Source organism: Nonomuraea sp. NPDC049709, from assembly GCF_040674815.1.
In the GTDB taxonomy this organism is placed as follows: domain Bacteria; phylum Actinomycetota; class Actinomycetes; order Streptosporangiales; family Streptosporangiaceae; genus Nonomuraea.
Genome location: NZ_JBFANM010000001.1, coordinates 268,523 through 323,981 on the forward strand (window position 1 = coordinate 268,523; position 55,459 = coordinate 323,981).

General features: G+C 69.0%; 58 protein-coding genes and 1 tRNA gene. 28 read left to right on the forward strand and 31 right to left on the reverse strand.

The genetic code is table 11. The annotated features are described in order from the left end of the window. Window positions 1-413 precede the first annotated feature (413 nt). Complete coding sequence (locus tag AB0J69_RS01400; RefSeq protein ID WP_364111588.1) at window positions 414-1,376, forward strand: ParB/RepB/Spo0J family partition protein; 963 nt, start codon at window positions 414-416, stop codon at window positions 1,374-1,376. A gap of 1,031 nt (window positions 1,377-2,407) precedes the next feature. Here AB0J69_RS01400 and AB0J69_RS01405 read toward each other — a convergent pair. The 3 genes from AB0J69_RS01405 to AB0J69_RS01415 all read right to left on the reverse strand — a co-directional run bounded on the left by AB0J69_RS01405 (window position 2,408) and on the right by AB0J69_RS01415 (window position 7,058). Then, window positions 2,408-3,454 (reverse strand): beta-eliminating lyase-related protein, encoded by a 1,047-nt coding sequence (locus tag AB0J69_RS01405; protein WP_364111590.1) that lies wholly within the window; start codon window positions 3,452-3,454, stop codon window positions 2,408-2,410. Window positions 3,455-4,658: 1,204 nt separating this feature from the next. Next, entirely contained in the window at window positions 4,659-5,621 is a 963-nt protein-coding gene (locus tag AB0J69_RS01410; protein WP_364111592.1) for a D-alanine--D-alanine ligase, read from the reverse strand. Between the two features lie 204 nt (window positions 5,622-5,825). Continuing rightward, window positions 5,826-7,058: a PLP-dependent aminotransferase family protein gene (locus AB0J69_RS01415; protein WP_364111878.1), complete on the reverse strand. Its 1,233-nt coding sequence runs from the start codon at window positions 7,056-7,058 to the stop codon at window positions 5,826-5,828. A gap of 269 nt (window positions 7,059-7,327) precedes the next feature. Here AB0J69_RS01415 and AB0J69_RS01420 point away from each other — a divergent pair, with 269 nt between their 5' ends. Beyond that, window positions 7,328-7,945, forward strand: coding sequence for a GNAT family N-acetyltransferase (locus AB0J69_RS01420; RefSeq protein ID WP_364111594.1), 618 nt, complete (start codon window positions 7,328-7,330; stop codon window positions 7,943-7,945). Between the two features lie 67 nt (window positions 7,946-8,012). Here AB0J69_RS01420 and AB0J69_RS01425 read toward each other — a convergent pair whose 3' ends face one another. Then, window positions 8,013-8,378 (reverse strand): DoxX family protein, encoded by a 366-nt coding sequence (locus AB0J69_RS01425; RefSeq protein ID WP_364111596.1) that lies wholly within the window; start codon window positions 8,376-8,378, stop codon window positions 8,013-8,015. Window positions 8,379-8,485: 107 nt separating this feature from the next. Between AB0J69_RS01425 and AB0J69_RS01430 the strand changes: the two genes are divergently transcribed. After that, a complete protein-coding gene (locus AB0J69_RS01430; RefSeq protein WP_364111598.1) occupies window positions 8,486-8,863 on the forward strand; it encodes a helix-turn-helix domain-containing protein in 378 nt (125 codons plus the stop codon). A gap of 96 nt (window positions 8,864-8,959) precedes the next feature. Here AB0J69_RS01430 and trxA read toward each other — a convergent pair whose 3' ends face one another. The 8 genes from trxA to AB0J69_RS01470 form a co-directional block, all read right to left on the reverse strand. Then, the gene (trxA, locus tag AB0J69_RS01435) at window positions 8,960-9,274 is read right to left on the reverse strand and encodes a thioredoxin (RefSeq protein ID WP_364111600.1); all 315 of its coding nucleotides are present in this window, start codon (window positions 9,272-9,274) and stop codon (window positions 8,960-8,962) included. An 11-nt stretch (window positions 9,275-9,285) separates the two neighbouring features. After that, entirely contained in the window at window positions 9,286-10,218 is a 933-nt protein-coding gene (trxB, locus tag AB0J69_RS01440) for a thioredoxin-disulfide reductase (RefSeq protein WP_364111602.1), read from the reverse strand. A 144-nt stretch (window positions 10,219-10,362) separates the two neighbouring features. Continuing rightward, on the reverse strand, window positions 10,363-11,277 hold the full coding sequence (locus AB0J69_RS01445; RefSeq protein WP_364111604.1) for a hypothetical protein: 915 nt from the start codon (window positions 11,275-11,277) through the stop codon (window positions 10,363-10,365). Then, window positions 11,267-11,902: an RNA polymerase sigma factor SigM gene (sigM, locus tag AB0J69_RS01450; protein ID WP_364111606.1), complete on the reverse strand. Its 636-nt coding sequence runs from the start codon at window positions 11,900-11,902 to the stop codon at window positions 11,267-11,269. The genes AB0J69_RS01445 and sigM overlap by 11 nt, the downstream gene beginning before the upstream one ends. 15 nt (window positions 11,903-11,917) lie before the next feature. Beyond that, the gene (locus AB0J69_RS01455) at window positions 11,918-13,438 is read right to left on the reverse strand and encodes a protein kinase family protein (protein WP_364111608.1); all 1,521 of its coding nucleotides are present in this window, start codon (window positions 13,436-13,438) and stop codon (window positions 11,918-11,920) included. A gap of 163 nt (window positions 13,439-13,601) precedes the next feature. Then, complete coding sequence (murJ, locus tag AB0J69_RS01460) at window positions 13,602-15,206, reverse strand: murein biosynthesis integral membrane protein MurJ (RefSeq protein ID WP_364111610.1); 1,605 nt, start codon at window positions 15,204-15,206, stop codon at window positions 13,602-13,604. Further along, a complete protein-coding gene (locus AB0J69_RS01465; protein ID WP_364111612.1) occupies window positions 15,203-17,299 on the reverse strand; it encodes a DUF6049 family protein in 2,097 nt (698 codons plus the stop codon). Before AB0J69_RS01465 ends, murJ begins: the two co-directional genes overlap by 4 nt. 50 nt (window positions 17,300-17,349) lie before the next feature. Further along, entirely contained in the window at window positions 17,350-17,874 is a 525-nt protein-coding gene (locus tag AB0J69_RS01470; protein WP_364111614.1) for a YbaK/EbsC family protein, read from the reverse strand. 80 nt (window positions 17,875-17,954) lie between these two features. Here AB0J69_RS01470 and AB0J69_RS01475 point away from each other — a divergent pair, with 80 nt between their 5' ends. Next, complete coding sequence (locus AB0J69_RS01475) at window positions 17,955-19,424, forward strand: CCA tRNA nucleotidyltransferase (RefSeq protein ID WP_364111616.1); 1,470 nt, start codon at window positions 17,955-17,957, stop codon at window positions 19,422-19,424. On the opposite strand, the gene AB0J69_RS01480 is transcribed toward AB0J69_RS01475, so the two are convergent. Next, entirely contained in the window at window positions 19,404-20,690 is a 1,287-nt protein-coding gene (locus tag AB0J69_RS01480; protein WP_364111618.1) for an MFS transporter, read from the reverse strand. The two genes, AB0J69_RS01475 and AB0J69_RS01480, sit on opposite strands and share 21 nt — an antisense overlap. A gap of 105 nt (window positions 20,691-20,795) precedes the next feature. Here AB0J69_RS01480 and idi point away from each other — a divergent pair, with 105 nt between their 5' ends. Beyond that, window positions 20,796-21,380: an isopentenyl-diphosphate Delta-isomerase gene (idi, locus tag AB0J69_RS01485; protein WP_364111620.1), complete on the forward strand. Its 585-nt coding sequence runs from the start codon at window positions 20,796-20,798 to the stop codon at window positions 21,378-21,380. A 21-nt stretch (window positions 21,381-21,401) separates the two neighbouring features. Here the strand turns inward: idi and AB0J69_RS01490 are convergent, their stop codons facing one another. Beyond that, window positions 21,402-22,481 carry an inositol-3-phosphate synthase gene (locus AB0J69_RS01490; RefSeq protein WP_364111622.1) on the reverse strand — a complete coding sequence of 360 codons (1,080 nt, stop codon included), beginning with the start codon at window positions 22,479-22,481 and terminating at the stop codon, window positions 21,402-21,404. Between the two features lie 13 nt (window positions 22,482-22,494). Then, window positions 22,495-23,085 (reverse strand): PadR family transcriptional regulator, encoded by a 591-nt coding sequence (locus AB0J69_RS01495; RefSeq protein ID WP_364111624.1) that lies wholly within the window; start codon window positions 23,083-23,085, stop codon window positions 22,495-22,497. Between the two features lie 133 nt (window positions 23,086-23,218). Here AB0J69_RS01495 and AB0J69_RS01500 point away from each other — a divergent pair, with 133 nt between their 5' ends. The 4 genes from AB0J69_RS01500 (at window position 23,219) to AB0J69_RS01515 (ending at window position 28,725) form a co-directional block, all read left to right on the forward strand. Then, complete coding sequence (locus AB0J69_RS01500; RefSeq protein ID WP_364111626.1) at window positions 23,219-23,605, forward strand: DUF5318 family protein; 387 nt, start codon at window positions 23,219-23,221, stop codon at window positions 23,603-23,605. A gap of 232 nt (window positions 23,606-23,837) precedes the next feature. Continuing rightward, window positions 23,838-26,345, forward strand: a complete 2,508-nt coding sequence (locus AB0J69_RS01505; RefSeq protein ID WP_364111628.1) for a transglycosylase domain-containing protein — start codon at window positions 23,838-23,840, stop codon at window positions 26,343-26,345. Continuing rightward, complete coding sequence (locus AB0J69_RS01510; RefSeq protein WP_364111630.1) at window positions 26,342-27,664, forward strand: glycosyltransferase 87 family protein; 1,323 nt, start codon at window positions 26,342-26,344, stop codon at window positions 27,662-27,664. Before AB0J69_RS01505 ends, AB0J69_RS01510 begins: the two co-directional genes overlap by 4 nt. After that, window positions 27,661-28,725 (forward strand): mannosyltransferase family protein, encoded by a 1,065-nt coding sequence (locus AB0J69_RS01515; RefSeq protein WP_364111632.1) that lies wholly within the window; start codon window positions 27,661-27,663, stop codon window positions 28,723-28,725. Before AB0J69_RS01510 ends, AB0J69_RS01515 begins: the two co-directional genes overlap by 4 nt. A 63-nt stretch (window positions 28,726-28,788) precedes the next feature. Here AB0J69_RS01515 and AB0J69_RS01520 read toward each other — a convergent pair whose 3' ends face one another. Next, window positions 28,789-29,532 (reverse strand): deoxyribonuclease IV, encoded by a 744-nt coding sequence (locus AB0J69_RS01520; protein ID WP_364111634.1) that lies wholly within the window; start codon window positions 29,530-29,532, stop codon window positions 28,789-28,791. Between the two features lie 73 nt (window positions 29,533-29,605). Between AB0J69_RS01520 and AB0J69_RS01525 the strand changes: the two genes are divergently transcribed. Continuing rightward, on the forward strand, window positions 29,606-29,785 hold the full coding sequence (locus AB0J69_RS01525) for a hypothetical protein (protein WP_364111636.1): 180 nt from the start codon (window positions 29,606-29,608) through the stop codon (window positions 29,783-29,785). A 108-nt stretch (window positions 29,786-29,893) separates the two neighbouring features. On the opposite strand, the gene AB0J69_RS01530 is transcribed toward AB0J69_RS01525, so the two are convergent. Continuing rightward, a complete protein-coding gene (locus tag AB0J69_RS01530; protein ID WP_364111638.1) occupies window positions 29,894-30,211 on the reverse strand; it encodes a hypothetical protein in 318 nt (105 codons plus the stop codon). A 191-nt stretch (window positions 30,212-30,402) separates the two neighbouring features. On the opposite strand from AB0J69_RS01530, the gene rpsF reads away from it, so the two are divergent. The 7 genes from rpsF to AB0J69_RS01565 all read left to right on the forward strand — a co-directional run bounded on the left by rpsF (window position 30,403) and on the right by AB0J69_RS01565 (window position 34,779). Further along, window positions 30,403-30,693 (forward strand): 30S ribosomal protein S6, encoded by a 291-nt coding sequence (gene rpsF, locus AB0J69_RS01535; RefSeq protein WP_106242878.1) that lies wholly within the window; start codon window positions 30,403-30,405, stop codon window positions 30,691-30,693. A gap of 78 nt (window positions 30,694-30,771) precedes the next feature. Then, window positions 30,772-31,341, forward strand: coding sequence for a single-stranded DNA-binding protein (locus AB0J69_RS01540; protein WP_364111641.1), 570 nt, complete (start codon window positions 30,772-30,774; stop codon window positions 31,339-31,341). A gap of 63 nt (window positions 31,342-31,404) precedes the next feature. Then, the gene (rpsR, locus tag AB0J69_RS01545; RefSeq protein ID WP_020543048.1) at window positions 31,405-31,641 is read left to right on the forward strand and encodes a 30S ribosomal protein S18; all 237 of its coding nucleotides are present in this window, start codon (window positions 31,405-31,407) and stop codon (window positions 31,639-31,641) included. A 14-nt stretch (window positions 31,642-31,655) separates the two neighbouring features. After that, the gene (rplI, locus tag AB0J69_RS01550; protein WP_364111643.1) at window positions 31,656-32,102 is read left to right on the forward strand and encodes a 50S ribosomal protein L9; all 447 of its coding nucleotides are present in this window, start codon (window positions 31,656-31,658) and stop codon (window positions 32,100-32,102) included. 225 nt (window positions 32,103-32,327) lie between these two features. Further along, window positions 32,328-33,182, forward strand: coding sequence for an ABC transporter substrate-binding protein (locus AB0J69_RS01555; RefSeq protein ID WP_364111645.1), 855 nt, complete (start codon window positions 32,328-32,330; stop codon window positions 33,180-33,182). After that, window positions 33,179-34,018, forward strand: coding sequence for an amino acid ABC transporter permease (locus AB0J69_RS01560; RefSeq protein ID WP_364111647.1), 840 nt, complete (start codon window positions 33,179-33,181; stop codon window positions 34,016-34,018). Before AB0J69_RS01555 ends, AB0J69_RS01560 begins: the two co-directional genes overlap by 4 nt. Further along, window positions 34,015-34,779 (forward strand): amino acid ABC transporter ATP-binding protein, encoded by a 765-nt coding sequence (locus tag AB0J69_RS01565; protein ID WP_364111649.1) that lies wholly within the window; start codon window positions 34,015-34,017, stop codon window positions 34,777-34,779. The genes AB0J69_RS01560 and AB0J69_RS01565 overlap by 4 nt, the downstream gene beginning before the upstream one ends. 101 nt (window positions 34,780-34,880) lie before the next feature. On the opposite strand, the gene AB0J69_RS01570 is transcribed toward AB0J69_RS01565, so the two are convergent. Beyond that, on the reverse strand, window positions 34,881-36,353 hold the full coding sequence (locus AB0J69_RS01570) for an amino acid permease (protein WP_364111651.1): 1,473 nt from the start codon (window positions 36,351-36,353) through the stop codon (window positions 34,881-34,883). 69 nt (window positions 36,354-36,422) lie between these two features. Then, on the reverse strand, window positions 36,423-37,724 hold the full coding sequence (locus AB0J69_RS01575; RefSeq protein WP_364111653.1) for an MATE family efflux transporter: 1,302 nt from the start codon (window positions 37,722-37,724) through the stop codon (window positions 36,423-36,425). A gap of 283 nt (window positions 37,725-38,007) precedes the next feature. On the opposite strand from AB0J69_RS01575, the gene dnaB reads away from it, so the two are divergent. Then, a complete protein-coding gene (dnaB, locus tag AB0J69_RS01580) occupies window positions 38,008-40,173 on the forward strand; it encodes a replicative DNA helicase (RefSeq protein ID WP_364111655.1) in 2,166 nt (721 codons plus the stop codon). Window positions 40,174-40,293: 120 nt separating this feature from the next. Here dnaB and AB0J69_RS01585 read toward each other — a convergent pair whose 3' ends face one another. Continuing rightward, complete coding sequence (locus tag AB0J69_RS01585; RefSeq protein ID WP_364111657.1) at window positions 40,294-41,115, reverse strand: GtrA family protein; 822 nt, start codon at window positions 41,113-41,115, stop codon at window positions 40,294-40,296. 120 nt (window positions 41,116-41,235) lie between these two features. Between AB0J69_RS01585 and AB0J69_RS01590 the strand changes: the two genes are divergently transcribed. Further along, window positions 41,236-41,697 carry a universal stress protein gene (locus tag AB0J69_RS01590; RefSeq protein ID WP_364111659.1) on the forward strand — a complete coding sequence of 154 codons (462 nt, stop codon included), beginning with the start codon at window positions 41,236-41,238 and terminating at the stop codon, window positions 41,695-41,697. 67 nt (window positions 41,698-41,764) lie between these two features. Here the strand turns inward: AB0J69_RS01590 and soxR are convergent, their stop codons facing one another. Both soxR and AB0J69_RS01600 read right to left on the reverse strand, forming a co-directional pair. Then, complete coding sequence (gene soxR, locus AB0J69_RS01595) at window positions 41,765-42,256, reverse strand: redox-sensitive transcriptional activator SoxR (protein ID WP_364111661.1); 492 nt, start codon at window positions 42,254-42,256, stop codon at window positions 41,765-41,767. A gap of 9 nt (window positions 42,257-42,265) precedes the next feature. Beyond that, a complete protein-coding gene (locus AB0J69_RS01600; RefSeq protein ID WP_364111663.1) occupies window positions 42,266-42,697 on the reverse strand; it encodes an Lrp/AsnC family transcriptional regulator in 432 nt (143 codons plus the stop codon). A gap of 56 nt (window positions 42,698-42,753) precedes the next feature. On the opposite strand from AB0J69_RS01600, the gene AB0J69_RS01605 reads away from it, so the two are divergent. Continuing rightward, window positions 42,754-43,668 (forward strand): SMP-30/gluconolactonase/LRE family protein, encoded by a 915-nt coding sequence (locus tag AB0J69_RS01605; protein ID WP_364111665.1) that lies wholly within the window; start codon window positions 42,754-42,756, stop codon window positions 43,666-43,668. Between the two features lie 44 nt (window positions 43,669-43,712). Here the strand turns inward: AB0J69_RS01605 and AB0J69_RS01610 are convergent, their stop codons facing one another. Together AB0J69_RS01610 and AB0J69_RS01615 are read right to left on the reverse strand one after the other, a co-directional pair. Continuing rightward, window positions 43,713-44,441, reverse strand: a complete 729-nt coding sequence (locus AB0J69_RS01610) for an ABC transporter permease (RefSeq protein ID WP_364111667.1) — start codon at window positions 44,439-44,441, stop codon at window positions 43,713-43,715. Continuing rightward, complete coding sequence (locus tag AB0J69_RS01615) at window positions 44,438-45,343, reverse strand: ABC transporter ATP-binding protein (RefSeq protein WP_364111669.1); 906 nt, start codon at window positions 45,341-45,343, stop codon at window positions 44,438-44,440. The genes AB0J69_RS01610 and AB0J69_RS01615 overlap by 4 nt, the downstream gene beginning before the upstream one ends. A 109-nt stretch (window positions 45,344-45,452) precedes the next feature. On the opposite strand from AB0J69_RS01615, the gene AB0J69_RS01620 reads away from it, so the two are divergent. The 3 genes from AB0J69_RS01620 (at window position 45,453) to dnaN (ending at window position 48,707) form a co-directional block, all read left to right on the forward strand. After that, window positions 45,453-46,883, forward strand: a complete 1,431-nt coding sequence (locus tag AB0J69_RS01620; protein WP_364111671.1) for a histidine kinase — start codon at window positions 45,453-45,455, stop codon at window positions 46,881-46,883. Continuing rightward, window positions 46,880-47,530: a response regulator transcription factor gene (locus AB0J69_RS01625; protein ID WP_364111673.1), complete on the forward strand. Its 651-nt coding sequence runs from the start codon at window positions 46,880-46,882 to the stop codon at window positions 47,528-47,530. Before AB0J69_RS01620 ends, AB0J69_RS01625 begins: the two co-directional genes overlap by 4 nt. Window positions 47,531-47,609: 79 nt before the next feature. Continuing rightward, on the forward strand, window positions 47,610-48,707 hold the full coding sequence (gene dnaN / locus AB0J69_RS01630; RefSeq protein WP_364111675.1) for a DNA polymerase III subunit beta: 1,098 nt from the start codon (window positions 47,610-47,612) through the stop codon (window positions 48,705-48,707). 3 nt (window positions 48,708-48,710) lie between these two features. Here the strand turns inward: dnaN and AB0J69_RS01635 are convergent, their stop codons facing one another. Then, window positions 48,711-49,169, reverse strand: a complete 459-nt coding sequence (locus AB0J69_RS01635; protein ID WP_364111677.1) for a MarR family winged helix-turn-helix transcriptional regulator — start codon at window positions 49,167-49,169, stop codon at window positions 48,711-48,713. 60 nt (window positions 49,170-49,229) lie between these two features. On the opposite strand from AB0J69_RS01635, the gene AB0J69_RS01640 reads away from it, so the two are divergent. After that, the gene (locus AB0J69_RS01640) at window positions 49,230-49,517 is read left to right on the forward strand and encodes an antibiotic biosynthesis monooxygenase (protein ID WP_364111679.1); all 288 of its coding nucleotides are present in this window, start codon (window positions 49,230-49,232) and stop codon (window positions 49,515-49,517) included. A gap of 121 nt (window positions 49,518-49,638) precedes the next feature. On the opposite strand, the gene AB0J69_RS01645 is transcribed toward AB0J69_RS01640, so the two are convergent. The 6 genes from AB0J69_RS01645 to upp all read right to left on the reverse strand — a co-directional run bounded on the left by AB0J69_RS01645 (window position 49,639) and on the right by upp (window position 53,607). Further along, window positions 49,639-50,313 carry a FadR/GntR family transcriptional regulator gene (locus AB0J69_RS01645; protein ID WP_364111681.1) on the reverse strand — a complete coding sequence of 225 codons (675 nt, stop codon included), beginning with the start codon at window positions 50,311-50,313 and terminating at the stop codon, window positions 49,639-49,641. Window positions 50,314-50,413: 100 nt separating this feature from the next. After that, window positions 50,414-51,757, reverse strand: a complete 1,344-nt coding sequence (locus AB0J69_RS01650) for a helix-turn-helix transcriptional regulator (RefSeq protein WP_364111683.1) — start codon at window positions 51,755-51,757, stop codon at window positions 50,414-50,416. A 96-nt stretch (window positions 51,758-51,853) separates the two neighbouring features. Then, window positions 51,854-52,387, reverse strand: coding sequence for a PH domain-containing protein (locus AB0J69_RS01655; protein WP_360652319.1), 534 nt, complete (start codon window positions 52,385-52,387; stop codon window positions 51,854-51,856). After that, on the reverse strand, window positions 52,384-52,542 hold the full coding sequence (locus tag AB0J69_RS01660; RefSeq protein ID WP_364111685.1) for a hypothetical protein: 159 nt from the start codon (window positions 52,540-52,542) through the stop codon (window positions 52,384-52,386). The genes AB0J69_RS01655 and AB0J69_RS01660 overlap by 4 nt, the downstream gene beginning before the upstream one ends. Before the next feature lie 97 nt (window positions 52,543-52,639). Further along, window positions 52,640-52,864, reverse strand: a complete 225-nt coding sequence (locus tag AB0J69_RS01665) for a hypothetical protein (protein ID WP_043615032.1) — start codon at window positions 52,862-52,864, stop codon at window positions 52,640-52,642. A gap of 104 nt (window positions 52,865-52,968) precedes the next feature. After that, window positions 52,969-53,607, reverse strand: a complete 639-nt coding sequence (gene upp / locus AB0J69_RS01670) for a uracil phosphoribosyltransferase (protein WP_364111688.1) — start codon at window positions 53,605-53,607, stop codon at window positions 52,969-52,971. 234 nt (window positions 53,608-53,841) lie between these two features. Between upp and AB0J69_RS01675 the strand changes: the two genes are divergently transcribed. From AB0J69_RS01675 to AB0J69_RS01690, 4 genes are all read left to right on the forward strand, one after another. Next, entirely contained in the window at window positions 53,842-54,351 is a 510-nt protein-coding gene (locus AB0J69_RS01675) for a tRNA adenosine deaminase-associated protein (RefSeq protein ID WP_364111690.1), read from the forward strand. A gap of 18 nt (window positions 54,352-54,369) precedes the next feature. Further along, window positions 54,370-54,843: a tRNA adenosine deaminase-associated protein gene (locus tag AB0J69_RS01680; protein WP_364111692.1), complete on the forward strand. Its 474-nt coding sequence runs from the start codon at window positions 54,370-54,372 to the stop codon at window positions 54,841-54,843. 43 nt (window positions 54,844-54,886) lie between these two features. Next, complete coding sequence (locus AB0J69_RS01685) at window positions 54,887-55,324, forward strand: nucleoside deaminase (protein WP_364111880.1); 438 nt, start codon at window positions 54,887-54,889, stop codon at window positions 55,322-55,324. Between the two features lie 10 nt (window positions 55,325-55,334). Further along, window positions 55,335-55,424: transfer RNA gene (locus tag AB0J69_RS01690), tRNA-Ser, on the forward strand. Window positions 55,425-55,459 lie beyond the last annotated feature (35 nt).

The window sequence follows — 55,459 nt, forward strand, 5'->3', positions numbered from 1 at the left end:
CCCGTCCGGCCGGCTCCCGTCCGGCCGGCTCCCGTCCGGCCGGCTCCCGTCCGGCCGGCTCCCGTCCGGCCGGCTCCCGTCCGGCCGGCTCCCGTCCGGCCGGCTCCCGTCCGGCCGGCTCCCGCGCGGCGGTTACCGTCCGACTGTCACTGCCGGCCGTTCCTGCCCAGTTGCTTCTGCCCAGTTGTTTCTGCCCGGCTGACCCCGTTCGACCGCTCGAGCGGGTGTGGGTTTTGGGGCATGGTTGGCTCGAGGGCGGGGCATCTTGGGGCTCAGTCACGAGTTGGGCAGATTTGTGACCGTGTCGGTGTAAATCCAACGGGACGGTGTGTGGCGAGAAGACGCCTCGCCGGGTCTGCGACGGTAACCTCTCCTGGAGTGACCGGAATCGACCGGGTGGATGAGGAGACGCAGTGAGTCAGCAGCGGCGGGGATTGGGCAAAGGACTCGGGGCGCTCATCCCGACCGGTCCTATCGTTGACGGCACGGGGGCGGTGCCGTCTCCGGCTAACGGTTCAACGGGGGAGACTGGTCCGAAGCCGATTGCGGGTGCGTACTTCAAGGAGGTTGCTCTAGCAGCGATCGTCCCCAACCCGCGCCAGCCGCGTGAGGTCTTCGATGAGGAGCGCCTCAAGGAGTTGGCGGCATCCATCGAAGAGGTCGGTCTGCTGCAGCCGATCGTGGTCCGGTCTGTGGGTGGCGGGCAGTATGAGTTGATCATGGGGGAGCGGCGTTGGCGGGCGTGCCAGCGGGTTGGCTTGGATCCGGTTCCCGCGATCGTCCGCAACACCCAGGACACTGACCTTCTCCGGGACGCGCTCATCGAGAACCTTCAGCGCGAGCAGCTGAACGCTCTTGAAGAGGCGGCGGCGTACCAGCAGCTCCTTGACGACTTCCAGGCAACCCACGATCAGCTTGCCAAGAAGGTCGGTCGCTCTCGCTCCCACATCACCAACACCCTCCGCCTTCTGAACCTCCCCCCTGAAGTTCAGCGGAAGGTTGCCGCACAGGTCATCAGCGCCGGCCACGCCCGGGCGCTCCTGGGGCTCAACAGCCCGGAAGAGCAGATCAAGCTCGCCAAGCGGATCGTGGCTGAGCTTCTCTCGGTCCGGGCGGTGGAGGAGATCGTTTCCATGGGCAGCGCGAAGGCGGCTCAGAAGGCACCTCGTGAGCGCCAGACTGCCAAGCCCACGGCACCGGGCCTCACTCACCTCGCCGACCGCCTCTCGGACCACTTCGAGACCAAGGTCAAGGTGGATCTGGGACGGAGGAAGGGCCGCATCGTCGTGGAGTTCGCCACGATTGACGACCTTGAGCGCATCATCGGCACCATGGCACCGGAAGCAGTCCGAGCGATGCGGGAAACCGAGGACTGATTGACGGGTGTGGGGTGAGTCGATGGGTGGATGGGTTGGCGGGCTGACGAAGCGGGCAGCTGATGGGGCGGTTGATGTGGTGGGTGGGTGCGCTGACGGGCTGGCTGATGGGGCTGCCGGGCGGGCTGGCTAGTTAGTTAGTTGGCTGGGGTCGGCTTTTCCGTTGTTTCACGTGAAACACGCCGCCGAGCCGGCCCTGCCCTGATGTCGCTGGGGATGAGGGTTCTTCGTCAGTGGTTGTTGGGTTGGCCGCCCTGTCATTGTCCGGCGACGCTTTCCCGCGCCACTGGTTGATGAGTTCTGGGGCCAAGAATCTCGGGGGATGGCAACGCCTCACCGGGAGCCGCGTCTCTTGTCTGCAGGTGCACCCTTCACGAGGCGTCGCGGATCTTGCCGAGCGTCGCGTCTCGGTTGGACGTCGCGTCCCGGTGGGGTACCGCGTCCCGGTGGGGTACCGCGTCTAGGTCGGGTACTGCGTCTAGGTCGGGTGCCGCGTCTCCGACCGGGACCCGTGTCACTCGGCGGACGTTATCTCTTCCCGAGGGATGGGGGGTGGGGGTGCTTCGGCTTTTGACTCACCCCCACCGGATGGCGGCCTAACGCAATGGCCTTCCGGATGCCATGTCTCTGCCGACGGATCAATCCGTCACTGCGGACGCCGCATTTCGCCGGGGGTGCGCGGTATGGCGCGAGGGAGGTTGCGACTTACGCGGGGAGGGCAGCTCGCTGGCGGGCGGGCGAATTTGCCGGCTGGCCGCTCGCCGAGTCTCTCTCGTGGAGCCTGCTGGATGCTTTCGCTGAAGCTGGACGGCTGGGCGCCACCTTCTCGGCCTGAGAGGCGGAGGCGTTTCACGTGAAACATGCGGAGTGATCGGGCGCGTGGAGGATGACAAAGTTTGCCGTCGCCGGGCCGGGTGGGGGCGGTGTTGGTGTGCCAACGGTGGTGGTAGCCGCGGCGGGAGGGCGGCCCGTGGGAGGCGGCGTGTTTCACGTGAAACAGCGGAGTTGGTGGGCGGTGGAAGGGTGGCGGGTTACACGGCGGCGGCCTTGTGGATGTCGTCGAGGAAGTCGTCCACGTGTTCCGGGGCCGTGTCGAAGGCGGTCATCCAGCGAACCGTGCCGGCGGACTCGTCCCAGTAGTGGAACAGGTAACGCTGTCCAAGCGTCTCGGCGACCGCGGGTGGGAGGGTCGCGAAGACGGCGTTGGACTCGACCGGGTACGCCAGCGAGACGCCAGGGATGTCCGCCAGTCCATCAGCCAGGCGTACGGCCATCTGGTTGGCGTGCTGCGCGTTACGGCGCCACAGGTCGTTCGTCAGGAGAGCGGAGAGTTGGGACGAGATGAAGCGCATCTTTGAGGCGAGTTGAAGAGACTGGCGGCGCAGGAACGGCACGGCGTGTGCGAGCGACGAATCGAGAACCACCACGGCCTCGGCGGCCAGGGCGCCGTTCTTGGTGCCGCCGAAACTGAAGACGTCCACCCCGGCGTCCGTGGTGATCGACCTCAGGTCGCACTCAAGGTAGGCGGCGGCGTTGGCGAGCCGGGCGCCGTCGACGTGGAGGCGTAGCCCGGACTCGTGTGTTGTTTCGGCGAGGGCGGTGATCTCGGCGGGGGAGTAGCACGTGCCGAGTTCCGTGACTTGGGAGATGGAGACGACCGTCGGCTGCACTTCGTGGGGGTTGCCGATCCCGCCCAGGCGTGACGTGATGTCGGCGGGGCGGAGCTTGCCGTCCTGGGTCGGGATCGTCATGAGTTTCACCCCGAGGAGACGCTCCGCCGCGCCGGCCTCGTGGGTGGCGATGTGGGCGCTGTCGGCACAGATGATGGCGTCGTAGCGGCCCAGCATCAGGGCCAGACCGACCATGTTGGCGCCCGCGCCGTTGAGGACCGCGAAACCGTCCGCGCCTGGGCCGAACGTCTCCTTGATCTTGGCTTCGAACGCCGACGTCCAACTGTCGTCGCCGTAGGCCGGCGCATCTCCGTGGTTCGCCGCGGCCATGGCTTCGAGGATCGCCGGGTGTACGCCCGCGTGGTTGTCGCTGGCGAAGCTCTTGGGGTACATCGAATCGATCAGCACACGGTAAGGCTACTTACAGAGGTGTGGCTCGCACCTCTGCGGCTGCCGGTCCTGGCAGTTGCCTTCTGTCCTGGTGACCGACCGGTCCTGGTGGGTGGTCCCGTCGCATGCCTTGGTGTACATCGCTGTCCGCCTGCCCTCGGTGTGGGGTTGGTGGGATGGCGTAGCGGTGGGAGGCGACAGGGGATGGGTGGCAGTTGCCGGGTGTTGGAGGGGGGTGGCGGCGGAGTTGGGTGCGGCGCCGTGTGGAGGTTCGGGTGGCGGCCGCAGGGGTGGGAGAGGCATCGGGCGGTGGCAGGGTTGGGCTGCGGGGGATTGGTGGCGATGGGGAATTGGGTGGTGGTGGGTAGCGGTGTCGCTGGGATCGCGAGATAGAAGCGGCGGGCAAGGGCAAGTGAGTGCGGTGGCCGGCGGAAGGCTTGAGCGGCGGGTTGAGGCCGGTGTGTTGGGGCCGGTGTGTTGGGGCCGCGGTGGGTTGAGGCCGGTGGGTCGGGGCGCAGATGGCAGTGTGGATGGGGTCGGTGGCGGGATGAGGGTGGTGGATGGGGGTGGTGGCTTACGACGGCAGTTGGGGGTGGCTTACGACGGCAAGATGGGCGGTGGCTTGTGGCGGTGGCGCGAGGTGGCGGCGGGGGATGAGTCGCGGAGTGCGGAGCGGGACCCGCTGGGGCGGGTAGGCGAACTGTGGTTTGGCGGAAGGCGGGGAGCGGCGGACGCGGCACGTTCGGGGCGGTGACGAGGCTCGGGCTGGGAGTCTGGGGGAAAGCGTGCGGTGGGATGTGCGCGGCGGCTGCTTGCGTGGTGTCGCTCTGGCCATGCGACCAGAGCGTTGGATCCGCGCGTTGTGCGGTCCTCCGCGGGCGGTGCGGTTGGCGCGCTGGTGCCGATGGCGTGCGCTACCACTCGACGGGTGGCCTCACTTCGGCCGTGCAGCGCAAGGCGGGCCGCCCTGCGCGTGGTCGTGCAGTGAGAGGCTGCCCTGGTCGTGTAGCGAGAGGCTGGGCGTGGTCGCGTAGCGAGGGCCTGCCGTGGTGTGCGGCAAGGGCTGCTTGTCGTCATGCGGCAAGGGCCTGCCGTGGTGTGCAGTCAGCGGTGAGCAAGGCGGTTAGCGGATGATGTCCGGACGTCGTGCGTGGGTTGTTGTGGGGCGTGGCGCTTCCCGAAATGGCGCGGTGTACCGCGTGTCCGACGTCGCGCCGGAGGCTCAGGAGGTGGGGTGGGTGCGGGTGGCGGCGATCTGGAGGAGGGTACGGCAGAGCTCGCCCAGGTCGCGGCCGGCGGCTTCGGCGGCCATCGGCAGCAGGGAGGTCTCCGTCATGCCGGGCGCCACGTTGACCTCCAGGAAATGCGGCACCCCATCACCGTCGACGATCAGGTCCGTACGGGAGATGTCCCGCAGGCCGAGAGCGGTGTGGGCGGTTACCGCGGTCTCCGCGCAGGCGGCCGCGGCCTGGGCCGAGAGGCGGGCGGGGGCGAAGAACTCGGTGTGGCCGGCGGTGTAGCGGGCCGCGTAGTCGTAGACGCCCTCGTCGGGGACGATCTCCACGGCGGGCAGGGCCACCGGGCCGTTCCCGAGGTCCACGACGGAGACGGCCACCTCCACGCCTTCGACGTACCGCTCGATCAGCGCCGTGTCGCCGTATGCGAAGCAGCCGACCATGGCGGCGGGCAGTTCCTCGGCTGTGCGGACGAACGAGGCGCCCAGCGCCGAGCCGCCGCGCGCCGGCTTGACGAACAGGGGGAGGCCGAGGTGCTCCACGATGCGGCCGAGGACCACCGTGGCGCCGAGGTCGTGGAACGTCTCCTTCGGCAGGGTCACGGACTCGGGTGTACGCAGGCCGACCGAGCGGACGACGGCCTTGGCGGTGGGCTTGTCGAAGGCCACCCGGCAGGCGTCCGGGTCGGCCCCCACGTACGGGACGTTGAGGAGCTCCAGCACGGAACGGATGGCGCCGTCCTCACCGGCGCCGCCGTGCAGCGTCACGAACACCGCGTCCGGCGGGTCCGCCAGGATGGAGGGGACGAGGGAGGCGTCGGTGTCGCGGGCCTCGACGTCGACGCCCGCCGCGCGCAGCACCTCACTGACTCTGCGACCCGAGCGCAGGGAAACCTCTCGCTCATAGGAGAGGCCTCCGGCCAGCACGAGCACGTGGCCCAGATCGCTCATCACATCTCCTTCGCTGATCGCACGCTGTCCAACCGTACCGGCGTCGGGGGCGAATGGTGTACGGGAGGTGCTTTCTCCGGCGATCCCAGCCCATCTCAGCCATACGGCAGAGGGATTCTTGGAGTTGACCAGGAAAGTTCGTCAGTGAAAGAGGGCCGGCGTCGTGCGGGTTGCGCGACGCCGGCCCTGCGAGGCGGTGGGTTGCTAGGCCAGGTCAGGCCCCGGCGTGTCCACGCCCTGGTGGTCGCGCGCGGAGGCTGTCCCGAACGTGTCCCTGAGCTGCATCTCCTGGTCGATCACCCCGGCCAGCCGGCGCACCCCTTCGCGGATGCGGTCGGGCTCGGGGTAGCAGTACGACAGCCGCATGTGCCGGGCCCCGCTGCCGTCGGAGAAGAACCCGGTCCCGGGCACGAACGCCACCCGCTCGGCCACGGCCCGCGGCAGGATCGCCTTCGAGTCGAGCCCTTCCGGCAGCGTCGCCCAGACGAAGAAGCCGCCCCCAGGTCGCGTCCACGTGACCTCGGGCGGCATCAGCGATTCGAGCGCGTCGAGCAACGCGTCCCGGCGCTCTCGGTAGAGCTCCCTGAACGTCTTGATCTGCTCCTGCCACGGCTGCGTGGCCAGGTATTGGCCCACGGCGAGTTGCGTGAACGAGGAGTGGGACAGCACCGCGGACTCCATGGCCAGCACGAGCTTGTCGCGGATGGCGTGCGGCGCCAGCGCCCAGCCGACGCGGAAGCCGGGGGCGAGCGTCTTGGAGAACGAGCCCAGGTAGACCACGCCGTCGGGGTTGTCGGCCCGCAGGGCGCGCATGGGCTCCCCGTCGAAACCGAGCAGCCCGTACGGGTTGTCCTCGATGATCAGGATCCCGGCCCGCTGGCAGATGTCGAGCACCTGCTGCCGGCGGGCGATGTTCAGCGTGACGCCGCCGGGGTTGTGGAAGGTCGGGATCGTGTAGAGGAACTTGATGGGCGCGCCCGCCGTCTCCAGGGCATAGATCGTCTGCGCCAGCGATTCGGGCACGATGCCCTGATCGTCCATGGCGACATGTACGACTTTGGCCTGGTAAGCGGAGAACGTCCCCAGGGCCCCGACGTACGAGGGCCCCTCGGCCAGCACCACGTCGCCCGGGTCGATGAAGATCCGGGTGATCAGGTCGAGGGCCTGCTGCGAACCGACGGTGACGACCACGTCGTTCGCCCCGGCGTGAATCCCCTCAAGCCGCATGACCTCGCAGATCTGCTCCCGCAGATGCGGATCACCCTGGCCGGAGCCGTACTGCAGCGCGACCGGGCCGCGCCGCGTGACGAGGTCGGAGACCAGCTCGCCGACCATGTCGAGGGGAAGAGCCGTGACGTACGGCATGCCGCCGGCGAGCGAGACCACCTCGGGCCTCGACGCGACGGCGAAGAGAGCTCGGATCTCGGAGGCGACCATCCCGGTAGCTCGCGCGGCGTACCGATCGACGTATGCGTCGATGCGCGACCCTTGGGTCGCGGGTGTCTGACCGTGATCCAGCTCTTCCGTCACGGCCCACCTCCTAGGTGTCATATCGGACTGAAATACCAGATTACGCCAGACGGACATGTCGCACGTGACCGGGCTCGACCGTCGTGGTGTCCGCTGGCGGCATCTTCACTGGGCTACGATGCCACCTGTAGACGCGGTTTTCGCGCGCTTTTCCGGGTCAACGATAGGGGCCGTAGTTGTCGCGCCGGCTGGTCAACATAACCCTGGACAATCTTGAAGATCTACCCCGCCGCTGCCGTAGGTGTGTGTTCTGGGAGCTCGATCCTATGAGCGGGGAACGCGCGGTGGAGTCGGGCGATCCCACGCTGGAGAAGGAAGCCTGGCTCTCCGGCACGCTGCTGGAGTGGGGGAGCTGCGGGAAAATCGCCTACGTCGACGGGGTGCCGGCGGGGTTCGTCCTCTACAGCCCGCCGCTGTACACACCGCGTTCCGTGGCATTTCCCACCTCGCCGGTCAGCGCCGACGCGGTGCTGTTGATGACGGCGCACATCATTCCCGAGTTCTCGGGTGGCGGGCTCGGGCGGATGCTGATCCAGGGAGTGGCCAAAGACCTCACGCGGCGCGGGGTGAAAGCCATTGAAGCTTTCGGGGACCTCAAGTGGGAAGAGCCTAGTTGCGTAGTACCGGCGGAATACTTGCTTTCTGTGGGGTTTAAGACTGTTCGTCCGCATTTGCGATTTCCGCGACTCCGGCTGGAACTCAAGAGCGCCGTCTCGTGGCGCGAGGACGTCGAGGTGGCCTTGGAGCGGCTCCTGGGGTCCATGAGCCCGGAACGCGCCCTACGTCCCGTCTGAGAGCCGCTCAGAGCCGTACGGACCAAGATCCTGGCCGGGGGAGCGCTGTCACCGGCCAGGAACCCGCTCAGAGCCAGGTGGTCCCCAGCCAGACGGCCGCGCCCGCGGCGGCCAGCAGAACGATGTTCAGCCCGATCAGCCGGGCCTCGCCGCGGGAGAGGTGCAGGGCAATGCCGCCGACCTGGATCAGGAAGAGGCCGATCGCCGCGGCGACGGCCAGCCAGGGCGCGATCCCGGTCAGCGGCGGCAGGATGAGGCCGGCGGCGCCGAGGAGTTCCAGCACGCCGATGGTCCGGACGAGCGGCATGGGAACGCGGTCGACCCAGCCCATCATCGGCTGGAGCTGTTCCTTGCTCTGGACGACCTTCTTGCCTCCGGCGTAGAGGTACATCACCGCCAGAAGCGCGGCAACGATCCAGTAAGCGACGTTCATGTGGACTCCGAGGTGGTTAGTTACCGTTCGTAAGTTGCCTCATGATGCGTCACTATTGAGAGCCTTACAAAAGGCACATGCGTGTGCGTTAGGCACAAGGGGCTGTCATGTCGCAGTACGAGCACACCTGCATGATCCGCGGAGACGGCGGCCGGACGATCCGCACGATCCTCGACCGGATCTGCGACAAGTGGACCCTGCTGGTCGTGGCGACCCTCGACGAGGAGCGGCTGCGGTTCACCGACCTGCATCGGCAGATCCCCGGGATCTCCCAGCGGATGCTGACGCTGACGCTGCGGAACCTGGAGCGCGACGGCCTGGTCTCCCGGACGGCGTACGCGGAGGTCCCCCCGAGGGTCGAGTACGCGCTGACCCCCACCGGCCGGAGCCTCATCCCGCCCGCGCTGGCCCTCGCCAGCTGGGCCATCGACCACATCTCGGACATCGAGGCCAGCAGAACCGCCTACGAGACCCGGACCGGATGACCCCATGAAAGACGCGAAGAGGCCCGGCCACAGTGGCCGGGGCCTCTTCGCACGTGAGGACCTACGGGTCGAAGCGCGCCCGAAAAGAGATCACCGCTAGATGATGCCCTCGAGCTCGCGCAGCAGCATGGCCTTCGGCTTGGCACCGATGATCTGCTTCACGACCTCGCCGCCCTTGTAGACGTTCATCGTCGGGATCTGCAGCACACCGTACTGGCGCGGGACCTCGGGGTTCTCGTCGATGTTCAGCTTGACGATCTCCAGCTTGTCGCCGTGCTCGTTGGCGATCTCCTGCAGGATGGGCGAGACCTGACGGCACGGGCCGCACCACTCGGCCCAGAAGTCGACCAGCACGGGCTTGTCGCTCTTGAGGACCTCGGACTCGAAAGTGGCGTCAGTGACAGCCTTCACGGTGCGCTCCTTTACTTCTCGTTGTCGGCGAGCCAGCGCTCGGAGTCGAGCGAGGCCGCACAGCCGGTGCCGGCCGCGGTGATGGCCTGGCGGTAGGTGTGGTCCACGACGTCACCCGCGGCGAACACGCCGTCGATGTTGGTCGCCGTGGTCGGGGAGGCCACCTTGATGTAGCCGTTCTCGTCGAGGTCGATCTGGCCCTTGACCAGATCCGTACGGGGATCGTGGCCGATCGCCAGGAACAGCGCGTCGGTCGCCAGCTCGCACTCCTCGCCGGTCTTGACGTTGCGCAGCTTCACGGCCTCGACCTTGGTGTCACCGAGCACGTCGACGACCTCGGAGTCCCACACGAAGCGGATCTTGTCGTTCGCCAGGGCCCGGTCCTGCATGATCTTGCTGGCCCGCAGCGTGTCGCGGCGGTGCACCACCGTCACCATGCGCCCGAACCTGGTCAGGAACGTGGCCTCCTCCATCGCGGTGTCGCCGCCGCCGACGACCACGATGTCCTTGTTGCGGAAGAAGAACCCGTCACAGGTCGCACACCAGGACACGCCGTGGCCGGACAGCCGCTTCTCGTTGTCCAGGCCGAGCTCGCGGTAGCCGGAGCCCATGGCCAGGATGACCGACTTGGCGTAGTAGGTCTCGGAGTGGGTCTTGACGACCTTGGGGTTGGCGTTCAGGTCGACCTCGACGACGTCGTCCGCCACCAGCTCGGCACCGAACCGCTCGGCCTGCTTGCGCAGGTTGTCCATGAGGTCGGGGCCCATGATCCCGTCGGGGAACCCCGGGAAGTTCTCCACGTCGGTGGTGTTCATGAGCGCGCCGCCGGCTGTGACGGAGCCCTCGAAGACCAGCGGCTGGAGCTCGGCGCGCGCGGAGTAGACGGCCGCGGTGTAGCCAGCTGGGCCGGACCCAATGATGATCACGTTACGAACGTCGCTCAACGCTCCACGCCTTCCTCGTCTGCTGTTGCACCGGCGTCAACAGATCCTAGGCCGCCGTGATTCCCAGCCCTACCCAGCAACGCTCAACCGACGCCGAGACAAAACGAAAGAGCCCGCCGAAGCGGGCTCTGACGTGGGCTTTCGTTACCAGCGGCCCAGGGTGGGCTTACGCAGGTTCTTGCAGTTGAACGGATCGACGATGTCGATGCGGACCTTCTTGGCGGCCTGCTGCTTCCAGGAGGCGACGATGAGCGCCTCCTGCCCGTTGTACTGCCCCTGGTCCACCGCGAACACGTCGAGCTTGGACCGGTTGGAGACCGCGGTGACGCACTTGGCGACCTGGTCGGCGTCCCCGGAGCCGCCCTGGATGGCGGGAGCGGGAGCCAGGTAGCTCCCCAGCGGCTGCCGCAGCTCCGGGTCGCTGTAGTTGTGGCCGCTGTCGGTGAGCGCGTACGCCCTGGCCTTCAACCGCGACTTGTCCGGCTCGGACGACTGCGGCGGCTGGGCGACCGGTGGCGCCACGCTCGTGCTGCCGCCGTCACCACCGCTGGCCAGCAGCAGGTTGGCGGAGGTCACGGCCGTGCCGACCACGACAGCTGCCGCCGCGGCTGCGACCGCGGGCATCGCCCACCGGCGTCGCCGCGATGTACGGCTCCTGGCCGGGACGATGGTGCCGTCGTCGGAGACCACGCCCAGGCGCACCGGCTCGTGGACCTCGTCGGAGCCGAGCCGCGCGGGCTCGGGAACCGACCGCTCCCACGGGGCGTCCCGCATGAGCTCATCCCAGTCCGGTGCTTCCGCGAGGCCGACACCCCCGCCCCGCCCGGACTCCGCCTCGGCGGCCAGGGCCTTGTCGATGCGCAGTGCGACACCCATCGGCATGGCCGGAGTGGGGGTCGCTGCCAGCACCTCGCGAACCGCCGCCAGGTCGGCCAGCCGCTCCCCACAGGGGTCGCAGACCGCGAGATGCTCGCGGACCTGGCGCGCCGTGTCGACGTCCAAGAGGTCCTCGGCCAACTCGGCGAGGATCTCAAGATCGTAGTGCGTATCACCCGTCACGAAGTTCTGCTCCCTTCGCGGATGAGACGCGGTTGAGGTCCGTTCGGTTCCGCAGATGCGAAAGAATTGGGGCAAGTTTCGCGCGCCCTCGGGCGCACCGGCTCTTCACCGTGCCGCTCGGCACCTGGAGCACCTGAGCTGCGTCTTCGACTGAATAGCCCATCATGTCCACCAGTACCAACGCTGCCCGCTGGTCGGCGGGCAGCAGCTTGAGAGCAGCCGTAACCTCCATCGAGACCTCGCGCTCGACGGTCTGGTCCGGCAGCGGGGTCTCGCGCTCCGCGGCCTCGATGAGCTCGTCGTCGGCGACCGGGCGGACGGATTTGCGGCGCATCCTGTCGAGGCAGGCGTTGACCACGATCCGGTGCAGCCAGGTGGTTACGGCCGCCTCGCCGCGAAACGTGGCGGCCTTGCGGTATGCGGAGACGAAGGCGTCCTGCACGGCGTCGGCGGCCTCGTCGGGGTCACCGAGCGTACGCAGGGCGACCGCCCACATGCGGTCGCGGTGTCTTTTGACGATTTCGCTGAAGGCGTGTGGATCCCCGTTGATATGCGCGGTGAGCAGCTCGGCGTCTGTGACCGCCGGCCGCTCCGCTGCTGAGGGTGTCTCGGGTGGGGAGTTCACAAGAGAGATTCCTGATTATGCCGATCCGGGAGAGTGCACCACTACCTCATAGATGGTGCCATGAAAAGTGCCTGCATCCGTCGGAACACGCGTAAACCAGATCAAAACGTACTGACCGCGGGCCGCCTGTTCAGGCGTAAGAGTGGTCTTACCTGCGGCGTTCTTCTTGGTCGCCACCGTCTTCAGCGCGCCGAGCTCGGGGGAATCGCCGACCTTGAGCTCGACGGTCGCGCCCTGGGCTTCCGACAGCGTAGCCACCACATCGCTGATCTGCATGGACTTGCCCATGTCGAGCAGCAGGCCCACACCGTCCTTGAGGCGGCCCAGGTCGGCGCTGGTGTAGGTCTCGGTCTTCCACAGTGTGCTGGGCTTGCCGTCGATGGCCAGCTTCGCCATGTCGGACTTCTCGTCGCCGTCGCCGAGCGGGTCGAAGCCCCGGGCCTTGTCCGGCTTGACGGACTCCGCCGCGGCCGAGGACGACGAGGAGGACGTGGGGCTGGCGCTGGCCGTCTGGGAGGCGGTCGGGCTGCCCAGGCTGCGGCCGATCGTCCAGGCGCCGACGCCGACGGCGGCGATGACCAGCAGCACCACGAGGGTCATGAGCACCCGGTTGAGCGTGCTGCCGCCACCACCGTTGGAGACCCGGCGCGGCGGCAAGGGCGGCCGAGGGGGAGAGGAGGACTTCTGCCGGTGGGCGATGTCCAGGCCCTCGGTGTGGGAGGCGGAGGCCACCGCGGGGGTCGAGGGGTAGGAGATCGGGATCGGCATGGGCCTGGCCACGTCGGCCAGCGCCTCGGCGACGTCTGACGGGCTGGCCAGCGCGCTCTGCCCACGGCGGGACTCGGGCAGGCAGGCCCGCACGGTGACGGTGTCGAGATAGCTGGGCACGCCGGCGGTGACCTGCCGGGGCGAGCAGAAGTGGCCGTCGATCATGGGAGCGGCGGGCAGGCCGCCCTCTTCCTCGTCGCCCGGCCAGTGACCGGTGAGCCCGGCGTACAGCAGCCGGCCCAGCCCTTCGGCGTCGTCGAGGGCCGGCTGGTCGGTGGTGAGCCCGTACATCGCGGCGTCCACGGCGACGCCGAGCACCTTGACCGTGTTGCCGGTCGTCCACACCAGGTGAGAGGGGCGCAGGCACAGGTGGTAGAGGTTGGCCTCGTGGGCGTGCCTGAGCGCCTCGGCGGCCTCGGCGACGAGGCCGGCGGCGCGTTCGGGCTCCAGCGGGCCCGAGGCCAGCAGGTCGGTCAGCGACTCGCCGGTGACCCACTCGCTGACGACGTAGGAGGCTTTGTCGTCCTCGGCGGCGTCGAAGACCTGGGTCAGGCGAGGGTCGGTCAGCCTGCTCGCCGCGCGGGCGGCCGTGACGACCTCGTGGACGCGCGGGAAGTCGGGTGCGAAGGTGTGCACCGCCACGGGGCGGGCAAGGATCTCGTCGATGGCCTTCCACAACGTGGCGCCGTCGGACTCGCTGACGCGGTCCTCGAGCCTGAAGCGCTCGGCGAGACGGGTGCCGGGTTCGACGGCCGACGTGCTGCTCACTGGCTCACTCCGCTTGGCCGATCGGGCGTGTTCATGACTCGTCTCACCTGCGTGGTGTCCCACGAAGGCACGCTATGCCGGGTGGATCCGCCCACGCCCCTCCTGCTTCCATTCGCGCGTGTCGGGCTCCATGGTAGTGCCGAGTAGATTCCGCCCGCGTTCTTTACCGACCTACCCGCCTCGCGACCATCCCAACGATTGAGTTGACCTCCGGGATGCGCATTCTGTGGGCTACGCCGAGATAGAGCAACATCCCCAGCCCGCCGCCGATCGCCAGCACGATGATCGAGTTGAGGAAACCGAGCCCGCCGAACACCCCGGTGACCACCCAGACGGCCGCCAGCGCCAGCACCGCCGTGGGCAGCGACGCGAGGTACATCCTGGTCAGCGCCATGCCGACGGTCCAGCCGCCCAGCCCCTGGACCCGGCGGCCGGCCAGCCACCAGGCCAGGACCGCGCCGAGCGCGTACGCGATCGCGTACGCCAGGGCCAGCCCCATCACCGCGTAACGGGCCGGCAGCGCCACGTAGAACAGCACCATCAGCATCGCGTTGACCGCCGTCGTGCCCGCCCCGATGAACACCGGGGTGCGGGTGTCGCCGAAGCTGTAGAAAACCCGGAGCAGGAGCTGGAACACCGCGAACGGCACCAGCGCCAGCCCGTAGACCTGCAGCACGTTGCCGATGTAGACGGCGTCGGCCACGCTGTTGGCGCCGTGGCCGTAGATCGGCACGGTGATCGCCGGCCCGAGCACCATCAGCAGCAGCGACACGGGCACCATCAGCGAGCAGACGAGCCGCACGCTGGACCCGAACTCGCCGCGCACGTCCCCGAACCGCCCCTCGGCGATCGCCCGGCTCATCCGCGGCAGCATGGCGGTGATCACCGAGACGCCGATGACACCGTACGGGAGCTGGAAAAGCTGGAACGCCAGCGTGTACGGGCTGATGCCGTGCCCATCGACCACGTTGCCCGCCGAGCTGGCCAGGTTGGTCGTCAGCACGAAGCCGAGCTGGGTGACCACCACGTAGCCGATCGTCCAGACCCCGGCCTTGGCCATCTCGCCCAGCCGCGCGTTGCGCAGGTCGAACCGGGGCACGAAGGAGAACCCGGCCCGCCTGAGCGCCAGGATCAGCACCACCGCCTGGGCCACGATGCCGGCCGTGGTGCCCAGGCCGAGCAGCGCCAGGTCGCCGTCGGTCACCCTGTCGATGTCGCCGCCCGTGCCGATCACGGCGTAGAGCACGAACACCACGATGACGACCAGGTTGTTGACCACCGGGGCCCACATGGGGGCGCCGTAGCGGTCGCGGGTGTTGAGGATGGCGCCGGCCACCGCGCCCACGCCGAAGAAGGCGAGCTGCGGCAGGATGAACCGGGCCAGCGTGACCGCGACCTCGAACCTCCTGCTGCCCGCGTCCCAGTCGGTGTAGAGGTCGATCAGCAGCGGCGCGACCAGCGCGGCGGCCGCCGCGACCACGACCAGCGCGACCGTGGAGATCGTCAGCAGCCGCTGCTCGTAGGCCCGGCCGCCGTCCTCGTCGTGCTGCTGGGCGCGCACGATCATCGGCACCACGACGCTGCTCAGCACGCCCAGGAGCAGCAGGTCGAGGATGCTGTAGGGGATCGCGTAGGCCGCGTTGTAGGCGTCGCCCAGCGCCGCCGTGCCGATGGCGTAGGCGAGCACCATCGTCCGCACGAACCCCGTGACCCTGGACACCATGGTGCCCGCCGCCATGATGGCGCTGGCCCGAAGCATGCGGCTCATACGGTCTCACTCTCCCGGTTCCTGGCGGCCCGCGCGACCTTCCGCTCCGACCTGCGCCGCAGCAGCCGCGTCACCACGGCGGCGAGCATCACCGTCAGCGCCGCGCCCACGATCACCAGGGCGATGCCGGTGTAGCCGGTCGTGCGGATGGTCAGCCGCTGCGGCTCGCCGTACGGCTGGCCGTCGGCGGTCTGCAACTGCACGGTCACCGTCGCGTCGCCGCTGATGGAGGCGTTCATCGGCACCTGGACGGTGCCGCTCTGCCCGCCGCCGATCGGCAGCGGCTTCTCCTGCACGAAGTCGACCTGCAGCAGGTCGGGGTTGTTGGACTTGACGTCGATGTAGAGCTCGACGGAGGTGCTCAGCGAGTTCTTCACGCTGATGGGCACCACCCCGTTGCTGCCCGCCAGCGTGCGCGGCCGGTCTGGGCCGGTGATCTGGATCGCGGCGGTCCTGGCGTTGACGGCCGAGCTGACCGTCTTGGTGAGCGCGCGACCCGCGCGCGTGCTGTTGCGCCAGGCCGAGGAGGTCAGCCGCAGCACCGCCGCGTCGAAGGCGGACTTCGTCTTCACCTCTTTGATCAGCGCGGTGAGCTGCGCCTTCGACCAGGCGTCCTTGACCGGCGCCAGATATTTGCGGGTCAGCTCCTCGCCGCGGTTCTGCTCGGTGTAGGCCAGGCCGGCGCGCGGGACGGACGCCTTGCTCGGCTTGATGGACTCCAGCGTGGTGAGCTGCAGCCACGGCAGCCGGTCCGCGGCCTTCAGCAGGGCGGTGACGAGCGCCGGGTTGGGGTCCCAGCGCCGCGAGGGGGCGACGACCAGCGACCGCGGCCTGGTCTGGCCGGGCTCGGCGGCGATCATCGCGGTCTCGGCGATGAAGCGCTGCGTGCTGAGCAGCACCGACGTGCTGGAGCTCGGCTCGAACAGGCGGCTCAGCTCGGCGTCGGCGACCAGGGCGGTGACGGGGCCGGTCACCGAGTCGAGCCGCGCGGCGGCGTCGGGCGTGGTGGTGACGGGCTGCTGCGGCGGCAGGTTGGTGGAATTGAGCAGGACGGTGTCGACCTTGCTGACCGACAGCAGGTCGAGCGCGTCGGCGTCGATCACGCCCGCGGCCGGCCAGTTGACGTTGGTCTTCGCGTTGCGGCTGAGCAGCGTCTTGGCGGTCTGCCCGCCCAGCTCGATCGCCCGGCCGGTCTGCGTGTCCAGCCCCTGGTGGGCCAGCGCCGCGACGTCGGGGTCGGCGTACGGGACCGCGACCACGGGAGAGGAGGCCAGCGCCGTGCGCATGGTCGTCAGCCACTGCGAGGCCGCCGTGCTGGCCGGCCTGGCCTCCTCGGCGTCCTTGGTCTTGACCTTGTAGCCCTTGGTCATCGTGTTGAGGTCGTCGAGCAGCGCCGGGTCGACGACCCAGGTGACGCTGCTCGGCGCGGACTGCGCGATGGTCGCCAGGTCGGCCAGGCGCCCCTTGCCGGCCAGCGACTGGCTCAGCTTGTCGTCCACGAACACGGCGTCGTCGGTGGCCCGGTGCGGCTGGTCGATGACGGGCAGCGCGACGGCCAGCTTGTTGCGCGGCGGCTTCGGCACCGTGGCCGGCGCGTACGTCAGGTAGGTGCGCTGCGTCTGCATGGACACCCCGTTGGGCGCCACGTCGACGGCGACCGGGTAGACCCCGAACGAGCGGTAGCCGAGCTGCACGGGCGTCGCGGTGAACTCCCAGCGCGCCGAGGCGCCGGGGGCCAGCGACGCGATCACCGTCGACGAGTTCGAGGAGACGCTGCGCGGCAGGGTCGCGGGGTTCTGGTCGGCCTGGTAGGCGGCCATGGTGGCGCGGTCGGTGAACGGCTGCGCGTCGTAGCGCAGGCGTACGAAGACGTTGTAGAGGGGCGAGCCCGTGTCGTTGCGGAGCGTGCCGGTGAACTTGATCACATCGGTCAGGTTCTTCGGCACCTCGGGCGTGATCGACGTGATCGCCACGGAGAGCGTCTGCCGAGCGGCGGTGCTCGCCTTCGTGGCAGCGGTGCTGGGCGCCGCCGCCACCACCGGGGCGAGCAACGCGACGGACAGCGCGGCGAGCAGCGTGGCCTTACGGATCACGCGGATGCCCGGGCTTGACTACGACGACGCACGCCCGCAATGGTACGGGTTCAGTGCCGTCGCGCGACCGCCCCACGTGATCCTCTTGGGCGTGAGCCGCTCAGGTCGACCATCTTGCCTGGCAGGAAGGCCAGCAGGTCGAGCGCACGTATGCACAGGGCCGTGTGCCGCTCGCCGGTGGCGGTGAAGATCGGCTCGGTGTCCATGGACAGCCGGTCGTCGATGAGCATCTGGAGCGACTCCGGTAACAGCAGCGGGCACACCAGCCCGTCGGCGTAGTCGGTGGTCGTGTTGACCACGTGGGCCGGTGCGGGACGTACCTGGCGCGCGCCGAGCAACCCTCCGACGGCTCCCGGCGTGGGCGGCGACGAGACGGGGGAGGTGACCCCGACGACGACCTCGCTGCCGACCCTGGTGGTGACTTCGAGCACCGTGACCATCAGGCACCTCTCGGGTGCTGCGGAGACCGTCTCCGGCAGCTCTTCCGCGCATGTCATGGGACGCGGAAGGCGTACGATCTCATGATGGACCTGGTGTGCGAGGAGCCAGCGGTGGATCGCGAGGGCGTCCTTCATATAGTCCTCCTTGCCTTGTTCCATGGCCCCCGACGGTCCCTTGACCGACGGTAACCCGGACCTGGTGTGGCTCGGGGGATATGTTCCGGAAGCAAAAGGACCGACTGAGTTTGTCCGACTCAACTCTGACCGAAAGCCAGCAGCAGGCCATGACCGACCTGTTCCGCAAGATCGCCCCGGTGGCCGACGAGCTCGGCCGCCTGTTCGCCGCGCAGGGCCACGAGCTGGCCCTGGTCGGCGGGCCCGTGCGCGACCTCCTGCTCGGCCGCATCGGCAATGACCTCGACCTGACCACCGACGCCCGCCCGGAGCGGGTGCTCGAGATCGTCAGGGACTGGGCCGACTCCGTCTGGACGATCGGCATCGACTTCGGCACGGTCGGCCTGCGCAAGGGGAGCTGGCTGATCGAGATCACGACCTACCGGAGCGAGTCCTACGACCCCAAGTCGCGCAAGCCCGAGGTCATGTACGGCGAGACGCTCGAGGCCGACCTGGAGCGGCGTGACTTCGCCGTCAACGCGATGGCGGTACGCCTGCCCGGCCACGAGTTCGTCGACCCGTACGGCGGTCTCGACGACCTGCGCGCCAGGCTGCTGCGCACGCCGGGCACCCCCGAGCGCTCCTTCGACGACGACCCGCTGCGCATGCTGCGGGCCGCGCGGTTCGCCTCGCAGCTCGGCTTCGCCGTGGACGGCAAGGCCCTGGCGGCGATGACCGCGATGGCCGACCGCATCGAGATCGTCTCGGCCGAGCGCATCCGCGACGAGCTCGACAAGCTGATCTGCGGCGCCAACCCGCGCGAGGGCCTGCGGCTGCTGGTGGAGACCGGCCTGGCCGCGCACGTGCTGCCCGAGCTGCCCAAGCTGCGCCTCGAGATCGACGAGCACCACCGCCACAAGGACGTCTACGACCACACGCTGACCGTGCTCGACCAGGCCATCGCGCTGGAGGAGGACGGCAAGCCCGACCGGATCCTGCGCTGGTCGGCGCTGATGCACGACATCGGCAAGCCCAAGACGCGCCGCCACGAGGCCGGGGGGCGGGTGTCGTTCCACCACCACGAGGTGGTCGGGGCGCAGATGACCAAGAAGCGGATGACGGAGCTGAAGTTCCCCAAGGACGTGGTGGCCGACGTCTCCCGCCTGGTCGAGCTGCACCTGCGCTTCCACGGCTACGGCACCGGCGAGTGGACCGACAGCGCCGTGCGCCGCTACGTGCGCGACGCCGGCCACCTGCTGGCCCGGCTGCACAAGCTGACCAGGGCCGACTGCACCACCCGCAACAAGCGCAAGGCGGCGGCGCTGTCGCGTACCTACGACCAGCTCGAGGAGCGCATCGCCCGGCTCGCCGACGAGGAGGAGCTGGCCAAGATCCGCCCCGAGCTCGACGGCAACGAGATCCAGCGGGTGCTCGGGATCGGGCCGGGGCCGGTGGTGGGGCGGGCCTACAAGTTCCTGCTCGACCTCAGGCTCGACAAGGGCATGATCGGCAAGGAGGCCGCCACCGAGGCGCTGCTGGAGTGGGCCAGGTCAAACAGCCTTGGCACGTGACGCCGTGGTGATCATCCGGTAGGCCAGCGCCGCGAGGGGGTAGCCGAGCGAGATGATCGCCACGGCGACGTACGACTTGCCGTCCGCCGGCAGGATGGTCGCCGACAGGGCCGCGGCAACCACGTACATGCCGTTGAAGAGCATGTCGTAGATCGAGAACGCGCGGCCCCGGTAGATGTCCTCCACGTCGCGCTGGACGGTCGTGTCGGCGCAGATCTTGACGCTCTGCCCGGCCAGCCCCAGCACGAACCCGGCCACCGGGAGGCCCCACTCCTGGAACGGCAGCACCAGCACCGCCGTCAGTACCCCGGCCCCGGCCAGCGCCATCTGCACCCACCGCTCGATCCCGAACCACTCGGTCGTGTACGGGGTGATGATCACGGCGAGGGCGGTGCCGATGCCGGCGCCGATCACCACCAGGCTGATCCCGCGCAGCGCCGCCTCGGCGTCACCGTCGGTGAAGTAGTAGCGGTAGAGGATGATGCCGAGCGCGGTGGACATGCCGAACAGGAAGCGGTGAGTGGCCATCGCGCCCATCGTCGCGGCGGCCACCCGGTGCCCCACCAGGTGCTTGGCGCCGTCGGTCAGGCCGGTGAGCACGTTGCGCAGGGCCTGGCGGGCCTGCGGCCGGTTCGGGTCGGGCCACGGGCCGAGCAGCTGACGGTCCATCGTCCGCGCCACCAGCGCGCTCAGCGTGAACACCACGCCGGACGTGGCCAGCAGCAGCGCCACCCCCAGGTCGCCGCCGCCCAGGAGCTCCCGGAGCAGGAACCCCACGCCCGCGCCGATGAACGTGGCCACCGTCCCCGAGGTCGGCGTGACCGCGTTGGCCGCGATCAGCCGCTCGGCGGGCACCACGTGCGGCAGCGAGGCGCCGAGCGCGGCCAGGAAGAACCGGTTGACGCCGAGCACGAGCAGCGCCGCCGCGTAGAACGCCGGATCGGGCACGTCGGCGGCGACCAGCCCGGCGGCCACGAGCAGCAGCAGCCCGCGTACGAAGGGCGCCACCACCAGGATCTGCCGCCTCGACCATCGGTCGATGAAGACGCCGACGAAGGGACCGAGCACGCTGTACGGCAACAGCAGCACGGCCAGGCCGGCGGCGACCTCCAGCGCGGTCGTCTGGTTCTCAGGGCTGAAGAAGGCGAATCCGGTCACGCCGAACTGGAAGATCCCATCGGAGAACTGGGAGACCAGCCGGGTGCCGAACAGCCGCTTGAAGTCCCTGCCCCGCAGGACGACGCGGAGATCGGCGACAAAAGACACGCCGTCAGCCTAGCTCCGTACCAGTCCTTTAGGATCCGCGGAGGTTGGTGCGGCAGGTGAACAACAGGTTCCGAGCGGTGGCCATGATCTCGTACGCTTCATAGCGTGACGATCGAGGAACACGTTGTGCTGGTTGACCGTGCCGGCCACGCACTCGGCACCGCGCCCAAGACTTCGGTGCACGGCCGGGAAACCCCCCTCCACCTGGCGTTCTCCAGCTACGTCTTCGACCGTGAAGGCCGCGTGCTGCTCACCAGGAGGGCGGATCACAAGATCACTTGGCCGGGTGTCTGGACCAACAGCTGCTGCGGCCATCCGATGCCCGGCGAGCCGCTGGACCAGGCGGTCGTGCGCCGGCTCTCCTACGAGCTGGGGCTCACCGCCGGCGGCGCCGACCTCCTGCTGCCCGCCTTCTCCTACCGCGCCGTCATGGCCAACGGCATCGTTGAGCACGAGCTCTGCCCCGTCTACCGGGTCGTCGTCGACTCGCCCGTCTCGCCCAACCCCGAGGAGGTGGGGGAGACGTGGTGGATGCCGTGGAAGGAGTTCGCCGAGGCGGCGCAGAACGGGCTGCTGGCGATCTCGCCGTGGTGCCGGGAGCAGGTGCCGCTGCTGACGGAGCTCGGCTGCGACCCGCTCACCTGGCAGCCCGCCTCCCGCGACGAGCTGCCCCCGGCGGCGCGCCTCTGAGGACGCGCCGCCGGCAGGGGGTCAGCGCTCGACCTCACCCCGGATGAACTTCTCGACGTAGTCACGGGCCTCGTCGTCCGAGAACTGCTTCGGCGGCGACTTCATGAAGTAGGAGGAGGCCGACAGGATCGGCCCGCCGGTCCCGCGGTCGAGGGCGATCTTGGCCGCCCGTACCGCGTCGATGATGATCCCCGCCGAGTTGGGCGAGTCCCAGACCTCCAGCTTGTACTCGAGGCTCAGCGGGGTGTCACCGAACGACCGGCCCTCCAGCCGCACGTACGCGAACTTCCGGTCGTCCAGCCACGGCACGTGGTCCGACGGCCCGATGTGGACGTCGGCCTTGCTCATCTCGTGCGGGATCTGCGAGGTGACCGACTGCGTCTTGGAGATCTTCTTCGACTGGAGGCGGGTGCGCTCCAGCATGTTCATGAAGTCCATGTTGCCGCCGAAGTTGAGCTGGTACGTGCGCAGCAGCTCCACCCCGCGGTCCTCGAACAGCTTGGCCATCACCCGGTGCGTGATGGTGGCGCCGACCTGCGACTTGATGTCGTCACCGACGATCGGCACCCCGGCCTGGGTGAACTTCTCCGCCCACACCGGGTCGGAGGCGATGAAGACCGGCAGCGCGTTGACGAACGCCACCTTCGCGTCCAGCGCGCACTGCGCGTAGAAGCGGTCGGCCTCCTCCGAACCCACGGGCAGGTACGACACGAGGACGTCGACCTGGTTGTCACGCAAGACCTTGACCACATCGACGGGTTCCTCGTCGGACTCCTCGATGATCTCCCGGTAGTACTCGCCCAGGCCGTCGAAGGTGTGGCCGCGCTGGACCGTCACCCCCGTGGGCGGCACATCCGTGATCTTTATGGTGTTGTTCTCGCTGGCGACGATCGCCTCGGACAGGTCGCGGCCGACCTTCTTGGCGTCCACGTCGAACGCCGCGACGAACTCGAGGTCGCCGACGTGGTAGTCGCCGAACTTCACGTGCATCAGGCCCGGCACCCGTGTCTCCGGGTCGGCGTCCTTGTAGTAGTGAACGCCCTGGACCAGCGACGACGCGCAGTTGCCGACACCGACAATGGCCACGCGAACCGAACCCATCGCACTCGCTCCCTTACTCATCAGTTGACGTGGTATCTCTTTCGGGCCTCTCCTCTGACGAGGCCCGACGCTCTGTTGCGATCAGCTCGTTCAGCCAGCGCACCTCGCGCTCGACGGACTCGAGCCCGTGACGTTGCAGCTCGAGCGTGTAGCTGTCGAGCCGCTCCCTGGTGCGCGCCAGCGCGGTGCGCACCGCGTCGAGGCGCTCCTCCAGCCGGCTGCGGCGGCCCTCGAGGATGCGCAGCCGCACCTCGGCCTCCGTGTGCCGGAAGAAGGCGAAGTGCACGCCGAAGCTCTCGTCCTCCCAGGCGGAGGGACCGGCCTGCGTCAGCATGTCCTGCAGCCGTTCCTTGCCCTCGGCGGTCAGCTTGTAGACGATCTTCGACCTGCCGCCGACGATCGTGGCGGGAGCGGGTTGCTCCTCCGCGATGAGGCCCTGAGCCAGAAGTGATCGCAGACAGGGGTACAGCGACCCGTAGGAGAACGCACGGAACATCCCCAGCAGGGCGTTGAGCCGTTTGCGCAGCTCATAGCCGTGGAGCGGCGTCTCGTGCAGCGACCCGAGCACGGCCAGTTCCAAGACCCTGCCCTGTCCGCTGGCCAATGGAACCGCCCCCTCTCGCGTCGATGTATCGAGCCGATACATCCCGAGGATACGTCGGGTCGCTATATGGCCGCAATCTACGAATCTGCCAAGCCGTTGGGATGAACCCGTAAAACGCCGTAGTCTGGCGCTCATGTGGTCACAGAGAGGGGTGGTGGATTACGGCCTCGCGAAACGGGCGGTGGTCCGATCCCTGCGCGCGGGGCACGCCTCGCGCGGCGACATCTGCGACGCACAGCCCTACCTCCTTCGCGCGGCGCGCCACTTCGGCGAGCCGACCGAACGCCTCTGCCCGGTCTGCGAAAAGGAGAACGTCACCAACGTGACCTATGTCTACGGGGAGTCCCTCGGACGGCATGCCGGTCAGGCAAAGGTCACATCAGAACTCGTCGCCATGGCTCATGATTACGATGAGTTCCGGGTGTACGTTGTCGAGGTCTGCCAAGGTTGTTCCTGGAATCACCTGACGGTTTCGTACGTCCTCGGGAACGGACCGCCTGACCTCGTCGGCCAAGCGTGAAGATCGAGGGCGGCGAGAAACCTCACGCCCAACCGCCGTTTTTGTTCCGACGACGTTGCGAGGACGTGTGAGTAACAGCATGAACGAGGGGACGGCTCGCCCGGGGAGGCGCCGTCGCTCCAGCTCATCCCGTTCTTTGCCCCAGGGTCCAGCACCCCAAACCGGCGAGTCGGGTTGGGGTGCGGCGGCCCCGCCGCGTCGTCCGGAAGCCGCTTACGAGCAGACCGGCGCCATGGCCGCGCAGCCTTATGACCAGCAGCCGCCGAGGCGCGAGGAGCAGCAGCCCGGCCGCACCGAGCAACATCCGGTCCGCCCGGAGCCGCCGCAGCGTCACGCCGAGCAGCCGCCGGCGCGCTCCCGCGCCCGGCAGGACACGAACACGGTGAGTAACCAGGAGACGATCGTCAGCGACGCCCCGCGGCGGTCGCGCCGGCGCGGGCAGGGCGAGCCACCCGTGCCCCCGGGGCCCCCGACGAAGAAGGGCGGCGGCGGCCGGGGCGGCTGGCGCAGGTTCGTCCCGAGCTGGAAGATCGTCGTGGTCGGCGTCGTGGTGCTCGCGGCCGGCTTCTTCGGCATGATCATGGTGGCGTACGCCAACACCCCGGTCCCGACCACTGCCCAGGCCGAGGCGACGGCCCAGCAGAGCACCATCTATTTCCGGGACGGCAAGCACCAGATCGCCCAGCTGGGCTTCAAGCGCGAGATCGTGCCCATCTCGAGGATGTCCCAGAACGTCAAGGACGCCGCGGTGGCCATCGAGAACAAGACGTTCTACGAGGACTCCGGCATCTCCATCTCCGGCATGTTCCGCTCCGTGTGGATGACCGCGACCGGGCAGCAGCTCCAGGGCGCCTCCACCATCACCCAGCAGATGGCCCGTAACTACTACGACGGCCTCAGCCAGGAAGTGTCCATCAAGCGGAAGGTCATGGAGATCTTCGTCGCGGTCAAGCTCGACGAGACCCTGACCAAGGACGAGATCCTGGCCAACTACCTCAACACCATCAACTTCGGCCGCGCGTACGGCGTCGAGGCCGCCGCGAAGGCGTACTTCGGCGACAAGGTCACCGCCGCCAAGCTGACCCCCGAGCAGGGCGCCTACCTGGCCGCGCGCATCCAGCAGCCGAACTGGGACCACGACGCCCCCGAGCTCAAGGAGCGGTTCAAGACCGTCATCCAGTACATGGCCGAGCAGTGGCCGGAGAAGTACGGCAACCTCCCGCAGACCGCCCAGTTCCCGAAGACCCGCAAGTCCGCCGGCAACAACGAGATGGCCGGCATGAAGGGCTACATGGTCGAGGAGGTCCTGAAGGAGCTGGAGGGGCGCGGCCTGACCCGTGACGAGGTCAGGAGCGGCGGCTACGACATCGTCTCGACCTTCGACCGGGAGCTGATGCAGGCCGCGAAGACCGCGGTGAAGAGCACGATGCAGGCCTACAACATGTCCACGGAGTTCCACGCCGGCCTGGCCGCGGTGGACCCGAAGCACGGGCGTGTGCTGGCCTTCTACGGCGGCGACGACTACCTCACCGACCCCTGGAACGAGCCCTTCCAGTCGACCAAGCAGGCCGCCTCGGCGTTCAAGCCGTACGTGCTGGCGGCCTGGCTGCAGGCCGGCTACTCGCTCAAGAGCTACGTGCCGGGCAACCAGACGGTGCCGAAGGTGCTGCCGGGCCAGCAGAAGGGCGGCATCAGGAACAGCCACAACGTCGGCGCGGCCGTGGACGTGATCAAGGCCACCGCCCAGTCGGTCAACACGGCGTTCGTGTCGATGGCGTACGCGCTGCCGAACCAGCTCAAGGACGTCAAGAACCTGGTCGAGGCGGCCGGCTTCAACGAGAAGCGCATGCAGGACGACGTCGACGTGCACCACTACCAGTTCGCCATCGGCAGCGCGCTGGTGACACCGGTGGAGCAGGCGGCGGGCTACGCCATCTTCGCCAACGGCGGCAAGTACACCCGCTACCACGTGGTCAAGGAAGTCAAGCTGAACGGCAAGCTCGCCTACGGTGAGCAGCTCGCCGCCAAGTCGGTCATCGACCCGGGCGTCGCCGCCGACTCCACGATCGCCATGCAGGAGGTGCTCAAGTCGGGCACCGCGGCGGGCAAGGGCCTGGGCTCCAGGCCGGCCGCCGGCAAGACCGGCACGAACAACGACGAGAAGGAAGCCTGGTTCGTCGGTTACACGCCGCAGATCTCCACCGCCGTCGGGTTCTACCGCGAGCAGTGCGTGACCAAGACGGGCAAGGTCGTCCCGCCCCAGCACTCCAACTGCCCGAGCAGCCGCAAGGGCAGCAAGAAGTACGGCCCCACCAACCCGTACACCATGCCCAAGGAGGTCTCCCTGGGCTTCGAGGGCGCGGGCCCGCCCACGATCGCGTGGCAGAAGTTCATGCAGCTCGCCCACGAGGGCCTGCCCGTCGAGCAGTTCCCGGACCGGGCCGAGGTCGGCGTGCCGGAGAACATCGTGCCGAGCCCGACGCCCACGCCGACGCCGACGCCGGACGCCGACGACAACCCGTTCGACAGCGACAACCCGTTCGACGACGGCACCGACGGCGACTGCCTCATCGGCTGTGACGACAGCGACGCCACCGTTCCCGACGAGGACGTGACCACCGACGACGGCGGCGGCTTCCCGCAGACCGCCGACGACTCGGGGGTCGCGGGCGGCGGCTCCGCGCCCGACCCGAGAACCAGCGGCACGCAGCCGAGGTCCACCAGGCCAGAGGACCAGTGACGAGCACTGAGGCACGCGCCCCCTGGGTGGCGCGTGCCGTGCCCTACCTGCCTCTGGGGCTGATCGCCGCCCTGGGGGCGAGCCTGGCGTACGTGGTGCGGCTGCCGTGCCGCACCGGCGGGTGGAACGACCAGGTCTCCACCTACACCAACTTCTGTTACACCGACATCTACCCGCTCTACTTCGACCGGGCGCTGGACACCCAGAACCCGTACTTCGCCCAGGTGCCGTTCGACAAGCAGGTCGAGTACCCGGTGGTCCTGGGCGAGGTCATGCAGGTGATCAGCTGGATCGCGCGGGCGCTGACGCCGGACAAGGTCGCGCAGGCGGTCCGGTTCTACGACCTGACGGTGATCCTGCTCGGCATCTGCCTCGTGGTGGGCGTGCTGCTGATGGCCGCGGTGGCGGGGCCGACGCGGCGGTGGGACCCGCTCTGGTACGCCATCTCGCCCGCCGTGGTGCTGGCCGCCTACATCAACTGGGACCTGGTCGCCGGCGCGCTGTCGATGGGCATGCTGCTGGCCTGGAAGCGGCGTCAGCAGGTGCCGGCCGGGGTGCTGCTGGGGCTGGCGATCGCGACCAAGTTCTACCCGCTGATGTTCGTGGGGGCGCTGTTCCTGCTGACGTTGCGCACCGCGCGATGGCGGCCGTTCCTGGTCACAATGGGGTCGGCCGCGGTCGCCTGGCTCGTGGTCAACCTGCCGTTCATGATCTTCGCGTGGGAGGGCTGGAGCAGGTTCTACGTCTTCTCCCAGGAACGCGGGGTGGACTGGGGCTCGGCCTGGCTGTTCTTCCAGACAAAGGGCACGCCGGTCCTGGGCGAGGGCGACGTGAGCACGATGGGCATGGTGTCGCTCGCCCTCCTGTGCCTGGGCATCGCCGTGCTCACGCTGGCCGCGCCGCGCCGGCCCCGGCTGGCGCAGATCTGCTTCCTGGCGCTGGCCGCCTTCATGATCACGAACAAGGTGTGGTCGCCGCAGTTCGTGCTGTGGCTGGTGCCCTTCGCCGTGCTGGCCAGGCCCAACTGGAAGCCGCTGGCGTTGTGGCAGCTCGCCGAGGTCTGGTACTTCGCCGCGATCTGGCTCTACCTGCTCTCCCAGCCGCCGCTCGACCGGGACGACCTGGGCATCGGTGACGACACCTACTTCACCGCCGTCTGGGGCCGGATCATCACGATCGGGATCATGATGGCGTTCGTGGTGCGTGACATCCTGCGTCCCGAGAAGGACGTGGTACGCCAAGCCGACATCGACGACCAGGCGGGGGGCGTGTTCGACGACGCCCCCGACCGGTTCACGCTGGCCTCCGTCACCAAATGATCACCCGCTCGGCCGGCCGGGACGCGCTGCTGCTCTGGTTCGGTTCGCGGGCCGGCCTGCTGGTCGCCACGCTGCTCGGCGTGACGCTGGCCGGGTACGCGGACAGGTGGCGCAAGTGGGATGCCACGCTGTTCATCACGATCGCCCAGTACGGCTACGACGGCGAGCCCGGCCGGCCTGCGGACGAAGGGCTGCCGGCGTTCTTCCCCGGCCTGCCGGTGGCGCTGCGGGTCGTACACCTCGTGGTGGACGACTGGGCGGCGGCCGGGCTGCTGGTCTCGCTGGTCGCGGGGGCGGTGGCCATGGTGGCGCTGGCCCGGCTGACCGAGCTGGAGGGCGCGAACGGCTGGATGGCGGTGCTGGGGCTGCTGCTTTTCCCGATGGCGGTGTTCCTCTCGGCGGGCTACAGCGAGTCGCTCTTCCTGGCCTTCGCGATCCCGGCGTGGCTGGCCGCCCGGCAGGGGCGCTGGCCGGCGGCGGTGCTGCTGGCCGCGGGGGCGTCGTGCGTGCGGATCACCGGGCTGTTCCTCGCGGCGGCGCTGGTGGTGGAGTTCGTCATGAGGGCGGAGCCGGTGCGGCGGGCCGGGTGGCTGGTCGTGCCGGTGCTGCCGCTGGCTGCGTACTCGTATTACCAGTACGGCCGGACCGGCGACTGGCTGGCCTGGAAGCACGCCCAGGAGGCCGGCTGGGGACGCGACTTCGCCTGGCCCTGGGAGGCGTGGCGGACGACCTGGCGCTCGGCCATGGGCTCCGACGACTTCTCGGTGGCCTTCCGGATGGAGATCGTCGGGGTCGTGGTCGTCGTGGCCGCGCTGGTGTGGCTGCTCGTCCTGCGGCGGTGGAGCGAGGCCGTCTACACCGGCACGCAGGCGGCGGCCCTGATGACGTCGGCCTATTACCTGTCGATCCCGCGCTCGCTGCTGCTGTGGTTTCCGCTGTGGGTGCTGCTCGCCAAGGTCGGGACCAGGAGGGCGTGGGTCTTCGTCCTCTATGCGGCTGTTTCCGGGCCGCTCATGCTGCTGAACGCCCTGAGGTTCCTGGACGGCGCGTGGGCGGGCTGATCTCTATACCCGTTTCCTCGTCTTGGTAATCCAGGGAAGTTATCCACAGGCTGTGTGTATTCGCTAGAGATTCTTCCTCAGGAAGGCGATGTCGTCCGCCTGGCCCTCGGCGGGCGTCTCGACCACGATCGGCGCCCCCGCGGCCCGGCACACGGCCAGGATCAGCTCGGAGTCGATCTTGCCCTGGCCGAGGTTGGCGTGGCGGTCGGCGCCCGAGTCGAAGTCGTCGCGCGAGTCGTTGCAGTGGACGAGGTCGATGCGGCCGGTGATGGCCTTGACCCGGTCGACCACGTCGATCAGCTCCTCGCCGCCGGCGTGGGCGTGGCAGGTGTCGAGGCAGAAGCCCACGTCGAACCCGTCGAGCGCCTCCCACAGGCGGGCGATGCGATCCAGCTTGCGGGCCATCGCGTTGCCGCCGCCCGCGGTGTTCTCGATCAGCACGGGGATCGGGCACTCCATGCGCTCGAACACCTTGCGCCAGTTGTCGAACCCGGTCTGTGGATCGTCGCTCTTGTTGACGTGGCCGCCGTGCACGATCAGGCCCTTGGCGCCGAGCCCGGCCGCCGCCTTCAGGTGCTGCTCGAGCAGCTTGCGGCTGGGGATCCTGATGCGGTTGTTGGTGGTCGCCACGTTGACCAGGTAGGGGGCGTGGATGTAGATGTCGACGCCCTCGACCGGCTTGGCGGGCAGCACGGGCTTGTCGTAGCCCTGGGGATCGCCGAGGAAGAACTGCACCACCTCGGCCCCCACCTCGGCGGCGTGGGCGGCGGGGTCGTCCTGACCGACATGAGCTCCGATGCGCACCATGTCAACGAGCTTATCCGTTTCGCGGGGGCGCCCACGGGCAGTCGGCTGGCACCCCCTACCGAGGAGAAGTCATATGAGTCGCTGGCGCTTACGAGCGCTGATCGTATTGATCTACGTCATCATCGGCATCTATGTCGCCTGGGTGTACGACTACATCACGCCGGGCCTGCTCAGGGATCTCGCGGAGGCGTTGCTCGCGGTCTTCCTGTGGTTCCTGGTGCTGCTCGGGATAGATCTGCACATCGGTGGATGAGTCACATATCAAACGGCCCCGGGGAACGTGCACCGGGGCCGTCGCTGTGCGAGCTGAGCTTCACGGGCGGACTTACGGACAGGCTCACGGACAGGCTCACGGGCGGGCTTACGGGTGGGGAAGGAAACCGCCGTGGGCGATGCCGAGCGCGGCGCCGACGAACGAGCCCACGAGCCCGACGACGTTGAGCGAGCGCTGCGGCGTGGTCGCCGAGACGTACTGCGAATAGAGGCCCATGCCGAAACCCAGCGTGCCGAACCACGACGCGATCATGTGGGCCGAGGTCCAGAACGTCGCGACGAAAGCGACCACACCGCACACGAGCGTGGCGACGGCCAGCATGTTCTCGACCGGGTGCGGGCGTCCGTCCGTGTTGAGCGTGAGCTTGAACCGCTCCCTCTCGGAGGGCTGAAGCACATGTGGCACAACCATCACCCCCTTGGTTTCCTACAGGCCTTCCCACCTACTCGCGGCTGGTAACCTGGGCAAGCTGCGTTGTGATGGGTGATCCATCGCCCCGGGGTGCCGAAAGGGGCCGCCCGGGTTCAGACGTCAGCGTCCTCCTGTCACGGCAGAGTGTCGTGACCGCAAGAGTCCAGAGGAGGTTGGAGTCCCGCATGCGTCGTTACGAAGTAATGGTCATTCTGGACCCTTCGCTCGATGAGCGCACCGTCGCGCCGTCCCTCGACCAGTTCCTCACCGTGGTCCGCAACGACGGCGGCACCGTGGAGAAGGTCGACGTCTGGGGCCGTCGCCGTCTTGCCTACGACATCGACAAGAAGTCCGAAGGCATCTACGCCGTCATCGACCTGTCCGCGCAGCCCGCGACGGTCAAGGAGCTCGACCGGCAGATGAACCTCAACGAGGGCATTCTGCGCACCAAGGTCCTGCGTCCGGACGTGCACTAACCTCCGGCTTTTGTCGGGGAAGCCCCGTACTCTGAGCCGTAACCCAAGCGAAGGCGTGCAGGAAGGCGAGCGCTAGCCATGGCAGCAGGCGACACCGTAATCACCATCGTCGGCAACCTGGTCGACGACCCGGAGCTGCGCTTCACCCCGACGGGGCAAGCGGTGGCTCGATTCCGCATCGCGTCCACTCCGCGGTTCATGGATCGACAGACCAACGAGTGGAAGGATGGCGAGAGCCTCTTCCTGACCTGCAACGTGTGGCGGCAGGCGGCGGAGAACGCCGCTGAGAGCCTCCAGCGCGGCATGCGGGTCATCGTGCAGGGGCGGCTCAAGCAGCGGTCTTACGAGACCAAGGAAGGCGAGAAGCGCACGGTCTACGAGGTCGAGGTCGACGAGGTCGGCCCGTCTCTGCGCAACGCCACCGCCAAGGTCAACCGCACCTCCCGCCAAGGTGGCGGCGGGGGCGGCGGCTTCGGCGGCGGTCCGGCCGACGACCCGTGGGCCTCCGCGTCGCCCGCCCCGCCTCAGGGCGGCGGCTACCAGGGCGGTGGCGGCGGCTTCGGTGGCGGCGGCGGTGGTCAGCAGAGCGGTGGCGGCGGCGGTTTCGGCGGCGGCGGCAACGACTTCAGCGACGAACCGCCTTTCTAAATCCAGTCCACAAGCCCGAGTCCATTCCCGCCCTGAAGGCGGGGCTCTGAAAGGAGCACCACGATGGCAAAGCCGGCACTGCGCAAGCCCAAGAAGAAGGTTTGCCTGTTCTGCCACGACAAGATCTCCTACGTCGACTACAAGGACACGGCGCTGCTGCGGAAGTTCATCTCCGACCGCGGCAAGATCCGTGCGCGCCGGGTGACGGGCAACTGCACCCAGCACCAGCGCGACGTGGCGACCGCGATCAAGAACGCGCGTGAGGTGGCCCTGCTGCCTTACACGAGCACCGCGCGCTAAGGAGGCCTGTCGATATGAAGCTCATCCTCACCAACGAGGTCTCCGGCCTCGGCACCCCTGGCGACGTCGTCGAGGTCAAGGACGGCTACGGCCGTAACTACCTCATCCCGCGCGGCTACGCCATGCGCTGGACGCGGGGCGCCGAGAAGCAGATCGAGACCATCCGCAAGGCTCGCGACGCTCGCGAGATCCGCGACCTCGGCACCGCCAAGGAGGTCGCCGGCCAGCTCGGCGCGCTGCGCGTCCGCCTGGCCACCCGTGCGGGCGACTCCGGCCGCCTGTTCGGCTCGATCACCACGGGCGACATCGCCGACGCCGTCAAGGCCGCCGGTGGCCCGATTCTCGACCGCCGCCGCATCGAGATCGTCAACCCGATCAAGAGCGTCGGTTCCCACCGCGTGACCGTCAAGCTCCACCCGGAGGTCTCCGCCTCCGTGGATGTCGAGGTCGTCGCCAGCTGAGTTCGACCGGAAGGCCCCCGCTCCGCGCGGGGGCCTTCCGTTTTTTCGCCGGGCTTTCGTGAGGCCTTTCCAGGAAACGGTCGCTGACCCTTCACCGGCCGGTCGCCGTTACGCGAGCCCACGTGGGCCGATCGCCGTGGTGAGCGGGCACCCGGGGACGTAATTCCCTATCCGGGCGGCGTAGAATGCCCTCGTTCTTTCGGCATTCCCCCTGGAGGCACGGCCATGGCCCGTCCCTTGATGCTGCTCGCGCTGGCCGTGGCCCTGGTGGGTTGCGCACCGGTCGACGACCCGGCCACCACGGCCGCCGCCCCCACCACGTCCACCGCGTGCACCAAGGAGCAACTCCAGCTCGTCACCCCGGGCAAGCTCACCATCGGGACCGACAAGCCGGCGTACGAGCCGTGGTTCAAGGACGACGACCCGAGCAACGGGCAGGGGTTCGAGAGCGCGGTGGCGTTCGCGGTGGCGGGGGAGCTCGGCTTCGATCGCAGCGAGGTGCAGTGGAACACGGTGAAGTTCGACGCCGCGTTCGCGCCGGGGGAGAAGCAGTTCGACTTCGACGTCAACCAGGTGTCGATCACGCCTGATCGGGCCACGGCGGTCGACTTCAGCAAGGGCTACTACACGGTCAAGCAGGCCGTCGTGACGGTCGGGAGCGGCAAGTTCGCGGGGGCGAAGAGCCTGGCCGAGCTGAAGGACGCGAAGATCGGCGTACAGGTCGGCACCACCTCGCTCGACGCCGTCCAGAACGTCATCAAGCCCGCCGACGACCCCAATGTCTACAACGAGCAGATCGACGCCGTGAACGCGCTGAAGAACAATCAGGTGGACGCGCTGGTCGTGGACCTGCCGACGGCGTTCTACGTGACGGCCGCGCAGGTGGAGAACTCCAGGATCGTGGGCCAGTTCAGCTCGACAAGTGGCACGCCGGAGGAGTTCGGGCTGGTCATGGAGAAGGGCAGCGCGCTCAAGCCGTGCGTGGACAAGGCCGTCGACGCGCTGAAGTCGAAGGGTGAGCTGGCCAAGATCGAGCAGCAGTGGCTCGGCTCGGCGGCGGGCGCCCCCGAGCTTCGATGAGCGAGTGGGTCAAGTCGGAGCGGCAGGCCGAGCGGGAGCGGGTACGCAGGTCGCACGCCCGCCGCTCGGCCTCGATCGCGACGGCCTCGACGGTGGTCTTCGTCGTCCTGGTCGTGTGGGTGGCCACCAGCTCGCCGGGCTGGCCCCGGGTGCGGGAGACGTTCTTCGACGCCGATGAGTTCGCCGAGGCGCTGCCCAAGGTGCTGGAAGGCTTCCTGCTCAACATCAAGATCTTCCTCATCGCCGAGCCGCTGATCCTCGTCGTGGGCCTGCTGGTGGCGCTGGCCAGGGGCATCAGGACGCCGGCGTTCTTCCCGATCCGGGCGCTGGCCACGCTGTACACCGACATCTTCCGCGGCGTGCCGACCATCCTGGTGGTGTACCTCATCGGGTTCGGGCTGCCGGCGCTCCGGCTCCAGGGCATCCCGACCGATCTGGTGACGCTGGCCATCATCGCGCTGACGCTCTCGTACGGCGCGTACGTGGCGGAGGTGTTCCGGGCCGGGATCGAGTCCGTGCACCCGAGCCAGGTGGCGGCGGCCCGCTCGCTCGGGCTGAGCCACGCCAAGACCATGCGGTTCGTGGTCCTGCCGCAGGCCACCCGCAGGGTCGTGCCGCCGCTGCTGAACGAGTTCGTCTCGTTGCAGAAGGACACCGCGCTGGTGGCCACCATCGGGCCGCTGGAGGCGCTCAGGCAGGCGCAGATCCACGTGGCCCGGACGTTCGACTACACGGCCTATCTGGCCGCGGCGCTGCTGTTCATCCTGCTCACGATCCCGCTGGCCAGGTTCACCGACCACCTGGCCGCCCGCACCCGCAGGAGGCGCGGAGCATGAGCGAGCGAACAATCGGACACAGCCTGCTGACGATCGAGGGGGTGTGGAAGAACTTCCACGGCCACCACGTGCTGCGCGGCATCGATCTCGAGGTGCGCCCGCACGAGGTGGTCAGCCTGATCGGGGCCTCGGGGTCGGGCAAGTCCACGCTCCTGCGCTGCGTCAACCTGCTGGAGACGGTGGACGACGGCGCCATCTACCTGGAGGGCGAGGAGATCACCGCCCCCCGCACCAACGTGGATGACGTGCGCAAGCGGCTGGGCATCGTGTTCCAGGCGTTCAACCTGTTCCCGCACATGACCGTGCTGGACAACATCACGCTGGCGCCCCGGCAGGTGCACCGGGTGGCGCGGGGGCAGGCGGAGGAGCAGGCGTACGACCTGCTGGCCAGGTTCGGGCTGGCGGGGAAGGCGCGGGCCTACCCCGACCAGCTCTCCGGCGGGCAGCAGCAGCGGGTGGCCATCGTCAGGGCGCTGGCCACGCAGCCCAGGCTGATGCTGCTCGACGAGGTCACCTCGGCACTGGACCCCGAGCTGGTCGTGGAGGTGCTGGGGATCATCAGGGAGCTCAAGGAGTCGGGCATGACGATGATCCTCACGACCCACGAGATGGGCTTCTGCCGGGACATCTCCGACACGGTGTGCTTCCTCGACGGCGGGGTGCTCCTGGAGAAGGGGCCGCCCGAGCAGATCTTCACCGCGCCCGAGCACGAGCGGACCCAGGAGTTCCTGCGCAGCGTGCTGGAGTCCCGGCGGTTCTAGCGCGTGCACACGGGCGGCGCCCGTGCGGTCGTGCAGGTGGGTTCCGGCGACGGTGCGGCTGTGTGAGCGGCGTCCGGCGCCCGGTGCGATCCCGGGTGGCTCTACCGGCGGTGCCGCCCGTGTGCCGGCCTCTCCGGGGTGCGCGGGCGGGCCAGGAGGCTGTGGCGGCGGCCGTACGCGAGGTAGACGGCCAGGCCGAAGGCCATCCACAGGGCGAACCAGGCCCAGGTCAGCACACGCAGATTGACCATGAGCCAGAGCGTGGCCGCCAGCGACAGCGCGGGCAGCAGCGGCGAGAGCGGCACCCGGAACCCCCGCTCCAGGTGCGGCATGCGCCGCCGCATCACGATCACCCCCGCGGCCACGAACGCGAACGCGAACAGCGTCCCGATCACCACCAGCTCCCGCATCTGGATCACCGGCACGAACTCGGCCAGCACGATCGCCACCAGCCCGATCACCAGCGTCACCCGCGTGGGCGTGTGGTAGCGGCGGCTGACCGTGGCCAGTCCGCGCGGGATGAGCCCGTCGCGGGCCATCGAGAACAGCACCCGCGTCTGCCCCACGATCAGCACCAGGATCACCGTGGTGAGCCCGAGCACCGCCCCGACGTCGATGACGTGCACCATCCAGTCCACGCCGACCGCCCGGAACGCGCTGGCCAGCGGCGCCTGCGCGGAGATCTTCGTGTACGACACCATGCCCACCATGACCAGCGCCACCGCCAGGTAGATGACCGTGGCGATCACCAGGCTGCGGATCATGCCCTTCGGCACGGCCCTGGGCGCGTTCACGGTCTCCTCGGCGGAGGTGGCCACGATGTCGAACCCGATGTACGCGAACGCGATGGCCGAGGCCGCCGCGAAGATCCCGAACCAGCCGAACGCCTGGCCCTCCCCGACGAAGATCCCCAGTACGGTGGCCGGCGCGGTGTCCAGCGGCTTCGGCGGCACGTAGAACTCGCCGAAGTTCGCCACGTCGACGTACGCCAGCCCGACGACGATGACCGCGCCGACGGCCAGCAGCTTGGCCGACACCATGATCCACAGCGCCCGCAGCCCGATCCGCGCGCCCAGCGCCACGATGCCGGTGAGCAGCACCAGGATGACGAGCACGAGGAGGTCCTGGACGAGCGCCTCCTGGGGGACGCGGACGCCGAAGGCGGTGACCGCCCCGACCGCGATCCCGGCCCAGGCCCTGGCCACCACCGCGGCGGCGAACTGCAGCTCGAGGATCAGCGCCCAGCCGATGATCCACGCCCAGACCTCGCCGAAGATGACGTAGGTGAAGGTGTAGGCGCTGCCGGAGGTCGGCATCGTGGACGACAGCTCGGCGTAACAGAGGCAGGCGAGCAGAGAGGCGATACCCGCGATCATGAAGGAGAGGATCACCCCGGGGCCGGCCGCGGTGGCGGCCTGCTCGCCGGCGATGCTGAAGATGCCGGCGCCGATCATCACGCCGAGACCGAGAACCACCAGGTCGGCCGGGCGGTAGAGCTCGGCCAGGCTGTGCCGGGCGCCGGTGCGCAGGCCAGTCGCTTCGGAAGGTGGCAGTCTTCGCAGAATCGTGGACAAGGGACACACCCCGCTCAGGGAACTCGCCCACAATGTCTCACCCCTTGGACAACAGCAAGCACGAAACAGTCACGCCCCGGTCACCAGCCAGGCAGGGCCGGCCGCGCGGCGGACGAGGGTGATCAGGCGTGCCACCATCCACACGCCCAGCGCGCACCAGAGGGCGACGACCCCCAGACCGGCGGCGAGCAGGGCGGCCGGCAGGTACGCCAGCGTCGTCCACACCCCCGCCCAGGCCAGGTAACGCTGGTCGCCCGCCCCGATCAGCACGCCGTCGAGCACGAACACCACCCCGCACACCGGCTGGAACAGCGCAACCGGCCACAACAGGGCCAGCAGCAACTCGGCGACCTGCGGGTCGGCGTCGAACAGGGCGGGCAGCAGCGGCCTGGCGGCCAGGACGAGCAGGCCGAGCACGGCGCCGGACCAGATGCCCCACTGCACCATCCGTTTCGTCGCGGCCCTGGTGGCGGCGACGTCCCCCGCGCCGAGCGAGCGCCCGGTGATGGCCTGGCCCGCGATGGCGATGGCGTCCAGGGCGAAGGCGAGCAGCGTCCACACCTGGGTGGCCAGGGCGTACGCGGCCAGCTCGGCCCGGCCCATCCTGGTGGCGATCACGGTGGCCACGACCAGCACGATACGCAGGCAAAGGGTACGGATGAGCAGCGCGAACCCGGCCGTACCGGCCTGCCTGACCCCGTTCATGCTGGGCGTGAGCGGCGTCCCCAGCCGCAGCGCCCCGCGCGCCACCACCACGAGGTAGACGGCCGCGCCGAGGGTCTGCGCCAGCACCGTCCCCCACGCCGACCCCGCGATGCCCCACCCCAGCCCCAGCACGAACCAGGCGTTCAGCGCCGCGTTCACCGCGAACGACCCCCCGGCCACCGCCAGCGGCGTCACCGTGTCCTGCAGCCCGCGCAGCACCCCGGTCCCGGCCAGCACGACCAGCATGCCGGGCGTGCCGAGCAGGCTGATCCGCAGGTACGTCACGGCCTGCGCGGCCTGCGTCTCGACCGCCCCGAACAGCTCCACGATCGCCGGCGCCAGCGGCCAGCACACCACGATCAGCGCGACCCCGATGGCCAGCGCGAGCCAGATGCCGTCCACACCGCTGCGCATGGCCCGCGCGTGGTTGCCCGCCCCCGTCTGGCGCGCCACGGACGCCGTCGTGCCGTAGGCCAGGAAGACGCACAGGTTCACCAACGTCGCCAGCACCGTGCCGGCCACGCCCAGAGCGCCCACGGCCGTGGTGCCGAGCCCGTGCCCCACGATGGCGTAGTCGGCGAGCAGGAAGAGCGGCTCGGCCACCAGCGCCCCGAACGCCGGCACGGCCAGCCGCAGGATCTCCCGGTCTCTGGGTGTAATGGGCATTTGTCCATTATGGCCATTACACGGCGTGTCGGGCCAACTTTCTTTCCTCCACAGCCGGTGGACACCGTTCGCCCTGCTCACACTGGCTTCGGTGGATATCCGAAAGAGTTATCCCCAGGCCCGTCCACAGGCCGTTCACACCCTCGGCGCGATAGTGCACAGCTTGACCACAGGGTTGTCCACAGGCCACGTTGCCGACGGGCCGCGACTCCGCGAAACTGTCAGACCGGTCGACTACAAGTGGGGGTGGTGCGACCGCCTGCAAGTTTGTTGAGGGGGCGCGGTGAGCATTGACGAAGAGGCCGGCGGAGGCCCGGGTTTCGAACGCACACCTCCTCACAACATCGAGGCGGAGCAGTCGGTCCTCGGCGGCATGCTGCTGTCGAAGGATGCCATCGCCGACGTCGTGGAGATCCTGCGCTCCGACGACTTCTACCGCCCGGCGCACCAGATGGTCTACGACGTCGTCACCGACCTCTACGGCCGGGGCGAGCCCGCCGACGCGGTCACGGTCTTCGACGAGCTGCAGAAGCGCGGCGAGATGGCCAGGGTGGGCGGTGCCGCCTACCTCCACACCCTCACCGCCGTCGTGCCCACGGCCGCCAACGCCGGCTACTACGCCAAGATCGTCCGCGAGCAGGCCATCCTCCGCCGCCTCATCGAGGCCGGCACCCGCATCGTCTCCTACGGCTACGGCGGCCAGAACGAAGAGGTCGACGACCTCGTCGACCGCGCGCAGGCGGAGATCTACAAGGTCACCGAGCGCCGCACCTCGGAGGACTACGCGCCGCTGGCCGACATCATGCCCGGCGCCCTCGACGAGCTGGAGGCGATCGGCAGCCGCGGCGGCCAGATGGTCGGCGTGCCGACCGGCTTCGCGGACCTCGACCAGCTCACCAACGGCCTCCACCCGGGCCAGATGATCGTCGTGGCCGCCCGGCCCGCGATCGGCAAGGCCCTCGACCTCGACACCCCGCTGCCCACGCCGACCGGCTGGACGACGATGGGCGAGGTCGAGGTGGGCGACCAGCTCATCGGCGCCGACGGGAGACCGACCAGGGTGGTCGCAGCGACCGAGGTGCTGTACGGGCGGCCGTGCTACGAGGTGGAGTTCGGCGACGGTACGGTGATCGTCGCCGACGCCCGGCACCAGTGGCGCACGACGGCCGCTCACCGGAGCGTGCTCACCACCGAGGAGCTCGCCGCCTCGCTCCGCGGCACGACACCGGACGACCGGCCGGGCCACGCCGTGGCGGTCGCGGCCCCCTTCGAGCTCGCCGAGCAGGACCTGCCGCTGCCGCCGTACTCGCTCGGCGCCTGGCTGGCCGCGGGCGAGGGCGACGGCACCATGCACGACCTCCTGCGCGAGCTGGGCGTCCTCCACGACAAGCACATCCCCGAGCGCTACCTGCGCGCTTCGGAGAAGCAGCGGCTCGACCTGCTGGCAGGCCTGCTCGGCCCGGCACCCGGCAGCACCGGCGGGCAGGTCCAGCTCGCCCTGACCGACCGGCGCCTGGCGGACGACGCGCTGGAGCTCGTCCAGACCCTCGGGCACCGGGCGACGATGCGCACCGAGCAGGCGGCCGGCGGCCGCACCCGCCAGGTGATCGACTTCGTGGCCCCCCAAGAGCCCGAGCACCCCGCCCCGCCGGTCCACCACATCGTGGCCGTACGCCCGATCCCGTCGCGGCCCGTCCGCTGCGTCGAGGTCGACAACGCCGACCACCTCTACCTCGCGAGCAGGTCGTGCATCCCCACCCACAACAGCACGCTCGGCCTCGACTTCGCCCGTTCCGCGGCGATCAAGCATGGGATGACCACGGTCATCTTCTCCCTGGAGATGTCCCGCAACGAGATCACCATGCGTCTGCTGTCCGCCGAGGCCCGCGTGGCGCTGCACGCCATGCGCTCGGGCATGATGGGCGACGACGACTGGACCCGCCTGGCCCGCCGGATGAGCGAGGTGGCGGAGGCGCCGCTGTTCATCGACGACTCGCCCAACATGTCGATGATGGAGATCAGGGCCAAGTGCCGGCGGCTCAAGCAGCGCAACGACCTGAGGTTCGTGGTCATCGACTACCTCCAGCTGATGAGCTCGCCGAAGAAGACCGAGAGCCGCCAGAACGAGGTCTCGGAGATCTCGCGTGCCATCAAGCTGCTGGCCAAGGAGCTCGAGGTCCCGGTCATCGCGATCTCCCAGCTCAACCGTGGTCCCGAGCAGCGCACCGACAAGCGCCCCCAGGTCAGCGACCTGCGTGAGTCCGGATCGATCGAGCAGGACGCCGACATGGTCATCCTGCTCCACCGTGAGGACGCTTATGAACGCGAGTCGCCGAGGGCCGGCGAGGCCGACCTGATCGTGGCCAAGCACCGTAACGGCCCCACCGCCACGGTCACCGTGGCCTTCCAGGGCCACTACAGCCGGTTCGTGGACATGGCCCAGCACTAGCAGCGTGCCGGCCTGTAGGTTCCGTGATTCCGGCTGATCATGAGCCTGGTCCGAGCCCGTGGGGCGCGGCAGCGGCATGAACCCGTCCAACCGCCGAAACGGCTGCCGGATTCGCTGCCATCAAGCCGCTTCGTCCGTGGGATCGGGAGTGGGAGTCAGTCGCACGCGGCCGGACTGGGCCTTCTCGTCGGGGAAGACCCACTTCCGGAGCGCCCAGAAGCGGAAGACCATGGCGATCTGCGTGCCGATGATCTGCGCGCTCACGAAGTCGGCGATCTCCTGGGTCACCAGGCTCACGTCCGGGGTTTCCAGGCGGAACGCGTACCGGGAGATCCATAGCGGCGCGGAGCTGAGCACCAGACCGACGCCACTGACCAGGAAGAACAGCGCCGCCTCGTGACGGCGCTCGCGGCCGCCCCTGGTCCGGAACGACCATTCGCGGTTCAACACGTAGGACACGATCGTCGCCACGAGCACCGCGATGACCTTCGCGGTCACCGGCTTCGGTTCCAGAACGGTCAGCTTCAGCGCATAGAACACCGTGTTGTCCACTAAGAACGCTGTTCCACCCACCACCGCGAACTTCAGCAGCTCACGGTGCTTCAGCGCAAGTGCGTGCAGCGGTTCCGGCAGTCTTGCGAGTACTGCGTTTGCTGTTCGGAGCACCCCCGATCTTCTCACCAGCCGAACACCCTGGTGACAAGGCTGATCGGCGTGATCTTGATGGCGCTCTGCACTCCGGGTGCGGCGCGACAAGTTGGCCGAAGGAACGCTCTGGTGCGTACGCGGATGCTGAACGCCCGGCTCCAGCACCCGCAAAGCAATGGACTCCAAGGCCGATTTCACGGGTGCTGCCTTTTCGCCGGACGCCGAGGAAATGACACCAGGAACGGAACGATCAAGGTGACACGGAGCGTGGAACCGCCGGAACACCCAGCTCACAGGACCAGCATGTGACACCGAAACCCGGACCTACATGTGACGAAGTAGACATTCGCCACGGGGATGGCACGTGATCTCTCCGGTGCTCTAACGAGGGAGAGAAGCGAAGGGAAGAACGCCATGACCATCCTCGTCGCCTACGACGGCTCGGCCGACGCGCGCGCCGCCATCGAGTTCGCCGCCAAGCACCTCGCCGCCGAGCCCACGGTCGTCGTCACGGTGTGGGAGCCGCTGCTGGTCCAGCTCAAGAAATACCCGCTGGCCGCCGGCGTGCTCGACCAGGACACGGAGGACCAGTCGCACGCCCAGGCCGAGCAGCACGCCCGGGAAGGTGCCGACCTGGCGATCGCTTCCGGGCTCGCCGACGTCACCTACCGGGCGGTGGCCGACAACGAGTCGATCTGGAAGACGATCGTGGACGTGGCCGACGAGATCGACGCCTCGCTGATCGTCACGGGTTCGCGTGGCCTGGCCGGGGTCAGGTCGGTGCTGCTCGGCAGCGTCTCCAACCACGTGCTGCACCACGCCCACCGGCCGACCCTCATCGTCCCGCCGGCCAAGGACCAGTCCAGGAAAGGCTAGAGACGGCAGGAAAGGCTAGAGGCAGCCAGAGGAACAGCCAGGACCGGCCCGGAACGGCCAGGACCGGCTAGGGAGCGGTGGCGCAGCAGTTCTGAGGCGGGGTCAGCCGGGTGTCGATGCGTCGCGCGCCCGGCCCCTCATCGCCCAGCCGGTCGTGCGGGTTGGCCACCGGGCACCGGTCCAGCGACAGGCATCCACAGCCGATGCAGTCGGTGAGGTCGTCGCGCAGCCGCTGGAGCTGCTCGATCCGGTCGTCCAGCTCGCCGCGCCAGGCCGCCGACAGCCTGGCCCAGTCGTCCCTGGTGGGCGTGCGCTCGTCCGGCAGCTCGGCCAGGGCGTCCTTGATGACCTTCAGCGGGATGCCGATGCGCTGGGCGAGCCTGATGAAGGCGACCCTGCGCAGGCTGTCACGGGGGTAACGGCGCTGGTTGCCGGCCGTGCGCCGGCTGCTGATGAGCCCCTTGGCCTCGTAGAAGTGCAGCGCCGAGACGGCGACGCCGCTGCGCTCGGCGAGCTGGCCGACGGTGAGTTCCTTGGTGTTCCAGGCGACCTTCGTCATACCTGGAGATTACTTGAGGGTTCGCTCGAAGAACGTTTCCAGCACGACGATCGTCTGTGTCCCGGTCACACTTTCCACCTCGAAGACCCGGCGCAGCACGTCCTGGAGCTCCCGCGTGCCGGCCGTACGGATCTTCAGCAACACCGACGCGGGCCCCGCGATGACGTGCGCCTCCTCCACCTCCGGGATCCCCGCCAGCCCCTCCGCGCTGCCGCCCATCCACGACCCCCCGTCGACCAGCACGTACGCCGTCACGGGCCGCCCCAGCGCCGCCTGGTCCACCTCGATCGTGGTCCGCCTGATCACACCGCGCTCCCGCAGCTTGCGCACCCGCTCGTGCGCGGCCCCGCTGGACAACCCCACCGCCTTGCCGAGCACCGCGTAGGACTGCGTCGCATCCTCCTGCAACAACCCGATCAGCATTCTGTCGATTTCATCCACGACCAAATGCTATCTGGAGATGTGCCAGTCCAACCAAACCCCGTATGGTTAGCGCTATGACGGACACGATCCCCACAGAGTTCGAGGTACTCGACGAGCGGGCCTCCGGGTTCGGCGGAGACGACAAGGTCGAGATCCTCTACACCGGCACCCGCTGGGCGGAAGGCCCTGTCTACTTCCCGGCCGGCCGTTTCCTCGTCTGGAGCGACATCCCCAACGAGCGCATGCTGCGCTGGGACGAGATGACCGGCGCGGTGGGCCCGTTCCGGCAGCCCTCCGGCTACACCAACGGCAACACGCTCGACCGCGAGGGCCGGCTGGTCTCCTGCGAGCAGGGCAACCGCCGCGTGACCCGCACCGAGCACGACGGCTCGATCACGGTGATCGCCGACCGCTGGCAGGGCAGGCGGTTCAACAGCCCCAACGACGTGGTCGTCCACTCCGACGGCTCCGTCTGGTTCACCGACCCGCCCTACGGGATCCTCAGCAACTACGAGGGCGTGGCCGCCGAGCAGGAGATCGACGGCTGCCACGTCTATCGGGCCGACCCGGTCACGGGCGAGGTGCGCATCGTCGCCGACGACTTCGTCCGGCCCAACGGCCTGGCCTTCTCGCCGGACGAGCGCCGGCTCTACATCGCCGACACGAAGGCCAGGCACCTGCGGGTGTTCGAGGTGGGCGACGACGGCACGCTGGGCGGCGGCAAGGTCTTCGCCGAGGGGGCCGAGAAGGACAACTTCGACGGCCTCCGGCTCGACGATGCCGGCCGGGTCTGGACCGCGGCCGGCAAGGGGGTGCTCTGCTACGACCCCGACGGCACCCTGATCGCCCGGCTGCGACTGCCCGAGTCCACCGCCAACCTGGTGTTCGGCGGGCCCAAGCGCAACCGCGTGTTCATCACGGCGTCGTCCTCGCTCTACTCCCTGATGACCAACGTCACGGGAGCGCGCCCGGTCTGGGCCAGGCGCTGACGGTGGCCCGCCGTGCCCCTGTGACGGCGGGCCGTCGCAGGGGCTCACTCCCACCGGAAGAACCGGATCGCCAGCCCGCCGAAGACCACCAGCCCCACGGCCACCACCGCCAGGTGCCCGAGCTGCGGCGCGTGGCCCGCCCAGGTGTCCTGGAGCGCCTGGGCGAACGGCCCTGCCACGGAATAGTCGCTGACCGCGCGCAGCGCGTCCGGCATGAGGTCGCGCGGCAGCCACATCCCTCCGAGGAACATCAGCGGGAACATCACGGCCGAGCCGATCCCGGGAGCGACCTTGCCGTTCGGCGCGAGAGCGGCGATCACCAGCCCGATGGCCATCAGCGCGGCGGTGCCGAGCAGGAAGACCAGGACGAACCCCACCCACTGCTTGGGCGGCGACGAGCCGAACACCGCTGCGGCCGTCACGATCAGGATGGTCGTGGACACGGCCCCGACCGCCAGGTTGATCAGCAGCTGCACGCTCAGCAGCCGCCCCGGGTGCACGGGCGTGGTGGACATCCGCCGCAACACCCCCTGCTCCCGGTACGAGGCCAGCACCCCGGGCAGGACGGTGCAGGCCAGCGTCAGCAGCGCGAGGAGCGTCATCATGCTCGGCATCTGCGTGTCCACGGCCCGCTGGCCGGACTCCTGCTGCTGCGTCATGGTCGGGATGCTGAGCCCCAGCACGAGCAGGAGCCCGACCGGCAGCCCGATGGTGAACAGCAGGGACGGCCAGTCCCGCAGGTGCAGCTTGGCCTCCAGGAGCAGCAACTTCATGACAGCTTCCTTCCGGTGAGCGCGAGGAACGCGTCGTCGAGGGTGGCCTGCTCGATCCGCAGGTTCGCGGGTACGACCTGGTGGTTGGCCAGGGTGAGGGTGACGGCGGTCGCGAGGTTGTCCGAGCCGCTCACCACGATCTGGTCGCCGCTCCTGGTGACGTCCCGCACCTCGGGCAGGGCCAGCAGCACGGCGTCGTCGATGGGCGCGGACGGCCGGAACCGCAGCCGCTGCTCCTCGCCCACCTGCCTGATCAACCCGGCGGGTGTGTCGGTGGAGACCACCTTGCCGGCGTCGATGAGGGCGAGCCGGTCGCAGAGCCGCTCGGCCTCCTCCATGAAGTGGGTGACCAGCACGATGGTCACGCCTGTGTCGCGTACCTGCTCGATCAGCTCCCACGTGTCCCTGCGGGCCGCCGGGTCCAGCCCGGTCGTCAGCTCGTCGAGCACCGCCACGCGGGGCCGGCCCACCAAGGCCAGCGCCACGGACAGCCGTTGCCGCTGGCCGCCGGACAGCTCCCTGAAATAGGTGTGGCGCTTGTCCGCCAGGCCCACCCTGTCCAGCAGCTCTCCCCAGTCGGCGGGGTCGGGGTAGAAGGAGGCGTACAGGTCCATCGCCTCCCACACCCTGATCTTGTCCGGCAGTGCCGCGCTCTGGAGCTGCATGCCCAGCACCTGGCGCAGCCCGTCCCGGTCCGCCTGCGGGTCCAGCCCGGCCACCCGTACGGTGCCGCCGTCGCGTGCCCGCAGGCCGGCCACGCACTCGACGGTGGTGGTCTTCCCGGCGCCGTTCGGGCCGAGGATGCCGAAGATCTCGCCCTCCGCCACCTCGAACGACACGTCGTCGACCGCGAGGTGGTTCGGGTACTGCTTGCGCAGGTTCCTGACCTCGATGATTTTCATGTCTTAGACGCTAGGAACACGCGTCCTGTCCGGGAATCTCGCTAGCTGCCCGGCAAGGGTGTACTTAGGTGCAGTGACCGCCGCCGCCCCGGTAACGCAGACTGGGAACATGCTTCGGAGGTACGGCCAGATCGCGACGCTGCTCGCGCTCGCCCTCGTCCAGGTGCCCCTGATCGCCCTGACGGCTGTCATGCTGCTCCTGACCTTCGCGCTGGGCATGGTCTTCCTGTTCCCGCCGCAGGTGATGATGGTCAGGCGGCTCGCGGAGCACAACCGGCGGCTGGTGTCGCGGTGGACCGGCATCCAGGTCGAACCCCCCTACGTGCCCCCGCCCCCGCCTCCGGTCCCGCAGGCCGACGGGATGTACCGTTCGGAGCGCACGCTCTACAGGACGCCCCGCATGCCGGCCTGGAACAACCGGTGGAAGTGGCTGATCAGCGACCCGGCGACCTGGCGGGACGAGGCCTGGCTGCTGCTCGACCCGGCGGTGAAGGTGGCGCTGGTGCCGCTGTTCCTGGCGATCCCCGAGCGCGGCCTGCGCGTGTACGGCCTCTGGAGCGACCTGCTGCTCGGCGCGACCGCGGCCAGCCGCCTGGCCGGCCAGGTGATCCAGCTCAGGCGCACCCGCAGCCTGGCCACCGACTCCCAGGCGGCCGAGATGCGCAGGATCGAACGCGACCTGCACGACGGCACGCAGGCCAGGCTCGTGGCGATCGGCATGACGCTCGGCGCGGTCGAGCAGCTCGTCGACACCAACCCGGAGGCGGCCAAGGCCCTGCTCGCCAAGGCCAGGGACGCCTCCTCGGAGACGCTCACGGAGCTGCGCCGGGTCATCCGCGGCATCCACCCGCCGGTGCTGGCCGAGCGCGGCCTCGCCGACGCCGTCCGGGCGCTGGCCATGGACAGCCCGCTGCAGGTGACCGTGGACGTCGACCTGCCGCACCGGCCGGAGGCGCCCGTGGAGGCGGCGGTGTACTTCGCGGTCAGCGAGCTGCTGTCCAACGCCGCCCGGCACGGCGGGGCGTCCAAGGCGGTCGTGGACATCAGCTCCAACGGCTCCGACCTGCGCGTCACGGTCTCCGACGACGGCCTCGGCGGCGCCGACCCGACCAGGGGCAGCGGCCTGGCCGGGATCGAACGGCGGCTGGCCGCCTTCGACGGCCTGATGGCCCTGAACAGCCCGCCGGGCGGCCCTACCACCGTGACCATGCAGCTGCCGCGCGTGCTTCCCGTGCACTGGACGAGCACGCTGCCGAACCTGCCGCGCTGGAAGGCGGCCACGGTCGTCCTCTTCTGGGCCACGGCCTGGTGCCCCACTTTCCCGCAGGGAATCGTGCCCGCCATTTTCAAGATCATCGGATTCGAGGAGAAGTCCTGGTTCCTGGCCCTGCACCTCCCCGAGGTCTGGCAGTGGCCGGTGATCCTTGGCATGATCTCGCTCGGCGTCATCATGTACGTGATGGCCCACCGCATTCCCACCATGCACGGCCGCGACAGCCTCATGGCGGAGGGAACCCTCGTGAAACCCTGGTGCCGATGAACCGCGTACTGATCGCCGAGGACCTCTACCTGCTCAGGGACGGCCTGGTCCACCTCCTCCAGGCCCACGGGTTCACGGTCGTGGCGGCCGTGGAGAGCGGGCCCGAGCTGCTGAAGGGGCTGCTGGAGCTGCGCCCGGACGTCTCGATCGTGGACGTGCGGCTGCCGCCCACGTTCACCGACGAGGGCCTGCAGGCCGCGCTCGCGGCCAGGAAGCAGCTTCCGGGGCTGCCCGTCCTCGTGCTGTCCCAGCACGTCGAGCAGCTGTACGCCCGCGAGCTGCTGGCCGACGGCTCGGGCGCGATCGGCTACCTGCTCAAGGACCGCGTCTTCAACGCCGAGCAGTTCATCGACGCCGTACGCAGGGTGGCCGAGGGCGGCACGGCCATGGACCCGGAGGTCATCGCCAAACTCCTGGCCAGCAACGCCAGGCACGAGCCGCTGGCCGAGCTCACGCCGCGCGAGCGCGAGGTGCTGGAGGCCATGGCGGAGGGCCGCTCCAACGCGGCGATCTCGCAGCGCCTCTACCTCAGCGAGAGCGCTGTGGCCAAGCACACGGCCGCCATCTTCGCCAAGCTCGGTCTCGTCCCGTCCGACGACGACAACCGCCGCGTACTGGCCGTTCTCGCCTACCTCAACAGCCGTTAGCCTGCTTCGAAGCGCCCTGACTTGTCGGTGGCACCGGCTATTTTCATAGAGGCACGGCGCGACGAAGAGGTGGTATCAGGTGAAAATCCGGGTTAACCGCGATGTTCTGGCAGATGCGGTGGCATGGGCTGCCCGAATGCTGCCCAGCCGTCCCGTGGTGCCCGTCCTGGCCGGGCTGCTGCTCGAGGCGGGCGAAGAGCTGACGCTGTCCGCGTTCGACTACGACGTCTCGGCGCGGGCCGCGATCGACGCCGACGTGGCCGAGGAGGGGCGCGTGCTGATCCCCGGCCGGTTGCTGGCCGAGATCAGCCGGAGCCTGCCCGGCGACGACGTGGAGATCGTCACCGAGGGCCCCGAGGCGGTGCTGACCTGCGGGAGCGCCGAGTTCGGGCTGATCACGATGCCGGTCGAGGACTTCCCGACCCTGCCCACGATGCCGCCGAGCATCGGCGCCATCGGCGGCGGCGTGTTCGCCTCGGCCGTCGGCCAGGTCGCGCCCGCGGCCAGCCGCGACGACACGCTGCCGATGCTCACCGGCATCAGGGTCGACATCGAGGGCGAGTCGGTGGCCATGGCGGCGACCGACCGCTACCGCATCGCGGCCCGCGACTTCACCTGGCGCCCGGCCGTCCCCGACGTCGCCGTCTCCGCCATGGTCCCGGCGCGGGTCCTGGTCGAGGTGGCCAAGTCGCTGCGCGGCGGCGAGGTCTCGATCGCGATGGGCGACGGGGTGGCCGGGTTCGAGAGCGTCGGGCGCAGCACCACCGTGCGGCTGCTCGACGAGCAGTTCATCGACTACCGCGCCAGGCTGACCTCCGACTGGTCGATCAGGGCCGACGTGGCCGTGGCGCCGTTCGTCGGCGCGATCAAGCGGGTGGCCCTGGTGGCCGAGCGCAACACCGCGATCCGGCTGTCGTTCAGCCAGGGTCAGGTGCTGATCCAGGCCGGCGGCAGCGACGTCGGGCGCGGAGCCGAGGTGGTGGAGTGCGAGCTGCGCGGTGACGACATCCAGATCGCCTTCCAGTCGCAGTTCCTGCTCGACGGGCTGACCGGCATCGAGACCGAGCTGGCCCGGATCAACCTGGAGTCGCCCACCAGGCCCGCCCTCATCCAGGACGTCCCAGGCGACGCCCAGCCCGCCTTCCGCTACCTGGTCATGTCGCTGCGCCAGACCTGAGCCCTATGCGCCGGTCCCCGTCTGGCGCTCGGCGACCAGCCGGAACACCCGCTTGAACTCCGCGTACGCCTGCTCGCCCACGGCCCGCGCGTGGGCCGCCTCCATGTCGGCGAGGATGACGTCCGACTTGGCCATGTGGTCGAGCCCCTTCTCGGTGGGCACGATCAGCTTGGCGCGCCGGTCGGCCGGATCGGGCTGCCGCTCCACGTAGCCGAGCTCGACCAGCTCGTCCACCAGCGTCCCGATCACCTGCTTGTGCTGGCCCGACTGCGCGGCCAGGTCCGTGGCCCGGCTGCCCTCCTCGTCCAGGTAGGCCAGCACCGCGCCGTGCCGGGGCCGCAGCCGGGGATGCCCCTGCTCGGCCAGCTTGGCGAACAACTCCCGCTGCAGGCTGAAAAGTGTCCGGCCGGACAGCACGCCGAGGTCGGGATCCTGCTGCTTGCGCTGGCTCCTGCGCACCACGCACTCTCCACATGGTCACTAATCTTGATTGTCACTAATGCTTACTATAATGTCCGTGGTATGACGACGACAGTGGAACTCACCAGATTCCGGGTGGCCCCTGACCGCGCCGGCGAGCTGCTCGCGGCGCGGGCCGGGATGATCGCTGACTTCCAGGCCGACAGGGCCGGATTCCTGGGGGCCAAGCTGGTCCGCGTGTCCGATGACGAGTGGCTGGACATCGTGGAGTGGCGATCGAGCGCCGACTTCGCCGACTCTCGTGCGAAGGGCGGCAACCTGCCCGGCATCCGGGCCTTCTTCGACCTGATCGACGAGCTCGTCTCCAGCGAGGAGGGGACCAGCCAATGACCGACGTCGCTGCCGCGCTGTGCTGAGGTCACCGGGTGCGCGACCCGGCCCTGTACGGCGTGCCGGGGGAGGGCCTGCACCCGCACAAGCCCGGCTTGAACCTCACGGGGAGGCCGGAGGGTCAGGCGTCGGTGAGCGCGATGAGGATGTGCTCCATGCAGGCGTGCCCCGCCCGCTCGGCCGCGGCCGCGTCGCCGGCCGCGATGGCCCGCGCGATCGCGTCGTGCGGGATGTAACTCTTGTTGAGCGACGTCCCGGCGGCCGTGATGCTGGCCCGCAGCGCCGCCGAGAAGTCCTCGTACAGGTCGATCAGCACCAGGTTGTGCGTGGCGTGTGCGACGGCCATGTGGAAGGCCAGGTCGGCCTCGACGAAGAAGTCGGGGTCGTCCAGCTCCCAGGCGCGGTCGCGCTCGGCCAGCGCCGCCTCTATGCGCCGGATGTCCTCGTCGGTACGCCGGGTGGCGGCCAGCCGTGCGGCCTCGACCTCCAGCGCACGGCGTACCTCAAGGATCTCGAGCTGCTCCGCCTGGCGCAGCCGCCGGAGCATCGCGCCGGACAGCTCGCTGGTCGCCCGGACGTAAGTGCCGTCCCCCTGACGGCACTCGAGCAGCCCCGCGTGCGTGAGCGCGCGTACGGCCTCACGAACTGTGTTGCGACCCACCCCGAGTTGTTCGGCGAGCACCGTCTCGGTGGGGATCTTGCCGTTCATCTGCCACGACCCTGAGGTGATCTGCTCCTTGAGCTGATCGATCACCTGGTCGACGAGCGAAGCCCGCTGCGCCGTACGCAGACTCACAGTCCGCCTCCTCCGGGAAAACCAATCATCCTATGAGTCAATGACTGGTCGACCCTAATTATTCCAGACTCAAAAAGCCAAATCTGGAGCTCCCGGAGGTTCAGCGAGACACTGTGGCGTCAATCGTCACCCCTGCCATGGCGGAGCGGACTCCGGCAGCTTCAAGGGCTTTACGATATGCGGCTGTCTGCGGTGCTCTCGCCTCGCCCCTGCCGTAGAGGTCGCCCAGCTCACGCCAGCAGCGGGCGGCCTGCCGGTCGGACCCGAACACCGGCCGGTCGAGCGTCTGGAGCAGCTCGTGCGCCTCACGCAGGTGCGTCGCGGCGTCGCCGCCCTGGTCGAGCGCGACGGTCGCCAGCACGAGGTGAGCCTCGGCGGGAGTCGTGCCAGAACGGTCGTGTGCGAGCCCCAGAGCCACCACGGCCAGCTCGCCCGCGCCCGCCAGGTCACCGGCGCGCAGCTTGACCCGCGCGTGGACGATGAGGCTCTCGCCGTGCTCGCGCGTGGTGGCGGGGAACACGGCGAACGCCTTGACGGCCGCCGAGATGAGCCCCTCGGCCTCGCCGATCGGCGCCGTCGACAACCTGGACCAGTGCATGGCGGCGCGCGCCAGCTGCAGCGCCAGCCGGGTCTCCCGGCCCGCCATGATCGCGTCGTCGGCCAGGCGCACGGCCAGGGCCGAGTCCTCGCCCGCCGCCGCCGCGGCGCTCGCGTGCCACAACGCCCGGATCTCTCCGGAACGGTCCACAACTTCAGGTACGCCAGTGGCGTCCAGCACCTGCTTGGCGTAGGTCAGCTCGGGGGAGTCGGTCTCCTGCTCGCTGCGCGCCTCGACCAGCACGGCGGCCAGGTCGGTGGCGAGCTCGCCCTGCGTGATGGACAGCCGCTCGGCCTGCGACAGCGCGGCGGCGGCCAGGTCGCGGGCCCGCAGGCGGTCGCCGGCCCGCTGGTAGCAGCGGCTCAGCGCGATGGTGAGCGGCAGGTCGGCCAGCCGCTCGGGGTGGGCGGCCGCCTCGCGGCGCAGGCGCTCGAACGCCTCCACCGCCTGACCCAACCGGCCCTGAGCCTCCAGCGCGCGCGCCCGGCCGAACCGCGCCTGCGCGGTCAGCATGGCGTTCTCCTCGTCGGCCGCCTTCACGATCTCCGTGAAACGGTCGGCGGCGATGGCCGGGTCGCCGTGTTGCAGCTCGAGCTCGGCATGCCGCAGCCCGAGCTCGGTGTCGATGCGCTGCCGAGGCTCGATCCCGTGAAGGAGGAACTCGGTCGTGCATCCCAGCCGCTCGGCCAGCAGCCGGGCCACCACAGGAGTCGGCGTGCGCTTACCCGACTCAATGAGCGAGACATAACTGTCAGACAGGTCGGGTCCGGCCAGCTGGGCCTGAGACATCCGCCTGTTCAGCCGCAGTCCTCGGACGCGGTCACCGATGGTTCCCTGACTCGGCATCTCATCTCTCAAGGCGGGGAAGGGTCAACAACACGCAATGATTGCATGAAGTAGCCGAATCTGGTATCCCCGCGTGAAGAATTTGCCACGCGGAGATTAATCGTCGCTGTCGTCCTTGCCTGGGAAAAGCATCTGGCAGACCTCGAGGTACAAGGTCTCCGGATACGGAATGTACTCGACCGTTGACAGAGCCTGATCCTGACCGGCCGACTCGAGGATGAACTCGCCGTAACCGAGCATGCGCCCGAGCAGCGATCTTTGGAAGCTCATGTCGGTGACCTTGCCCAAGGGCATCATCGCGACCTTGCGCGTGATGAGCCCCGTGGTCAGCAACATACGCTTCGAAGTCACCACAAAGTAATCGACCGACCACTCCGCGACTTTCCATACAAAACGGATCAGAAGCAGGAGCCACAGCCACCACACGACGACGAGCGCCGTGCCGCCGGCCTCGCCGCCGCCGAAGAACCTGCTGAGCAGTCCGGCGATGATCAGTCCGCCGAGCACCTCGGCGACGGGGCGCAGCAGAATCGCGGGATGCCGCCGCACCATGATGACCTGTTGCTCGTGGGGGAGGAGGTAGCGGTTGACCGACGATGGAGCTGAGTCCCCGTGGGTCACAAGTCTCATGAGAGGCTGTTCACAAATTGAGCCAGCGAGTCGGCCGCGTTGAACACCGTGTCGAACGCTCCTCTCACCGCGTCCGCGGCATCAGTTGGTCGCGCGAACAGGTAGTACGCAACAAATGCGATACCACCGTATGTGAGGACCTTTTTGACCTGCACCGTCGCCTCCGTGCCACTTACCCACTCCACCCGCCGTATACATTACCCACCTCGATGCCGGGGTAAAGGTAACTTGGCCGGTTAGTTCTGATCTTGCTTAGCCGCGTTCGCTGGCCACCAGAGCCAGCACGTGAAGGTGCTTGCGCGCGATGCGCTCAACAAGGCTCGGATGGGCGTAACCGGTGACCTCCAGCGCGCCGTAGTGCGCCGCCTCCACGCAGCGCGTTACGGTGGTCGCGGAGTGGACGCCGGCGAATTCGTCGCACAGCACCGTCTCCACGTCCGCGTACGGAGTCGGATCCGCCTCGGTGTGATCGCTCATCGTGCTCCCCCACGCGCATGCGGAAGTTGCCTTCCATCTCTTCGTACCCACCCAACCACAGTATGTAACGAAGCGATGACTACGCGTGACGGGAACGGTACTTTTCAGACCACGCCGTAGAGCCGGTCGCCCGCGTCGCCGAGGCCCGGCACGATGTAGCCGCTCTCGTTGAGCCGCTCGTCGAGCGCCGCGGTGACCACGCGGATCGGCTTGCCGGAGTTGGCGAACACCTTGTCCATGTGGGCCAGCCCTTCGGGCGCGGCCAGCAGGCACAGGGCCGTGACGTCGACGGCGCCCCTCTCGAAGAGGAACTGCACGGCCGCCGCCAGCGTGCCGCCGGTGGCCAGCATCGGGTCCACCACGTAGCACTGCCGGCCCGACAGGTCGTCGGGCAGCCGCGTGGCGTACGTCTCGGCCTGGAGCGTGGACTCGTTGCGGATCATGCCGAGGAACCCGACCTCGGCCGTCGGCAGCAGCCGCATCATGCCGTCGAGCATGCCGAGCCCCGCCCGCAGGATCGGCACGACCAGCGGCACGGGCTTGGCCAGGCGGATGCCGCGGGCCGGTGAGACCGGCGTCTCGACGGTGACCTCGGTGACCCGCACGTCGCGCGTGGCCTCGTACGCGAGCAGCGTCACCAGCTCGTCCGCGAGCCTGCGGAAGGTCGGCGAGTCGGTGCGGACATCGCGCAGCGTGGTGAGCTTGTGGGCCACGAGCGGATGATCGACGACGAGGGTCTCCATGGGACACCACGCTATCTCCTGGCGTACGCTGCCGCAGCCGCCGCCACCTGCGGCGAACGCAGGCGGCGGGGTAGGTCGCGGCGGGCGCCGGTGGAACGTGACACAGGGTCACCGTGATCTCACATCTTTGGTTTTGATCACAATTTGGCCCGAGAGGCACACGCCCAGTGGCCGGTTCTGGAACGATTGGGTGCTGGTGATATCTGTCGTGTCAGAGGTCGGGTGGGGATGGCGATGACAGACGAAGACGCTCTCGACTTCGCCATCGTGGTTTATCGCGAGGACGAATGCTGGCAGGCCGAGCTGCTGCCTGTCACGCTCACATCAGACCTGCAGGGGCTCATCCATGCCCTGAAACAGCAGCCGAGCGAGAGCGGCACGATCGGGCTGGTCGCGGTCGGCGACGAGTTCTTCGTGGCGCTGCGGGTGCTGGGCGACCGGGTGGACGTGTTCCTTTCCGACATCGCCGCCTCGTGGGACTTCCCGCTGGCGCGCCAGGTCCTGCACTACCTCGACGTGCCCGTGCCGGACGAGGAGGAGCTCGACGAGATCCTCCAGGACGAGGAGACCGTGCTGCCGGCGGGCGATCTGTCGATCTTCGCTGATCTCGGGTTGGACGAGATGGAGCTGGGCATCCTCTCCGGCGACATTGATCTGCTGCCCGAAGATGTGTTGTCCAGCATCGCCGCGCGGCTCGGCTTCTCCGAGCCGTTCGAGCGTGCCATCGAATCGGTCTTCGGCTGACCCCCCTGGAGCGCGGACATGGCGTCCAACACCTTCTCTGCGGCTTTTGTCAGGACCTCCGACGGCTGGAGCGGTGCCGAGGTCGATCTCGGGGGCGCCGAGATCGTCGACGACTTCGGTGACGCGGTCACGGAGGCGCTGGGGCTCACCGGCGACGAGCTGGCCCTGTTGTGCGTCGAGGTCGAGGACGAATGGTTCGCCATCGCCCGATACCGGGGCGAGGACGAGCCGAGGGTGTTCCTCTCCGACGTGCACGCGGTCCTGGCCGACAGCCTCGGCGAGCTGTTCGCCGAGTTCGCCGGCGTGGCCCCCGACAAGGAGGGCAACGGACTCGGCGTGCGCCCGGCAGGCGACTTCGAGCTGCTCAGCGACCTGGGCGTGAGCTCCGAGGAGCTGCTGGAGCTCAGCATGGAAGAGGGCCTGCCCGCCGACATCCTGTCGGTGATCGCCGAGCGGCTGTCGTTCGCCGACGAGCTCGACCGGCTGCGGTGACGCATCCCGCCTCCCGGGGCTCGCGGTGACTCCCGAGGACGCCATGCGCCTGGCCCTGGCGGAGGCCGTCACGGCCGGCACCAGGGGAGAGATCCCCGTTGGCGCGGTCGTGCTCGACCCGCTCGGCGAGGTGCTGTCCGCGGCGGGCAACGACCGCGAGTCGGCGGCCGACCCGACCGCACACGCCGAGGTGCTCGCCCTGCGGCGGGCCGCCGCGCTGCGCGGGCAGTGGCGGCTGAGCGGCTGCACGCTCGTGGTGACGCTGGAGCCCTGCACGATGTGCGCCGGGGCCGCCGTGCTGGCCAGGGTGGACCGGATCGTGTACGGCGCCACCGACGAGAAGGGCGGGGCCGTGGGGTCGCTGTGGGACGTCGTACGCGATCGCCGGCTCAACCATCGGCCCGAGGTCGTCATGGGTGTGCTCGCCGGGGAGTGCGGCGACGTACTAAAGCGGTTCTTCGCCACTCGCAGGATCCGGTAAGCTCGTGCGCGGTGGTGTCGCCTAGTGGCCGAGGGCGCACGCCTCGAAAGCGTGTGATGGGGCAACTCATCCGTGGGTTCAAATCCCACCACCACCGCCATCCGCCGAAGGGCCTCCGAGATCTCGGGGGCCCTT

Bases quoted from the DNA above. Each gene is read 5' to 3' on its own strand.
- AB0J69_RS01410 (WP_364111592.1), bottom strand. From the start codon at position 5,621: ATGAGCGATCTGGGCCACGTGCTCGTGCTGGCCGGAGGCCTCTCCTAT.
- AB0J69_RS01415 (WP_364111878.1), bottom strand. From the start codon at position 7,058: ATGGTCGCCTCCGAGATCCGAGCTCTCTTCGCCGTCGCGTCGAGGCCC.
- AB0J69_RS01425 (WP_364111596.1), bottom strand. From the start codon at position 8,378: ATGAACGTCGCTTACTGGATCGTTGCCGCGCTTCTGGCGGTGATGTAC.
- AB0J69_RS01430 (WP_364111598.1), top strand. From the start codon at position 8,486: ATGTCGCAGTACGAGCACACCTGCATGATCCGCGGAGACGGCGGCCGG.
- murJ (WP_364111610.1), bottom strand. From the start codon at position 15,206: ATGAGCCGCATGCTTCGGGCCAGCGCCATCATGGCGGCGGGCACCATG.
- AB0J69_RS01470 (WP_364111614.1), bottom strand. From the start codon at position 17,874: ATGAAGGACGCCCTCGCGATCCACCGCTGGCTCCTCGCACACCAGGTC.
- AB0J69_RS01475 (WP_364111616.1), top strand. From the start codon at position 17,955: ATGTTCCGGAAGCAAAAGGACCGACTGAGTTTGTCCGACTCAACTCTG.
- AB0J69_RS01490 (WP_364111622.1), bottom strand. From the start codon at position 22,481: ATGGGTTCGGTTCGCGTGGCCATTGTCGGTGTCGGCAACTGCGCGTCG.
- AB0J69_RS01500 (WP_364111626.1), top strand. From the start codon at position 23,219: ATGTGGTCACAGAGAGGGGTGGTGGATTACGGCCTCGCGAAACGGGCG.
- AB0J69_RS01505 (WP_364111628.1), top strand. From the start codon at position 23,838: ATGGCCGCGCAGCCTTATGACCAGCAGCCGCCGAGGCGCGAGGAGCAG.
- AB0J69_RS01515 (WP_364111632.1), top strand. From the start codon at position 27,661: ATGATCACCCGCTCGGCCGGCCGGGACGCGCTGCTGCTCTGGTTCGGT.
- AB0J69_RS01520 (WP_364111634.1), bottom strand. From the start codon at position 29,532: ATGGTGCGCATCGGAGCTCATGTCGGTCAGGACGACCCCGCCGCCCAC.
- AB0J69_RS01525 (WP_364111636.1), top strand. From the start codon at position 29,606: ATGAGTCGCTGGCGCTTACGAGCGCTGATCGTATTGATCTACGTCATC.
- rpsF (WP_106242878.1), top strand. From the start codon at position 30,403: ATGCGTCGTTACGAAGTAATGGTCATTCTGGACCCTTCGCTCGATGAG.
- AB0J69_RS01540 (WP_364111641.1), top strand. From the start codon at position 30,772: ATGGCAGCAGGCGACACCGTAATCACCATCGTCGGCAACCTGGTCGAC.
- rpsR (WP_020543048.1), top strand. From the start codon at position 31,405: ATGGCAAAGCCGGCACTGCGCAAGCCCAAGAAGAAGGTTTGCCTGTTC.
- rplI (WP_364111643.1), top strand. From the start codon at position 31,656: ATGAAGCTCATCCTCACCAACGAGGTCTCCGGCCTCGGCACCCCTGGC.
- AB0J69_RS01555 (WP_364111645.1), top strand. From the start codon at position 32,328: ATGGCCCGTCCCTTGATGCTGCTCGCGCTGGCCGTGGCCCTGGTGGGT.
- AB0J69_RS01560 (WP_364111647.1), top strand. From the start codon at position 33,179: ATGAGCGAGTGGGTCAAGTCGGAGCGGCAGGCCGAGCGGGAGCGGGTA.
- AB0J69_RS01565 (WP_364111649.1), top strand. From the start codon at position 34,015: ATGAGCGAGCGAACAATCGGACACAGCCTGCTGACGATCGAGGGGGTG.
- AB0J69_RS01575 (WP_364111653.1), bottom strand. From the start codon at position 37,724: ATGCCCATTACACCCAGAGACCGGGAGATCCTGCGGCTGGCCGTGCCG.
- AB0J69_RS01590 (WP_364111659.1), top strand. From the start codon at position 41,236: ATGACCATCCTCGTCGCCTACGACGGCTCGGCCGACGCGCGCGCCGCC.
- soxR (WP_364111661.1), bottom strand. From the start codon at position 42,256: ATGACGAAGGTCGCCTGGAACACCAAGGAACTCACCGTCGGCCAGCTC.
- AB0J69_RS01605 (WP_364111665.1), top strand. From the start codon at position 42,754: ATGACGGACACGATCCCCACAGAGTTCGAGGTACTCGACGAGCGGGCC.
- AB0J69_RS01610 (WP_364111667.1), bottom strand. From the start codon at position 44,441: ATGAAGTTGCTGCTCCTGGAGGCCAAGCTGCACCTGCGGGACTGGCCG.
- AB0J69_RS01615 (WP_364111669.1), bottom strand. From the start codon at position 45,343: ATGAAAATCATCGAGGTCAGGAACCTGCGCAAGCAGTACCCGAACCAC.
- AB0J69_RS01620 (WP_364111671.1), top strand. From the start codon at position 45,453: ATGCTTCGGAGGTACGGCCAGATCGCGACGCTGCTCGCGCTCGCCCTC.
- AB0J69_RS01625 (WP_364111673.1), top strand. From the start codon at position 46,880: ATGAACCGCGTACTGATCGCCGAGGACCTCTACCTGCTCAGGGACGGC.
- AB0J69_RS01640 (WP_364111679.1), top strand. From the start codon at position 49,230: ATGACGACGACAGTGGAACTCACCAGATTCCGGGTGGCCCCTGACCGC.
- AB0J69_RS01650 (WP_364111683.1), bottom strand. From the start codon at position 51,757: ATGCCGAGTCAGGGAACCATCGGTGACCGCGTCCGAGGACTGCGGCTG.
- AB0J69_RS01655 (WP_360652319.1), bottom strand. From the start codon at position 52,387: ATGAGACTTGTGACCCACGGGGACTCAGCTCCATCGTCGGTCAACCGC.
- AB0J69_RS01665 (WP_043615032.1), bottom strand. From the start codon at position 52,864: ATGAGCGATCACACCGAGGCGGATCCGACTCCGTACGCGGACGTGGAG.
- upp (WP_364111688.1), bottom strand. From the start codon at position 53,607: ATGGAGACCCTCGTCGTCGATCATCCGCTCGTGGCCCACAAGCTCACC.
- AB0J69_RS01675 (WP_364111690.1), top strand. From the start codon at position 53,842: ATGACAGACGAAGACGCTCTCGACTTCGCCATCGTGGTTTATCGCGAG.
- AB0J69_RS01680 (WP_364111692.1), top strand. From the start codon at position 54,370: ATGGCGTCCAACACCTTCTCTGCGGCTTTTGTCAGGACCTCCGACGGC.
- AB0J69_RS01685 (WP_364111880.1), top strand. From the start codon at position 54,887: ATGCGCCTGGCCCTGGCGGAGGCCGTCACGGCCGGCACCAGGGGAGAG.